General features: G+C 63.0%; 51 protein-coding genes, 2 tRNA genes, 1 rRNA gene and 1 pseudogene. 22 read left to right on the top strand and 33 right to left on the bottom strand.

Features of this window, described 5'->3' with window-relative positions; translation table 11 throughout:
- From rrf to C483_RS07685, 4 genes are all read left to right on the top strand, one after another.
- Nucleotides 1–81: ribosomal RNA gene (gene rrf / locus C483_RS07700) — 5S ribosomal RNA — on the top strand; the annotation flags it as partial.
- A 133-nt stretch (nt 82–214) separates the two neighbouring features.
- Nucleotides 215–290 (top strand) — tRNA-Cys (locus C483_RS07695).
- 165 nt (nt 291–455) lie between these two features.
- Nucleotides 456–1238, top strand: coding sequence for a helix-turn-helix domain-containing protein (locus C483_RS07690; RefSeq protein ID WP_006652791.1), 783 nt, complete (start codon nt 456–458; stop codon nt 1236–1238).
- A 194-nt stretch (nt 1239–1432) separates the two neighbouring features.
- Nucleotides 1433–2866: an amidohydrolase family protein gene (locus C483_RS07685; RefSeq protein ID WP_006652790.1), complete on the top strand. Its 1434-nt coding sequence runs from the start codon at nt 1433–1435 to the stop codon at nt 2864–2866.
- A 341-nt stretch (nt 2867–3207) separates the two neighbouring features.
- On the opposite strand, the gene C483_RS07680 is transcribed toward C483_RS07685, so the two are convergent.
- The 3 genes from C483_RS07680 to C483_RS20405 form a co-directional block, all read right to left on the bottom strand.
- Nucleotides 3208–3281: transfer RNA gene (locus C483_RS07680), tRNA-Lys, on the bottom strand.
- A 99-nt stretch (nt 3282–3380) separates the two neighbouring features.
- Nucleotides 3381–4136 carry a DUF7119 family protein gene (locus C483_RS07675; RefSeq protein WP_006652789.1) on the bottom strand — a complete coding sequence of 252 codons (756 nt, stop codon included), beginning with the start codon at nt 4134–4136 and terminating at the stop codon, nt 3381–3383.
- 61 nt (nt 4137–4197) lie between these two features.
- A complete protein-coding gene (locus C483_RS20405; RefSeq protein WP_006652788.1) occupies nt 4198–4341 on the bottom strand; it encodes a hypothetical protein in 144 nt (47 codons plus the stop codon).
- 214 nt (nt 4342–4555) lie between these two features.
- Here C483_RS20405 and C483_RS07670 point away from each other — a divergent pair, with 214 nt between their 5' ends.
- The 4 genes from C483_RS07670 (at nt 4556) to C483_RS07655 (ending at nt 7955) form a co-directional block, all read left to right on the top strand.
- On the top strand, nt 4556–4885 hold the full coding sequence (locus C483_RS07670; RefSeq protein ID WP_006652787.1) for a hypothetical protein: 330 nt from the start codon (nt 4556–4558) through the stop codon (nt 4883–4885).
- A 137-nt stretch (nt 4886–5022) separates the two neighbouring features.
- Entirely contained in the window at nt 5023–6798 is a 1776-nt protein-coding gene (locus C483_RS07665) for a nitrite/sulfite reductase (protein ID WP_006652786.1), read from the top strand.
- Nucleotides 6799–6967: 169 nt separating this feature from the next.
- Nucleotides 6968–7249: a DUF6360 family protein gene (locus tag C483_RS07660; protein WP_006652785.1), complete on the top strand. Its 282-nt coding sequence runs from the start codon at nt 6968–6970 to the stop codon at nt 7247–7249.
- Nucleotides 7250–7460: 211 nt separating this feature from the next.
- Nucleotides 7461–7955, top strand: coding sequence for a ferritin-like domain-containing protein (locus tag C483_RS07655; protein ID WP_006652784.1), 495 nt, complete (start codon nt 7461–7463; stop codon nt 7953–7955).
- 94 nt (nt 7956–8049) lie between these two features.
- Here C483_RS07655 and C483_RS07650 read toward each other — a convergent pair whose 3' ends face one another.
- Entirely contained in the window at nt 8050–9171 is a 1122-nt protein-coding gene (locus C483_RS07650) for a hypothetical protein (RefSeq protein ID WP_241431482.1), read from the bottom strand.
- A gap of 201 nt (nt 9172–9372) precedes the next feature.
- Between C483_RS07650 and C483_RS07645 the strand changes: the two genes are divergently transcribed.
- The 4 genes from C483_RS07645 to C483_RS07630 all read left to right on the top strand — a co-directional run bounded on the left by C483_RS07645 (nt 9373) and on the right by C483_RS07630 (nt 12381).
- A complete protein-coding gene (locus C483_RS07645; protein ID WP_083860409.1) occupies nt 9373–10833 on the top strand; it encodes a sodium-dependent transporter in 1461 nt (486 codons plus the stop codon).
- Nucleotides 10833–11150: a hypothetical protein gene (locus tag C483_RS07640; RefSeq protein ID WP_006652781.1), complete on the top strand. Its 318-nt coding sequence runs from the start codon at nt 10833–10835 to the stop codon at nt 11148–11150. The genes C483_RS07645 and C483_RS07640 overlap by 1 nt, the downstream gene beginning before the upstream one ends.
- 71 nt (nt 11151–11221) lie before the next feature.
- The gene (rimI, locus tag C483_RS07635) at nt 11222–11710 is read left to right on the top strand and encodes a ribosomal protein S18-alanine N-acetyltransferase (RefSeq protein WP_006652780.1); all 489 of its coding nucleotides are present in this window, start codon (nt 11222–11224) and stop codon (nt 11708–11710) included.
- Nucleotides 11711–11883: 173 nt separating this feature from the next.
- On the top strand, nt 11884–12381 hold the full coding sequence (locus C483_RS07630) for a DUF5810 domain-containing protein (protein WP_006652779.1): 498 nt from the start codon (nt 11884–11886) through the stop codon (nt 12379–12381).
- Nucleotides 12382–12398: 17 nt separating this feature from the next.
- On the opposite strand, the gene C483_RS07625 is transcribed toward C483_RS07630, so the two are convergent.
- Nucleotides 12399–12638, bottom strand: coding sequence for a hypothetical protein (locus C483_RS07625; protein ID WP_006652778.1), 240 nt, complete (start codon nt 12636–12638; stop codon nt 12399–12401).
- A gap of 141 nt (nt 12639–12779) precedes the next feature.
- Between C483_RS07625 and C483_RS07620 the strand changes: the two genes are divergently transcribed.
- Nucleotides 12780–13205, top strand: coding sequence for a DUF5809 family protein (locus tag C483_RS07620; RefSeq protein WP_006652777.1), 426 nt, complete (start codon nt 12780–12782; stop codon nt 13203–13205).
- A gap of 309 nt (nt 13206–13514) precedes the next feature.
- Nucleotides 13515–14156, top strand: a complete 642-nt coding sequence (locus tag C483_RS07610; RefSeq protein ID WP_006652775.1) for an NUDIX hydrolase — start codon at nt 13515–13517, stop codon at nt 14154–14156.
- Nucleotides 14157–14200: 44 nt separating this feature from the next.
- On the opposite strand, the gene C483_RS07605 is transcribed toward C483_RS07610, so the two are convergent.
- Nucleotides 14201–14455, bottom strand: a complete 255-nt coding sequence (locus C483_RS07605; RefSeq protein WP_006652774.1) for a hypothetical protein — start codon at nt 14453–14455, stop codon at nt 14201–14203.
- 158 nt (nt 14456–14613) lie between these two features.
- Between C483_RS07605 and C483_RS07600 the strand changes: the two genes are divergently transcribed.
- Nucleotides 14614–15009 (top strand): rhodanese-like domain-containing protein, encoded by a 396-nt coding sequence (locus C483_RS07600; RefSeq protein WP_006652773.1) that lies wholly within the window; start codon nt 14614–14616, stop codon nt 15007–15009.
- Between the two features lie 185 nt (nt 15010–15194).
- On the opposite strand, the gene yciH is transcribed toward C483_RS07600, so the two are convergent.
- The 6 genes from yciH to C483_RS20205 form a co-directional block, all read right to left on the bottom strand.
- Entirely contained in the window at nt 15195–15488 is a 294-nt protein-coding gene (gene yciH / locus C483_RS07595; RefSeq protein ID WP_004217450.1) for a stress response translation initiation inhibitor YciH, read from the bottom strand.
- A gap of 123 nt (nt 15489–15611) precedes the next feature.
- The gene (locus C483_RS07590) at nt 15612–18152 is read right to left on the bottom strand and encodes a DUF3488 and transglutaminase-like domain-containing protein (RefSeq protein ID WP_006652772.1); all 2541 of its coding nucleotides are present in this window, start codon (nt 18150–18152) and stop codon (nt 15612–15614) included.
- On the bottom strand, nt 18149–19393 hold the full coding sequence (locus tag C483_RS07585) for a DUF58 domain-containing protein (RefSeq protein WP_049912492.1): 1245 nt from the start codon (nt 19391–19393) through the stop codon (nt 18149–18151). The genes C483_RS07590 and C483_RS07585 overlap by 4 nt, the downstream gene beginning before the upstream one ends.
- A 64-nt stretch (nt 19394–19457) precedes the next feature.
- Complete coding sequence (locus C483_RS07580; protein ID WP_006652770.1) at nt 19458–20465, bottom strand: AAA family ATPase; 1008 nt, start codon at nt 20463–20465, stop codon at nt 19458–19460.
- Nucleotides 20466–20748: 283 nt separating this feature from the next.
- Nucleotides 20749–20943, bottom strand: coding sequence for a cold-shock protein (locus C483_RS07575; protein WP_006652769.1), 195 nt, complete (start codon nt 20941–20943; stop codon nt 20749–20751).
- 173 nt (nt 20944–21116) lie between these two features.
- Entirely contained in the window at nt 21117–21437 is a 321-nt protein-coding gene (locus C483_RS20205; protein ID WP_160166250.1) for a DUF7573 domain-containing protein, read from the bottom strand.
- Between the two features lie 184 nt (nt 21438–21621).
- Here C483_RS20205 and C483_RS07565 point away from each other — a divergent pair, with 184 nt between their 5' ends.
- Nucleotides 21622–21816, top strand: a complete 195-nt coding sequence (locus C483_RS07565) for a hypothetical protein (protein WP_006652767.1) — start codon at nt 21622–21624, stop codon at nt 21814–21816.
- Nucleotides 21817–22020: 204 nt separating this feature from the next.
- Here the strand turns inward: C483_RS07565 and C483_RS07560 are convergent, their stop codons facing one another.
- From C483_RS07560 to C483_RS07540, 5 genes are all read right to left on the bottom strand, one after another.
- The gene (locus tag C483_RS07560; protein WP_006652766.1) at nt 22021–23049 is read right to left on the bottom strand and encodes a 5,10-methylenetetrahydromethanopterin reductase; all 1029 of its coding nucleotides are present in this window, start codon (nt 23047–23049) and stop codon (nt 22021–22023) included.
- Nucleotides 23046–23828: a coenzyme F420-0:L-glutamate ligase gene (locus tag C483_RS07555; protein WP_006652765.1), complete on the bottom strand. Its 783-nt coding sequence runs from the start codon at nt 23826–23828 to the stop codon at nt 23046–23048. Before C483_RS07555 ends, C483_RS07560 begins: the two co-directional genes overlap by 4 nt.
- A 36-nt stretch (nt 23829–23864) precedes the next feature.
- Nucleotides 23865–24110, bottom strand: coding sequence for a hypothetical protein (locus C483_RS07550; protein ID WP_006652764.1), 246 nt, complete (start codon nt 24108–24110; stop codon nt 23865–23867).
- 180 nt (nt 24111–24290) lie between these two features.
- Entirely contained in the window at nt 24291–25871 is a 1581-nt protein-coding gene (locus C483_RS07545; protein ID WP_006652763.1) for a hydantoinase B/oxoprolinase family protein, read from the bottom strand.
- Nucleotides 25868–28066 carry a hydantoinase/oxoprolinase family protein gene (locus C483_RS07540; protein ID WP_006652762.1) on the bottom strand — a complete coding sequence of 733 codons (2199 nt, stop codon included), beginning with the start codon at nt 28064–28066 and terminating at the stop codon, nt 25868–25870. Before C483_RS07540 ends, C483_RS07545 begins: the two co-directional genes overlap by 4 nt.
- A 92-nt stretch (nt 28067–28158) precedes the next feature.
- On the opposite strand from C483_RS07540, the gene C483_RS07535 reads away from it, so the two are divergent.
- Together C483_RS07535 and ddh are read left to right on the top strand one after the other, a co-directional pair.
- A complete protein-coding gene (locus C483_RS07535; protein ID WP_006652761.1) occupies nt 28159–29592 on the top strand; it encodes an NUDIX domain-containing protein in 1434 nt (477 codons plus the stop codon).
- Between the two features lie 191 nt (nt 29593–29783).
- Nucleotides 29784–30767 (top strand): D-2-hydroxyacid dehydrogenase, encoded by a 984-nt coding sequence (gene ddh / locus C483_RS07530; RefSeq protein WP_006652760.1) that lies wholly within the window; start codon nt 29784–29786, stop codon nt 30765–30767.
- An 85-nt stretch (nt 30768–30852) separates the two neighbouring features.
- On the opposite strand, the gene engB is transcribed toward ddh, so the two are convergent.
- The gene (gene engB, locus C483_RS07525; protein WP_006652759.1) at nt 30853–31470 is read right to left on the bottom strand and encodes a GTP-binding protein EngB; all 618 of its coding nucleotides are present in this window, start codon (nt 31468–31470) and stop codon (nt 30853–30855) included.
- 130 nt (nt 31471–31600) lie between these two features.
- Between engB and C483_RS07520 the strand changes: the two genes are divergently transcribed.
- A complete protein-coding gene (locus C483_RS07520; protein WP_006652758.1) occupies nt 31601–32893 on the top strand; it encodes a TIGR00341 family protein in 1293 nt (430 codons plus the stop codon).
- A gap of 21 nt (nt 32894–32914) precedes the next feature.
- Here the strand turns inward: C483_RS07520 and C483_RS07515 are convergent, their stop codons facing one another.
- Together C483_RS07515 and C483_RS07510 are read right to left on the bottom strand one after the other, a co-directional pair.
- The gene (locus C483_RS07515) at nt 32915–33397 is read right to left on the bottom strand and encodes a hypothetical protein (RefSeq protein WP_006652757.1); all 483 of its coding nucleotides are present in this window, start codon (nt 33395–33397) and stop codon (nt 32915–32917) included.
- A 71-nt stretch (nt 33398–33468) separates the two neighbouring features.
- Nucleotides 33469–34464: an NOG1 family protein gene (locus tag C483_RS07510; RefSeq protein ID WP_006652756.1), complete on the bottom strand. Its 996-nt coding sequence runs from the start codon at nt 34462–34464 to the stop codon at nt 33469–33471.
- 83 nt (nt 34465–34547) lie between these two features.
- Here C483_RS07510 and C483_RS07505 point away from each other — a divergent pair, with 83 nt between their 5' ends.
- Nucleotides 34548–34931: a DUF5518 domain-containing protein gene (locus C483_RS07505; RefSeq protein WP_006652755.1), complete on the top strand. Its 384-nt coding sequence runs from the start codon at nt 34548–34550 to the stop codon at nt 34929–34931.
- Nucleotides 34932–35183: 252 nt separating this feature from the next.
- Here the strand turns inward: C483_RS07505 and C483_RS07500 are convergent, their stop codons facing one another.
- The 6 genes and pseudogenes from C483_RS07500 to C483_RS07475 form a co-directional block, all read right to left on the bottom strand.
- Nucleotides 35184–35738 (bottom strand): hypothetical protein, encoded by a 555-nt coding sequence (locus tag C483_RS07500; protein WP_006652754.1) that lies wholly within the window; start codon nt 35736–35738, stop codon nt 35184–35186.
- A gap of 66 nt (nt 35739–35804) precedes the next feature.
- Nucleotides 35805–36152: pseudogene (locus C483_RS07495) on the bottom strand (four-helix bundle copper-binding protein).
- Nucleotides 36153–36241: 89 nt separating this feature from the next.
- Nucleotides 36242–36526, bottom strand: coding sequence for a phosphoribosyl-ATP diphosphatase (gene hisE / locus C483_RS07490; RefSeq protein WP_006652752.1), 285 nt, complete (start codon nt 36524–36526; stop codon nt 36242–36244).
- Nucleotides 36527–36994: a bifunctional nuclease family protein gene (locus tag C483_RS07485; protein WP_006652751.1), complete on the bottom strand. Its 468-nt coding sequence runs from the start codon at nt 36992–36994 to the stop codon at nt 36527–36529.
- 76 nt (nt 36995–37070) lie between these two features.
- Complete coding sequence (gene pdxT, locus C483_RS07480; RefSeq protein ID WP_006652750.1) at nt 37071–37691, bottom strand: pyridoxal 5'-phosphate synthase glutaminase subunit PdxT; 621 nt, start codon at nt 37689–37691, stop codon at nt 37071–37073.
- A gap of 124 nt (nt 37692–37815) precedes the next feature.
- The gene (locus C483_RS07475) at nt 37816–37977 is read right to left on the bottom strand and encodes a preprotein translocase subunit Sec61beta (RefSeq protein WP_004217418.1); all 162 of its coding nucleotides are present in this window, start codon (nt 37975–37977) and stop codon (nt 37816–37818) included.
- 253 nt (nt 37978–38230) lie between these two features.
- On the opposite strand from C483_RS07475, the gene C483_RS07470 reads away from it, so the two are divergent.
- Nucleotides 38231–38533: a thioredoxin family protein gene (locus C483_RS07470; RefSeq protein ID WP_083860410.1), complete on the top strand. Its 303-nt coding sequence runs from the start codon at nt 38231–38233 to the stop codon at nt 38531–38533.
- Nucleotides 38534–38641: 108 nt separating this feature from the next.
- Here C483_RS07470 and npdG read toward each other — a convergent pair whose 3' ends face one another.
- From npdG to C483_RS07455, 3 genes are all read right to left on the bottom strand, one after another.
- Nucleotides 38642–39310, bottom strand: a complete 669-nt coding sequence (npdG, locus tag C483_RS07465) for an NADPH-dependent F420 reductase (RefSeq protein WP_006652748.1) — start codon at nt 39308–39310, stop codon at nt 38642–38644.
- Nucleotides 39311–39402: 92 nt separating this feature from the next.
- Nucleotides 39403–40824, bottom strand: a complete 1422-nt coding sequence (locus C483_RS07460) for a hypothetical protein (RefSeq protein ID WP_006652747.1) — start codon at nt 40822–40824, stop codon at nt 39403–39405.
- Nucleotides 40825–41015: 191 nt separating this feature from the next.
- Nucleotides 41016–41273 (bottom strand): hypothetical protein, encoded by a 258-nt coding sequence (locus C483_RS07455; protein WP_006652746.1) that lies wholly within the window; start codon nt 41271–41273, stop codon nt 41016–41018.
- Between the two features lie 146 nt (nt 41274–41419).
- On the opposite strand from C483_RS07455, the gene C483_RS07450 reads away from it, so the two are divergent.
- A complete protein-coding gene (locus C483_RS07450) occupies nt 41420–42271 on the top strand; it encodes a glycerophosphodiester phosphodiesterase (protein WP_006652745.1) in 852 nt (283 codons plus the stop codon).
- Here the strand turns inward: C483_RS07450 and C483_RS07445 are convergent.
- The 4 genes from C483_RS07445 to C483_RS07435 all read right to left on the bottom strand — a co-directional run.
- Entirely contained in the window at nt 42268–42498 is a 231-nt protein-coding gene (locus tag C483_RS07445; protein WP_006652744.1) for a hypothetical protein, read from the bottom strand. The genes C483_RS07450 and C483_RS07445 overlap by 4 nt on opposite strands.
- 225 nt (nt 42499–42723) lie before the next feature.
- Complete coding sequence (locus C483_RS20400; protein WP_169331420.1) at nt 42724–42894, bottom strand: hypothetical protein; 171 nt, start codon at nt 42892–42894, stop codon at nt 42724–42726.
- 548 nt (nt 42895–43442) lie between these two features.
- The gene (locus tag C483_RS07440; RefSeq protein WP_006652743.1) at nt 43443–45230 is read right to left on the bottom strand and encodes an FAD-dependent oxidoreductase; all 1788 of its coding nucleotides are present in this window, start codon (nt 45228–45230) and stop codon (nt 43443–43445) included.
- 63 nt (nt 45231–45293) lie between these two features.
- Nucleotides 45294–46115 (bottom strand): TIGR01548 family HAD-type hydrolase (locus tag C483_RS07435; protein ID WP_006652742.1); only part of this gene is annotated, 822 nt, incomplete at its 5' end.

Below are 46115 nucleotides of genomic sequence, written 5' to 3'. Positions count from 1 at the left end.
GAACACGGAAGATAAGCCCGCCTGCGTATTGGTGAGTACTGGAGTGGGAGACCCTCTGGGAGAGCCGATTCGCCGCCCTCATTCATACTTCAACTCATACTCACGCCCCACAGAGCACCTGCTCTGTGGGGCGTTTTGCATGTGTGCACTCTGGCGTTTCTGGGTCACGCCGTACCGCTATGCTTAAACGAACGCAGTAACAACAATCAGTTGCGCCAAGGTGGCAGAGTCCGGCCGAACGCAGCGGCCTGCAGAGCCGCCCACCGCCGGTTCAAATCCGGCCCTTGGCTCTTTTGTGACACAACTCAATCCACTACTAGTGCCTCCCATGTGATTGAACGCCGTCTGGTCCGAGTGTTGCATCTTTATGCACAAACGATAATCGGTATACTTGCACACTGTCGTTAGCATATTCCGACGGAGCCTTCATTTCGATACTGGCCAAACAAGACGGTATGCAGGAGTTCGCTTTTACTGTCACGTACACTGACGGTGTCGACGATCTCATGGATGTGTTTATCAATAATCCTGGTCTGTACTCTCGGACTGTCTCTTGCCACGCGACAGAAGATACGATGTGGCGCGTCGACGAGGTGACTGGACCGCAAGACACGCTCGAAGCCTACGATCAGCGTATTAGCAATTTATCTCGGTGTTCGAACCTCCGCGGAATGGGCGGTTGTCAAATTGACTGGGAGCACGAAGTCCTGTCGAAACAGCCTACGAGCCGTGTAATCTACTCCCAGCAATCCGAAGGATCTGGTTGCCGATCGATCCCCTATCTCGTCGCAACGCATCTTGGAGATGGTGCACTCTGCCGAGCAGAACAGTACGGGCGCACGTACCGCTGGCGCATTCTCGTAGACACTGCGGCCTCTCTGAGTCCGGTCCACGAAGAACTGCGAGCTAACCTTCGTGACGGGCTCGAGTTGACCGTCGAACGCGTCGACCAGTCACCCGAGTGGAGCGAACGTCACATTCCTCGCTCGGAGTTGTCCCCCGAACAGCGCGAGGCGCTCGAGTTGGCTGCTGCATACGGCTATTACAGTTCGCCGCGTCAACTATCCCTACAGGAGATTGCAGAGGCCGAAGAGATGCCGGTGTCGACGCTCCAGTACCGCCTAACACGGGCGGAAGCCAAGCTTGTGACGACGTTTCTGTCGGAGACTCCTGGTCACGGCCGGATGTCGCGCGGTGTGCAAGCCGGTAGTGAGGTACGATGTGGGAATGAGAAGTGAACACTGTCGGTCGGTGCATTAGCATCAGCTACAGCGAATACTGGTAGTTCGATTTATCCTGTGGAGACGGCATCGTGAGCCAGTTGGTATATTCCAACTGAATCTCTATTCTGGTTCGGCCTGGACGAAACAGTGTGGATTCAATGAGACGTCACAACCCAACACAGCGGACGGGTGTATCGCGCCGAACGTACATGGCAACTGGCGGCCTCGCAGCATTGACTTTCGGTGCGGTCGGCGCTGGTAGTGTTAGTGCGGATGGGAAAACACGTGAGAGTGACGAATCGTTCGACTCCGGAACCAGTCGCACACTGATTACGGACGGAACGATCGTCACAGTCGATCCCGATCTCGGAATTATCCAGAACGGCGACATTCTCGTCGAGGACGGCTGTATTTCAGAAATCAGTGAGTCGATCGATGTCTCTGGAGCAGAGACAATCGATGCGAGCGATTCGATCGTCGTCCCCGGATTCGTCAACACGCACCTCCACGCGTGGCAAGCGGGCGTTCGCGGTGTTGCCGGCGACTGGTCGTTCAACGAGTATCTGGAGACAATGCTGGGTGAGATAAGCAGCCACTACCGTCCGAACGACGCGTATCTCGGGAATCTTTTCGGTGCCGTTGAGCAACTCAATGCGGGGACGACGACGATTCTGGACTGGTTCCACATCGCGAACAGTCCGGGGCACACGAACCGTGCAATCGACGGTCTCGAAGACGCCGGTATTCGTGCAGTGTTCGCGCACGGTCCACCGGGCGACGACAGTGCGACCTGGTGGGAGGAAAGCACCGAGCCACATCCGGACGATATCAAGCGCCTGCACCAGACCCGATTCCCGTCGGACGACGGGCTTCTCACGCTGGCGATGGGAATCCGCGGCCCCGACTACGCGACGGACGAGGTCGTCGCACAGGACATCGAACTCGCTCGCGACCTCGATATTCCAGCGTCGATGCATATCGGATCGCTCGGTCCCGGCGGCGTTTCGACGCTCGAGGAACTCGGCCTCCTCGGTGATGACCTGAACTACGTACACGCGAACCGTCTCACCGAGGCGGAGTTCAATCTCATCGGTGACTCCGGTGGTTCGGTATCGATTACCCCAGAGGTCGAGATGCAGATGGGAATGGGGATGCCGGTGCTTCGGGAGACGCTCGACGGCGGTGGTATCCCTTCAGTTGGCGTCGACATCGTGTCGAACGTGAGCGGCGACATGTTCACACAGACGCGAACAGCATTGCAAGTCGAGCGGGCGCTCGACAACCAGCCGGCAGTCGATAACAACGAACAGATCGAAACTGTCTCGATCGCAGCACAGCGCGCACTCGAGTTAGCGACGATCGACGGCGCGCGAGCGCTTGGTCTTGAGGACGAGATTGGCTCGTTGACACCGGGCAAGCGTGCGGATATGACGCTGATTCGAACGGACGATATCAACACGACGCCGGTGCACGATCCGGTCGAGACCGTGGTATTCCAGGCTGGGGCTGGCAATGTGGAGACAGTGCTCGTCGACGGGACTGTCGTCAAGCGTGATGGGGTGCTGTACAACGAGTCGGCACGGACGAGACAGCAGGATCTGATCACGTCAGGACGCCGGATTCTTCGCGAGAGTGGTTTGTAGTACAGGGATCCTGCTGTGGGTTCGGTAGTGTGTCGCTACCGAACTGACTGTATCAATCAATTATCATCGCCGCATTGCTATCTGTGTGGTAGTCGTCTGAAAAGCGGGCCGGGCGCGATTATGAACTACGCCCAGCAATGCTCGCTTCGCTGTGCCTTTCTGGTTTACTTCAAATCGCACCGGTTCTGTTACCTGTCGCTCACGAACTTGTTTGCGACAGGAAAGCGGGCCGGGCGCGATTATGAACACACGGTCGGACGTGCTCACTCTGTTTCGCACGCCCTCTCTGCGTTCAAATCGCGGAGCCGTTTTGCCACTCGCGAGTTTGCTCGTGGCAAAAGCGGGCCGGGCGCGATTTGAACACGCGACCGTCTGGTTAAAAGCCAGACGCTCTGCCAGACTGAGCTACCGGCCCTGTGTATTCCACTATTGGTGAGTAGTGGTTAAACGTTTCTTTCTTCGGTGCCGGATGGCGGTCCGTTCGTGGCTGCAAGAACTTCGAGAACCAGGCTCGCTACTCGAGTGCCGACTCGAGTGCAGCCGTGACGAGCTCACCGGGGTCGACGCCGTCGAGGGAGGCCTGACGTCTGAGGTCGCGGTAGCTGGCTGGCGAGAGTGTGAGTTCGAGGCGGCCGAGTTGAGTGCCGTTCGCGGCGAGTGCGTCCTCGATCGGTGTGCCATCGTTGACGGCGCTTGCGATGCTGCGGACATCGCGGACGGTGAGGTCGGCATCGATTGCGGCCCAGGCGAGGAGGAGTCGGGCTTCGCCGCCGACGCGGGCGATGTGTTTGGCGGCGGTGGGGGCGATTTGCCCGAGTGCGACCTGTTTGCGAACGGACCGCGGGAGGTCGTGAACGCGAGCCCACTTGCGAATGAACGACACTGTGACGTCGTCGCCGGCGCGTTCTGCGGCGGCTTTGTACGACCCTTCGCCGCGAACGAGTGCTGCGCAGGCGGCGGCTCCGCGGAGCATGTAGAGATGGTCGTCATCGCTGGCACCGGTTGCGAACTCTGTAACGGTGTCTGCGGCCTTCTGGAGGCTGTCCGGATCGTTCGGATCGAACTGGACGGCCCGGGTTGCGTGCTGACCGGTGACAGATTCGTCACCACGGATAACTGGTGTGCCGACGGGTGACTCTCGGTCGGTTGGGATTGACCGGCTTCGTTCGTGCTGGCGCTCATGCTCGTGGTCATGGCCACGGCCACGCTCGCGCTCGCGCTCATCGCGGCGATGTCCACGAGTGGAGTCACCAGGGCCGGTGTCTGTCATGAGATAGTAGCGTGTATGTTCTTGAGCGCTAAAAGTGTCGCTCTCATCGTCCGGAGTTTCGTCAGTCGTCGTCCTCGCGCTGTTCGGCGAGGTGTTCCCAGATTTCGGTGCAGCCTGCACCCTCCTCGATATCGTCCAGGTGGGCATCATCTCGCTCGTCGTCCCGGTCGATTGACTCCGGACTCCGTTCTGCCGCGTTCGTCATACACACCGGTACGAGCGCAGGTTGCATAAGTAGCTCCTCGCAAGCAAGCGATACCCGTACTCACCTCTAGCGGGGATTGTTGCCGCCGTCTGGGTCGGCGAGAATCCCGACACTGCGGCGTAGTACTGCGGTTTCCGCATATCACTCCGTCATCGGCGCCGCAAAACGTTGCGACCAGCGATGCACAGAGGGTAATCGAGCACGTAGCCCGCCTATGACCATTGCACTACGGACGCTGGACGACGGTGCCTGGATCAGCGTCAACGATTCTCGAGAGGTTGGCGTCAGCGATATTTGGACGCTTCCTGCCCGCGAGTTCTGCGGCTGTGAGACTCCACACGTGATGCTCGAGGGGTTTTCCGGTGTCGACCTTCGAGGTGTCGATACGCACGTCATCGCCGACGCCGTCGGGATGTGTATCGACTGTGGAACGCGTGATGGCATCGAGTCGCTGCCGGTCGGTCGAATCGTCGAGGGCGAGTTCAAACGCTACGAGCCGGAATCAGTACAGAGTCCGTCGGTCGCCGCGGTTTCGGGCCGATAATTCGAGTCGCCGCTACCTCTCTGCTGGGGAACGTTCACACGCAATTGTTCTGGCAACACCTACCTCAACCAGCGAGAGGCGGCCGGGTCTGACGCGACGCACGGGCGTATATGATCCACTCTCTATCTAGTGAGCAAATGCCGACTGATGTCGAGGAGTGGAAGGACGAGATCTACGGCACAGACATTCGTGACCATATCGAGCGATTCGCCGAGGACGGCTGGGAGTCGATCCCGGACGACGAGAAGGACGCCTGGTTCGAGCGCTTCAAGTGGTACGGCCTGTACCACCAGCGCGCCGGCCAGGAGTCGTACTTCATGATGCGGATCGGTCCCCCAAGCGGCGTGCTCGAGCCGGGCCAGTTCCGCCGCATCGTCGAGATCGCAGACGAGTACGCCCGCGGCCCGGTCTCGAACCCGGAGTTCGGCAACGGCTGGCTCGACGTGACGACGCGGCAGGCGATCCAACTGCACTGGATTCGAATCGAAGACGTACCGGACATCTTCGAGGCACTCGAGGACGTCGGGCTCTCGACGGTCCAGGCCTGCGGTGACTCCTGGCGAAACATCGTCGGCTGCCCGGTTGCGGGAAAGGACAAACACGAGCACGTCGACGCGCAGGGACTTGCGGACGACCTGCACGATACGTTCAAGAAGAACGAGGCGCACTCGAACCTGCCGCGCAAGTGGAAGGTCTCGGTGACGGGCTGTGACGAGGGCTGCGGCCAGGGCGACATCAACGATCTGGCGTTCGAGCCCGCCGAAAAGGAGGTAGACGGGGAGACCGTCACGGGATACAACGTCCGCGTCGGCGGTGGACTGGCGCGCAACGAGCCGCGGTTCGCGAAGAACATCGACGTCTTCGTGACGCCCGAGCAGGCCGTCGAGGTCGCCGGTGGCATCTCCGCGCTCTTCCGTGATCACGGAGACCGCGAGAACCGTTACAAGGCGCGTATCAAGTTCCTCGTTGACGAGTGGGGCGCCGAGAAGCTTCGCAACGTCCTCCAGGAGGAGTACATCGACTTTGAACTCGAGACGGCGGGTGAGGATCTGCGCCACTCCTACAGCTACAACGCTGGCGACGCAGACGGGAAGCACGACCACGTCGGCGTTCACGAGCAGACCGACGGCAACAACTACATCGGCCTGAACGTCCTCGTGGGTCGTCTCGGGATCGACGACGGCTACGAGATCGCCGACGCGGCCGAGGAGCACGCCTCCGGCGAGGTCCGTCTGACCCAGCGCCAGAACATCATCCTGACGGACGTGCCGGACGACGAGGTCGACGCGCTGCTCGACAATCCGGTCTTCGACGAGTACAGTCCGGATCCGCACCCGTTCCAGCGCGGGTCGATCGCCTGTACCGGCAGCGAGTTCTGTTCGCTCTCGATCGTCGAGACGAAGAACCGCCAGGTGCGTTTCTCGCGCTGGCTGGTCGACAACGTCTCGCTTCCCGAGGGCGTCGAGGACTTCCACATCCACCTCTCGGGCTGTACCGCGTCCTGTGCCCAGCCCCAGATCGCCGACGTCTCCCTGCGGGGGATGAAGACCCGCAAGGACGGTGAACCGGTCGAGGCCCTTGACATCGGCCTCGGCGGCGGCCTCGGCGAGAACCCGCAGTTCGCTTCCTGGGTCGCAGACCGCGTGCCGGCCGACGAGGTGCCGGGTGCGATCGAGAACCTGCTCGGGAACTTCGACGATGCACGTAGAGACGGTGAGAGCTTCCGCGAGTTCGTCGCCGCTCGCGACGACGAGGAACTTGCCGATCTCGTCGAACCCGAGGAGACGAGCTACGAGGACCCGTTCCTGCACAACACCAAGCGAACCTGGTACCCCTACGCGGAGGAAGACGGATTCGACGACAGCCCCGCACCGGCACGCGCCGACGGGACGCCGATCCCATCGGACGACTGAGTTCTGCGTACTGTCCACGTCCGTTCCCCACTCCTCGTCGATATTCACCGGGCACCGCGGTAGACAACTGGTCCTCTATTTTTTGAGAACGCGACCGAGCCACGTCCATCGCGTGCACAGAGGCCACCCGTTGGAAGTCCCTAAGTGGTCGTAGTGCGACTCCCTAGCCATGTCCGACCGACTGATGCGGGTCAACGCCTACACGACACTCGACTACGTCGAGGCATCGGCGAAAGGCCACGAGTTCGAGTTCGACTCCGTCGCCATCCTCAACGCCACGACCGACCGCGAGGAGCCCGACTGCGTCCGCCTCCAGTTCGAACTCGACAACGCTACCGACCAACACCTCCCCAAGCACATGGAGGAACTCGAGTTAACCCCGGATCAGGCGCGCGAGCTTGCGGGGGAACTCGAGACGTATGCGGATCGTGTGGAGAGCGAGACGGAGTAGGTGCTGTAGCGTGTCGGTGGCTGCTGTTGGTTGTCGCTGTCTGCCGTTCCCGTGCTGTTTATCGCTGTCTGCCGTTTCTGTGCTGTCTATCGCTGTCTGTCGCTCCCTCCCACCGCCCGCCGTTTGTGACTATTCCGAGACCTTCTGTGCGCCTGCCGTCGCAGGCGTCTCGCTTTTTCACACGCTTGGCGAAGCCGTTCGTGATCGTCTCATGACCGTCGATACCATCCACGACTTGTTCGAGCATGGCCTCGAAGACATCTACCACGCAGAACACGAACTCCTCGACGCGCTCTCGGATTTGGAGTCGAACACAGAGCGCGAGGAGATCGCGGAGGCGTTCGCAGAGCACCGTGCGGAGACAGAAGAACAAATCAACCGTCTGGAAGAGGTCTTCGAGATGTTCGGCGAGCCACCCGAGAAAGAAGAGTGTGAGGGGATCAAGGGCCTGATCGAGGAGTACGAGGAGTTCGCCTCGATGGATCCCTCCCAGGAGGTGATGGACTTCCACAACATGGCAGCCGCGGAGAAGACCGAACACTACGAAATCGCGGCCTACGGCAATCTGATCCCGCTCGCGGATCAGCTCGGAATGGACGACGCAGCAGATCTGCTAGAGGAGAATCTCCGTGAAGAACAGGCGGCGCTCGACGAGTTGAAGGAGTTGACGGAGTCGTACGAAATGGACGCCATTCCGGCGGAGTAGGCGGAGTAGTTCGAGCGAGCGGTGAATCTGTTGGCGATGACAACTGTCGTTCGGGTGTCTTGCCGTCGCCGTCGCCTTCAGCACCACCCACAACTCAGCGCAGGTCACTGATTCGATACCGCGCTTCGTAGTACTCGTCGTCGTACTCGTAATATCGGTACCAGCTGGTAATCTCCTCTCCCTCGGGAAGCGCCGCGTCAGCGAGTCCCAGTTCAGCGAGAATCTCGTCGAACGCCTCCGAACGAGCCCCTTCCTCGACGTACTCCATCGGGGCGCTTGACGAATCCGCGGACTCGGCGAGGATTGTTGCCATCTCCTCGGAGAGTGTCGTCTCACTAAATTTGGTGGCGACGTGTTCGGAGCGAACGTGCTCGACGAATCCATCGGTCGAGTCGGCGACTGGCTCTAACTCGTGACTGTATTTGGTGGTTTCCACAGCGGCTTTCTCCACGTGAAGGCGCAGCGCGAGTTCGTCGGGCGTTCCATGCCCCTCTGGTTCGATCAGCGCGTACTGAAACGGTGCCTCCGGTAGGAGTTCACTGTCCGCCGGATCTAATGGATCGAAGAAGACGACTCCCCGACGTGGGTATGGCAGGTCAGCGTGCTCCGTGTCCGCGACCACGGACGAAACCGCAGTGCTGGTCACCTCGTCGAGAATTTCCGCGTCGAGTGCAGAACGGTCATCTGTCGGAACATCTCCCGGTGCATCCGGATCCGTGACGTACTCCGCGTCGTCTGGGAGCTTCTCGAGTGGTTCCATCCACACGGCCCAGCGGTCCAGTGTGATCGGCTCTGAATCGATTCGGACGCGGCTAAACTCGTTCCCGTTGCCGTTTTCGCTTCCGTTTCTGTTCTCGTTTCCGCTCTCGTTGTCGCTCTGGACGTAGGCGGGAACGTAGTCGCTTTCATCGTCGTTCTCATCGCTCGTTCGCTCTTCGACGAGCGGTGTTTCGATCGTTTCGACTGCGCCAGTCTCACGCAGTTCCTCGAGTAGGGACTCGACGAACTCGTCGTCGACCTGTCGTTGATGGAAGGCGTACGCTGCGGGCTCGAGAGCGAACAGTGTGACGGGATCCGAACCGGTTTCCGGTCTACTCCTGAGCGTATATCGCGTTCCATCGGCCGAGAGACAGCCTGCGAGGGAAGTAGCGGCTGCAGCGCCGATAGCCGAAATTACCTGCCGCCGAGTAGCTGCCGGTGGCCATTTGGAGGGCATTTTCATAGACGTCTATGTAGGATGATAAAACCATAACGAATGTAGGATACAATGAGGTCGACCATCGATGGATCATCGACCTATATACCGCGAGTCCAGGGATTTCACCACGGCGAAATCAGTTGTCGGGACTGTAATTCAATGTCGCACGCAATATACTTATACGATGATACAGTGCATTGACACAGTGGGTGTTAGATAATGGCAGACGCACCAGCAAAAACTGCACGAGCGGAGTGGGGAACACGGTTTGGGTTCCTCATGGCGATGATCGGTGCCATGGTCGGTGCCGGGAACATCTGGCGATTCCCCTACGTAATGGGAGACAACGGCGGTGGCGCGTTCGTCCTCGCGTTTCTGGTCCTGTTGTTCCTGCTCGCGGTTCCCGGTCTGATGGCCGAGGTCGCGCTCGGTCGCTATACGAACAAGGGCGTCATCGGCGCGTTCCGTGATGTGCTCGGTCCCGGCGGGATGGTCGGACTCGGTGTTATCGTCCTCCTGGTGAACATCGCGTTGATGTCGTACTACTCGCCGCTGATCGGGTGGACGCTGTACTACGCCGTCCACTCGCTGCTGTTTACGTTCACGGCGAGCGGCTTCGAAGCCGGCGCGTTCATGGACACGTTCTTCGCGAACTCCGCGCTGATGATCGGTCTCCACACGATCGTTATGGGGTCGATTGCAGCGATCCTCATCCTCGGCATCCGTCGTGGCGTCGAACGACTCGTCGTCTACGCGGTGCCGGCGCTCGTTATCGCGCTCATCGTGATGACCGTTCGTGGTCTCACGCTCCCCGGCGCGAGCGAGGGGATCACCTTCATGTTCAGCGTTGACTGGGGCGCACTCGCTGCCAGTGAAACCTGGATTGCCGCACTCGGTCAAGCGCTGTTCTCGACCGGGCTCGGCTGGGGGATCGCTCTGACTGTCGGTAGTTACCTGCGTGAGTACGACGACGTACCGCTTGGCGGCGGCGTCTTCACGGCGCTTGGCGAATCGAGTATCGGTATCCTCGCCGCGCTCGCGATCTTCCCGATCGTCTTCGCCGTCGGCGTCGAACCGGACGCCGGTGCCGGACTCGCGTTCGTCTCGCTCGTCCAGGTCTTCCCCGAGATCCCACTCGGCGGACTGGTCGCAATCCTGTTCTTCGTCGGGTTCTTCCTCGCGACGTTCACGTCCGGACTGCTGATCACCGAAGTCAGCGTGACGACCATCAGCGAGGAGACCAGACTCGATCGCACACAAACGGTGCTCGGCGTCTGCGGTGGTATCTGGCTCCTTGGCATCCCGAGCGCCTACTCCGCGGACATCCTCGACTTCCTCGACTTCGTCTTCGGAAACTGGGGGCTGCCTCTCGCGACGCTCGCGATCATCGGCGTCATCGGTTGGGTTCTCGGACCCAAACGGCTTCGCATGCTCGCAGTCAACCGCAACGCCGGCATCTACGTCGGCAAGTGGTGGGACCCGGTCATCAAGTACGTCATCCCGGCCGTCATGCTGTTCATCATGGGCTACTTCGCCTGGGAGAACTTCCGTGAACCCGAGATGATCGCCGGGATGCTCGTGATCGTTCTGTTCCCGATCATCGGCTACGCCATCATGTCGGTCGTCGAGGGTCGTGGCGGCAAACCGGGCACCACAGAGGTCACCGGAGGTGATGACTGATGCCACTTCCAGCTGAAGTGCTCGGCATGCTCGCGTTCACGTTGCTCGCCTTCTGGGGAATCTCCCTCTGGGCGCTGACCCGCACGCTCCGCCAGGAGAGTCGAAAAGTCGAGATCCTGAAACACCAGGATCGGATGGACACGTACTCCCCCAGGGCGCTCGCCGACCTGCGCGAGTGGGTCGAAACCAACCCGAACGATCCGCTCGCCGACCGCGCCAGAGAGCAGTACAACGAGTGCGTCGACGTCCTTACCCAGACCGACCGACACTTCTACGACTGGTCGGACACCGAAATCGAGCAACTCGAGCGACTCTGACCCACAGCGCCCGAGACCTCGCTCGAGTTCCGGACACACCGTTTTTATCGCTCGACACAGTAGCACACACCGTGACGGTACCGGTACCCGAGGGACACGACGGCGGCACCGACGACGAACTCGCGATTCGTCCAGCCGAACAGGCAGACCTCCTCGCTGTCGTCCGCATCGAAAACGAGTCGTTCCCCCAGCCCTGGCCGTACGACGCGTTCGACCGGTTCCTCGGCGAACCCGGCTTCCTCGTTGCGGACATCCACGGTCAAATCGCCGGCTATGTCGTCGCTGATGTCTCCGCCTCGTTCGGCCGCCAGCTCGGTCACATCAAGGACGTTGCAGTCCACCCAGACCGGCGCGGAATGGGTGTCGGCTCTGCGCTTCTCTCCCGGTCGATCGCCGTCCTCGCAGCCCACGGTGCCGACTCGATCAAACTCGAGGTCCGCCGCTCGAACGACGGGGCCAAACGACTCTACCGCCAGTTCGGCTTCGAACCGATCCGACACGTCCCCGGCTACTACGGCAACGGCGAGGACGCGATTATTATGGTCCGTCAACTCGAGTAGCCTGGCGCTGGTTGCTTCGAATGTGTCTGCTCATCTGTTTGTCTGCCCGACCTCACGTTCTCACGTTTTCTCGTTCTCTCGTTCTCTCGTTCTCCCGCACTCGAGTACATGAGACGCCCGCCGGTCAGGACTGGAGACGTGGCCGTTTTACTACGCGCGCTCCTATGGGGAGTATGGGATATGCCTGCCCCGTCTGTGCGGCCGAACAGGCCGACGCGGAGCATCTCGCGAATCATCTCGCGATTACGGCCTCGCTTGGCCGTCAGGAACACCAGGAGTGGCTCGCCGAGCACGCGCCGGAGTGGGAAGAGTGCTCACCGCCGGAACTTGGCGAGATCGTCGCAGAGCATGCACCGGAGATCGAGACGCCGTCGTTCGAGGAGGGGCCGAGAGGGCAGCGTGGGGGTGCTCACGGTCATCGTGACGGGCATGGTCATGGTCACGGTCACGACCACGATCACACCCAGGGCCGCCCAACCGGCCTCGAAGCCGACCTCGCCCGCCAGAGCCGCCAGCGCGGCCGCGGTTCGATGACTACCGAAACCGAACACGTCCTGCAGGAAGCCTCCGAACTGACTCGCCAGATGGTCGAAAACGCGTCAGAAGATGAGGGGGACTCGAGTGCCGGCACAGAATCAAACGCGACAGCGGAACCGGAGACTGACGAATAGGTGTTGCGTTCTGGGTTTCACTCCGTGTACGGCCAGTAGAGGCCCAGTATGAAACACAGGGCACCGGTTAGCGTCACGACGAACTGTTCGGTTTGTGACGAGCCGGTGGACATCCCCACGCCAACGTAGCCGAACACGAGAACGCCTACTGCTGCCCATCTCGGAATCGACAGCGGGAGATAGCCTTCAGTCTGGGCGTACAGTGTCAGTGAGAGGGCTGCCAGAAGGACGACCGAGAGCAGGGAGGGCGAGACCATCGTTGGTATTTCATGTCGCCCGGAATATATCCCGTCTGAATCTGGAGCGGAGGGTGCGGCCTGCGTGTAATCACTCCAAGTGGACGATTGGTGTCGAGGAAACACGTAATTTGTAACTTGCTCCCGCGACCAGAAACGGGTATGCACACCGTTGGGACAGCGACGTTCTCGTCGATGGACGACGCGCGTGACCGTTACACAGAAGTCGGGCCGACGGCCCAGACGGTCGTCCGCGAGGTTGCGAAAGCGATGGCGTTCGACCGCGAGGAGTACGCCGAGCGTGTCACGAGCGACGTCGTCGAGACTGCACGGGACGTGCTGTTCGCGAGTTCGCTTGCGGTTACGGTCGGCACGCGCGAGGAGTTCGACGACTGGCGGGAATCCTACGAGGGCGAGGTGTCCGTTATCGGCAACGAGAACGTCGACCGCGTCGTCTGGCACGCCGGGCCGGACGGGGAGGCGGTCGCCGCGACGTTCCAGAACGAGGAGGAGGCGGCGGTTGCGACGCTGCGCCGGCAGGCGTTCGGCCGGCTCTACCGCGAGCACGTCGAGCGCGGCGAGCCGTAGACTACTGCCATACTCTCAACTCTGCTTTCCTCTACATCTACAGATACGGCCGGAGCAACGCCCCGTCGTGAAGATTTTTCGGGAACGTTTCGAACCACGACGCGGCGATAATCTCGTCCGGTTCCACCCCTAGTCCTCGACATCGGCGAGCGGCCCGTCAGCACTGGCTGCAAAGACGACGTACGTTCCAGTGTACGTCTCGTCAGTCGACGCCGAACGGTACGTCTGTTCGGTCACGAGCAGCCCGGAACAATGCGTTCCGGCACGCAACCCCCACCTATTACGACACCGGCCCGGTATACGCCACCAATGACGACACCCGACGAATGGACACTTCTGGAGGAGATCACTGAATACGAAACGCCGTGGTACAACGGCGGATACGACCGACTCGAGCAGCCCGACGGAAGCGAACAGCGCTACTACTGGGCCGAACTCCCGCCAGCCGTCGTTATCGTCGCGCGCGTCGATGGACGGGTACTCGAGTCGCAATCCAGTGTTGAACTCGGGACCGGATCCCATCTCGAGTCCGAGTCGGTTTGCACTCAGCAGGGCCGCGATCACATCCTCTTCGTCGAGCAGTACCGCCCAGCGATTCGTGAAACACATCTCGAACTCCCGGCGGGAATCGTCGAGGACGGTGAGTCCTACACCGAGGCTGCTGCCCGGGAACTCGAGGAAGAGACTGGCTTCCGACCAACGAGTACGGTGCTCTTACAGGAGTACGCGGTCGCGACGGGTGTACTCCGACACGATCGGGGAATCGTCTACGCGGACGGCCTGGTTCCCGGCGAGCGCGAACTGGATTCGAACGAGTTCCTCGAGGTGACGACCGTGCCAGTCGATGGGGCACTCGAGCGGGCGCGCGAACAGCCGGCGAACGATGCGACACTTGCGGCGCTCTTACTCGCCCACGAGGACGGTGTGTTGTCTCCCTCCGCTGGCGAGTAACCGGGGCCTGATTCGGGACGAGGCGACTGGTGTGGTATCCCGTGTTAGCGACTCGCGCCGCGGCCTGCCGGCTCTGGTTCCTGGCCGCGGTCCCGTTCTCGGTCTGACTCGTCGACGAACTCGTCGGGATCGAACCGGACTGCCGCGACGACGTGGCCGACGATCGCCGCGAGGATGATCAACCCGCCCGCGACTGTTGTCATTGTCAGCCCGCCCATGAACAGCCCTGCGACGAGGACCATCGTGCCGACGAGCTGGACGCCGAACAGTGCTTCATATGTTACCAATTGACTCTCCATGGGTGAAGATACGCAATCGAGGACGATAACGCCTTGTTACGGTCGAGTTGTCTGTCACTCGCGCTGGTCTGTTCGGGGTGGGGAAACGACCCACAGCTACTGCTCGACCTGCGATCCGACCCGTGCGCTTATTCTTCCGGCAGCCTAACGCGAGCGTAATGGATGGCGAAATCTCTCCCGACGACGTCAAGGAGCTACTCGAGTCGGACGCCGACGTTCGTATCGTCGACATTCGCGATCAGCACAGTTTTTCCCACAGCCGGATTCCCGGCAGCGAGAACGTTCCCTTCCAGGAACTCACGAGTCGTGTCGAGGAACTCGAGGACGCCTCGCGTATCGTCACCGTCTGTCCACACGGGAAGGCCAGCGTACAGGCAGCCCAACTGCTCAGTTCGTACGAAGGGACCGCGGACGCCCAGATTGAGAGTATGGAAGGCGGTCTCGAGAAGTACGGCATGAAGTTCGGACTCGTAGCCGGGAGTACTGAGGCGAGTGCCGACGGCGCTGGCGACACTGAGAGCAGCGCGGACGCCGGTGCGGAGTCGCCGTTCTAGGTACTGTCGCGGTGCTCGATGGGTTCTGTCACGAAACGCGAAGGGTGGGTCGAGCGACCCGTCCGATAGCGTTTGTTACCGCGAAAACATCGGCCGCGGTTACTCACCGTCCGGTTCGGCGACCGGCGAGTTGCCGGTCAGGTTCGGGTCGTGGGTTCGGAAGCCGTCTCAGATCATCGCGGGCATTAGGCGACGTTGAAACCGCGATCCCGAAGGAACTCTTCGATGCGTCCGGTGTGATTGCCCTGTAGCTCGATCTGACCGTCTTCGACGGTCCCGCCACAGGCAAACTTGGACTTGAGATCCGACGAGAGACTGTCCAGATCGACGTCCTTCGGATCGAATCCTTCGACGATCGTTACCTCCTTACCGTATCTGCGCTCGTCAATGCGGATGTTGAGTTGCTGTTGTCCCTTGGCCACGTCCTCGCAGACGCAGAGTTCCTCAGGCAGCCCGCACGTCGAGCAGACTTCCGACATTACGTTCCTTGCTACGAAATGGCCATATTAAACACTATCGGGACCTACATGCTGTCGTGTGGTTCTTTTTGAGTGACCAACCTCGTTCCACCTTTGTTTCTCTCCTATCTGGGTCGAAGAAGATTATTCGGCTGTTGTGCTCTCGTCGCTCCCATCGTTCTCGTCGTCACTTCCACGCTCGGTCGACGCCTTGTGCTGGCCCGCATCCGACATAGCCCCGCCGACCAGCGGCACCTGTTCGCGCACCAGTCCGTCGACCGCCTCGACTGCATTCGCCGCCTCCCGTCGACTCACACCGCCGCCGTAGACCGCTCGCTCGTAGGACTCGAGTACCGTCTCGATACGAGGGTCTGTGGGATCCGGATTTGGATTCGAATTGGGATTGGAATTCGGATCCGAACCTGAACCCGAATCCCGATCCGTGGCGCTCTCCAAACTGTCCCCAGTATCGTCCGTCGCTGCCGTTCGCAGCGCCGTGACGTACGAACGCGCTGACTCGCCTGGCCGTCGCGGCCGGTGAGTTCGACCTAACAGTCGCTCGAGCCGGCGATAGGCGCGTGCCGCGTCGTCGTCGGGGTCGTCAGTCGGTCGTTGCCAGACGAGGCCGACGAGGCGCTGGAGACGCGTACGGCCATCCGTTCGATGGATCCCGGCTGCCAGCCCGACGAGGACGACGGTCGTGAGCGCGAGCAGTTCGCGCGAGACGGTAACCGGCAGCGAGAGTCCGTCGCTGTCGTCGCCCTCACTCGTATCTTCTCCGTCCGAATCGGGAAGACTGGTACCGTCGGTCGTTTCGTTGCTCTCGTTTTCTGTATCCGAATCTGGATCCGTGTCGGGGTCCTGGTCGGGATCCGTCTCGTTTGTCTCGGAATCGTCGTGCTCTCCCTCGTCGGGTTCGGCTGGATCACGGTCGTTCTGTTCGTCCTCATCGTCATCATCCTCACGAACCGGGACGTCCTCGCTTTCCTCGATATCGACGTTCTCGACATCGTCTGCGCGGGCGTCCTCGAGTTGGTCGGCGTGGACGTCGTTGCGTTCGCCGCTTGGCGTCGGTTCGAAGGCAACCCAGCCGTAGTCGGGGAAGTAGACCTCGACCCAGGCATGGGCGTCGAGGCCACGGACGACGTGGGTACTGTCGTCGACCTGCTGGCCGCTGGTGTAGCCGGTGACGTACCGTGTCGGCACCTCCTCGGCGCGCAACATCTGGGTCATCGTCGTCGCGAAGTAGATACAGTAGCCCTCGTCCATCTCGAAGAGGAAGTCCTCGGCGACGTTGCCACTCGGTTGGTCGACATCGAGCGAGTACGACTTCGACGATCTGAGGTGGTTCTCGATCGCTGCGGCCTTCTCGTAGGGTGTCTCGGCGTCAGCCGTCACGTTCGCGGTGTACTCGGCAAACTCGTCGGACGTATCTTCGGGCTGTTGCAGATACCGTTCCTCGATCTGGTCAGGATAGTCCGTTCCCGCCCGTTTCAACTCGTCCTGTCCGGGGTCGACGACGGCGCTCTCGACGACGTAGCTGTCACCTTCGATGAGAGTCGTCGAGGGATGGACCTGCCCGTGTGCGGACAGTTCCGCGTACTGCGCTGCGCCGTCGGTAACCGCTAGCGGCTGTGGTGCGACTGGCATAACGCCGATCTCGGTTTCGGCGGTCACGAGTTGTTGCATCGTCTCGTGGTCGCCTGGCGGTTCGTTTATCGGCCCATCGAGTGGCTGTTCCTGGCCGGTTCGGACCCACTCGTCGCCTGTGAACCGGTCATAGACACCCGTTCGCCAGTAGGAGGGCTGTTCCGATTCAACTGTAAAGCGAACCTCTGGCGAGAGATCGACCTGCCCGGTGAACCCCGAGCGCTCGCCGGCCGAATCGATGGTGCCCTCGAGTGTCCCTGCATCTGTCGCCCCGATGCTCGCTGGTCCCGTCTCACTGCCCGGAACGAACGAGACGGACAGCGAGAGGACGATAATGAGCGCAAAGAGGGCGGCAAGCAGGTCGGCCTGGCTGATCGAGCCACCGCGGCGTTCGAGTTCACCGAAGCCGACGGCCCCCAATCCGGCGAGGGTGCCAAGTAGGGTGACTGTAAGGTCGGCGTCACCGGTGAGCACCAGAAAGCCGAGCGCGAAGCCGCCGGGGAGAACGCTCAGTGCGTAGCGGCCGCGGAGGGCGAGATACCAGGAGAGGAACACGGGCGCAGGGGCGAAGCCAAGCGTCCAGAGGCCGGCTTCGACGGTGCGGATAAGCGGGTGTCCGGTCGCGAGCGTCGCAATGTCGGCGGCCAGCGCGCCGGTCTGTGAAAGAACGATACCGACGCCGACGCCGCTGCTTTCGAGATAGTAGGCAAAGCCGAGACCGGCGACGGTGAGCGCCGCGAGCAGTGCGGTTCGTGGTCGAATCAGTCGTGCCAGTAGCGTCCCAGCGAGAAGCATGCCACCAACGAGTGCGAACAGCGATGGCGTCCCACCGACGGCCTGGGTCACCTCGTGGAGGACGCGGACGAACGAGGCGATCAGCAACAGTACACAGCCCAGCGAGAGGATCCGGAACACGTCGGGCCCGATCGTTCGGGAATCCGTTGCCGTGTCGTCGACACCGAGCGAGATCGTCCGTGCGTTTCGCCGGTCACTGGCGGTTCCGGTGGTGCTCTCACTGTTGGTCTCTGTGCTCATGGCAGCACCCCCGTCCCTTCTCCTGTGCCCGCCCCAGCGCTATCGTCGTGACCGCGAGGACTGTTGGTCGCCTGGTGATCCCGTCTCCGTTTTTGGTCGTGTTCGTGCCTATGCCCATGCCTGTATCCGTCCCCGTCCCCGTGCCCGCCTCCGTTCCCATGCCCACGCTCACGTCCACGCTCTCGTCCTGACGTTCGATTCACATCCGTCTCGCGTCGCAACTGATCGAACTCGAACTCGAGTGCACGCTCGCCGTGGGCTGCGTGCCCTTCTCCAATGGTGACGGTCGTGCCGGACGTTCCGGCCACAACGCAGACATCGGCGTCAGCGCGTTCTTGCTTCGTGAGTGTGGCTGTCCCTGCGCGCGGCTCGAGTGCGGCGAGGACGCCGAGCAGTTCGTAATAGTGTTCCTGCCCGGTGTCTGGCTGGCGTTCGGTGCCGTCGACGAGGAGGCCAACTCGAATGTTGGCCTCGTGAATCGCCGTCACGACGCTTGCGACTGCGCTCGCGAGGTCGTCCTCGCGGCCGGAGAGACACTCCGCGGCGACGGTGATCGAACCGAGTCCCTCGTCGGCGGCGTACTCCGTGACGACGAGGTCGTCTTCGGGCTGTTTGGCGGCGGCTTTCCAGTGGACGTCACGCAGTGAGTCACCGCGGCGATACTCCCGGAGATGATCGAACTCCTCACGGCTTCGGCGGGCCGTCGCATCCGTGATGGTTTGCAGCTGGTGTCCAAGTTCACCGTCGAGGCTGTAGACCGCTGGATAGACCGTCACCTGTCTCCGCTCGTCGTACTCGTAGCGGCGTGCGAACAGCCCGAAAATATCGCTGACGGTGATCGAGACGGGGCCGACCGTCCGTTCACCGCGGCCGGTGAGCTCGATCTCGTAGCGTACGTTCGTCTCGCCGTCGAGAATCGCGCGCGTCGAGAGTTCGTCCATCTCGTCGGTGGCCGCCGGTGTGAGTCCCGCCCCAACCGCATCGCGAACCGTTGCGGGGATATCACTCTCCGTCTCGATGACGAACGCTATTTCGCGTGTCTCGCCGACGAAGCCGTCATCAACGGGCTGTCGTCTGACAGTCGGCCGGTCGCGCCGGAACGTGATGAGGAAACTGGCAGCCAGGACGATGACCAGCGGTGCGACGATGGCGTTCAGTGCTCGCGGGCCGTACTGCCAACTCATCGCGAACGAGCCAGCAATCGCAGCGAGGACGACCAACCCACGGGCTGTTACTCTCATCGATGCAGTGTCGGCGTCGTGGCCGTTCCTGGTATTGAAACCACGCGCTCCGATATCGTGATTCTCATCCGTCGACTGGGACCTGCTCGAGTGCGTCCGCGACGATGGCCTGGCCGTCGCGTGTGCGGTCGTTCGTCTTCACTCGATGGCTCAGCACGACGGCGGCTTCGGCCTGCACGTCGTCCGGCGTCACGTAGTCGCGTCCGTTGATGACCGCACGGGCCTGGGCCGCCCGGAGTAACGCAATCGCCCCACGCGGACTCGCACCGATGTGTGCGTTTTCGCGCGTGTAGCCCGCTAACCGGGTCACGTACGCCCGAACTGGTTCTGCAACCTCCACGCGAGAGACAGTTTCCCGAGCGCGCACCAGCGTCTCGCGATCCGTAACGGACTCGAGTTCCTCGATCGGATGGGTGCCGACGGTTCGGCCGAGCAGTTCGGCTTCGTCCTCGGGGTCGGGGTAGCCGAGGTGCAGTTTCTTCATGAACCGGTCGAGTTCGGCGAACGGAAGGTCGTAGGTTCGGTTCGGCTCGATGGCGTTCTGGGTCGCGATCACGGTGAACGGCGAGGGTAGCGACCGCGTCTCGCCGTCGGCCGTGACCTGTTGCTCTTCCATCGCCTCGAGCAGTGCCGACTGTGTCTTTGGCGGCGCACGATTGATTTCGTCGCCGAGGACGATGTTGCCGAAGATGGGGCCGGGCTGGAACTCGAACTCGCGGGTTTGCTGGTTGAAGACGTTTACGCCGGTCACGTCCGTCGGCAGCAGATCCGGGGTGAACTGAATCCGGCGGAACGTACAGTCGACCGAGGTCGCAATCGACCGTGCAAGCATCGTCTTTCCGACGCCAGGGACGTCGTCGAGCAACACGTGTCCGCGGCCAAGGAGGGAGGTGATGACGTGTTCGATGACGGACTCGTGGCCGACGATTACGCGCGCGACGTTGGCTTCGATGTCGGTGCCGATCGACTCGACGCGTGCAAGCGGCAAGGGATCGATCGCTTCAGTCTGCTCGTCGGCGTCGATCGGCGTCGTCTCGAGTACCGTGTCGGTCGGTGGATCAGCGTCAGTCATCGGTCACAGTGATTGGGGGAGGGTGTCTCGTGGGCGGGGGAGAACGGATTCATCTCGTTTGTCCGAGTTGCGCGGGTCGTGAATATATGCTTTGTGTCGGTTCTGGTGACTATCGTTCGCGCGGACCGTTCCCTGCGTAATGTGATCTCATCCCGTACTACGACGGCTTCGATAAAGTATGCTTGGCCTGCCGCCGTCGTTTGATGGCTGTCTCTTATACACATCTCTGAGCGGNAGATGTGTATAAGAGACAGCAGAAAACGATACTGTTTGGATCGCCGATCTAGAGACGCTCGACGTTCGTCGCGCGCGGCCCTTTCTCGGCCTCTTCGATGTCGAACTCGACTTCCTGACCTTCTTCGAGGTCTGGCCCGCCAACGTCTTCCATATGGAAGAACACGTCGTCGTCCGCGTCCTCGGTCTCGATGAATCCGTAACCGCCGGTGTCGTTGAAGAATGCAACCGTACCTTTCGCCATTGCAGGTTTACAAAGCGGCGACGAAGATATAAATGTTCGGGGGACTGGTGTTCGATTCGTCCGAAATGGGCGGGTATAACCACTTCTTCGGATCGTTGTGACGTTTTCCCAGCAATCGTGTTTCGTTCGAGCAATCACCGGACCAACGCTCACCAGACCGTCTCAGTGGGTACTCACCAGGCTTTGCAGTCGGGGCAGACGAACTGATCGTCGTCACGCCAGAGGCGGCGACTCTCTGTGTCACACGCCGTACAGGCGTGTCCAGACTCGCTGTCGGGCGGTTGGACCGCGTAGGTGGCAAGCGAGGGGGTGAGTTCGGAGGGTACGTCGGTGGCGGGTTCCTCGTCTGCTGTGTCCGTTTCTGTCTGGGCGTCTGCTGTGGATGTGGGGGCGGATTCGGAATTGGATGCTGATCCGGTCTCACCCGTTGACTCCGACACAGCGTCGGACTCTGAATCCGCTCCAAACGAAGACAGGGTCGCGTCGTCAGTCACGCTCGTCCGTACGACCGTGTCTGGCTTAGGTCCGGCGGTGTTCATAACCCATAGCACACCACTCTCACGCATCACTACACTGCAACCCTGCACCACACCGCGACCGCCGCTGACACAAACCGAACCAGTCACCTCCTCGCACGCGACCGGCACGGCCAAGTACCACCGGTGACAACCCCCACGCATGGAAACCGTCGCAGTACTGAACGCCATCGTGGATAACATCATCGAGATGAACGAATACTTCAGCGGTGTCGCGACCGGTGAGGGGTTCGCACCGCTGCTTATGATCGCCGGCACACTTCTCGTCGTCTTCTCGCTCGGTGTCTTCGGTGCGCTCACCGCCGGCGCGTTCGGAAGCCTCTTCACGAGTAACTAGAGACCCACTGCAGCCGTTTTCTACCCACACACCTCAGATCCCCTTCGAGCTATCGCTGTCTCTTCTGCAACACACCTTCTGTCTGCAACCCACTCTGCCCACAGCCGAATTCGCCTGTAACCGAATCCGCCCGCAACCAGTTCGTCCACAACTCAACTTCCGTCCACAACCCAATCTGCTCACAATTCAACTTCCGCCGACAACTCACTGCTCGTCCGCCGCTACCGCCCGCTCCATCGCCTTGCTCGCCATCTCGACCGCACTCTCCAGATCCGGCCCCAACGGCGAGCCGACGACGATGCCGTCGACGGACTCGAGTACAGCCCCAAACTGTGCGGCTACCTGGTCGGTCGTGCCGGCGATACAGAACGCGTCGATCATCTCGGGAGTGACGTGCCCGAAGGCGTCGGTGAGGTCGCCCTGCGAGAGCGCGTCACTGACGGCTGTGGCTGCCTCGCGGTCGATATCGTGTCGGTCGAGCACCGGGTCGGCCGCGCCGCCGGCGATGAAGGCGACCGGCGGTCGTGCGGCCTCGCGGGCGGCGTCCTCGTCGTCCGCGACGCTCACGCTCGCGAACGCGAGCGCCTCGAACGGCCCGTGTTCGTCCGGGCGCTCCTCGAGTCCGTGCTCGAGCTGTCCCGCGGCCCACTCGAGGTCCTTCGGGTGGGCGGCGTTGATCAGCACGCCGTCGGCGTGCTTGGCGCTCATTCGGAGCATGTGTGGGCCCTGCGCACCGACGTAGACCGGGAGCTGACCGGATGGCGGCTCGAGGTTGAGCGACGCGTCGCTGGCCGCAAAGGTGCCGTCGTGACTCACAGTGTCGCCCGCCCAGAGGTCGCGCGCGACGCCGAACGTCTCGAGGACGCGACGGAGCGGTCGCTCGTGCTCGATGCCGAGATTCGAGAGTGAGGAACGGTCACCAGCACCGATGCCGAAGACGGCGCGGCCATCGCTCTCCTCGTCGATGGTCGCGGCCTGGCCGGCGAGTTTGACGGGATGGCTCTCGTAGGGGTTGACGACACCCGGTCCGAGTCGAATCTCGTCGGTCGCCTCGGCCATGCGCGAGAGCGTGACGAACGGGTCGCGGTTGAAGTAATGGCTGCTCGTGAACGCGATGTCGAAACCCTCGTCCTCGGCGAGTGCAGCCAGGTCGGCGATTCGATCCGTCGGATGTTCGGGAGTGAGTTCGATGCCGACGGTTGGCTCGCTGCCGGACTGTGGATCGTTGTTCATGCGCTGTCCCCCCACTCCCAGCCGCGAAGTGCCTGTCTGATGAGGTCGTCCTCGACCGAGCGGAACAGTTCCTCGCTGCCTGCGAGATCACCGAACTCCCAGCCGTTGACGACGGCGGCTGGCACTCCGTCGGCTCCTTCACCGGTGACGAGGTTCGCCGCCGATGCCAGTTCGTCGACCACGGACTGGACCGTCACGCCCAGTTCGCGGCCGTCGCGGTCCTGTTCTCCGCGCCAGTCACGACTTGCTGGCATCCCATCCCAACCGATTGCGACGCCGCGCTGACCGTGACGGAACGGCCGCCCGCAGGTGTCGGTGACGATCACGGCTACGTCCTCGTAGCCGCGCTCTGTGAGCCCCTCTCGGATCCGCGCCGCGCTCTCACTCGGTCGCTCGGGCAGCAAGAGCAGGTCGTGTCCCGGCACGTTCGACCGATCGATGCCCGCGTTCACGCAGATGTGGCCAAATCGCGTCTCGGTCAGCAGGAACGGGACTTCGATCAGCAGTTCCGTACTCTCCTCGAGTACCGCCTGGGCAAACCGGGGGTCCTTCTCCTCGCCGGCGAGGTCGCCGAGGCTGTCGGCGATCTCCTGGGCGCGGCCGCTGACGGGGTAGTCCGCGAGGTCGGCGGTCCGACCCTCGGCCTTCGAGACGACCGTGCTGGCGACGGTGACCACGTCGCCGTCGGCGAGGGTGTCGCCGGCCCGATCCGCGATGAGATCGGCGAGGTCGTCGCCGGGACGGATCTCGGGCAGGTCCGTCACTGGTGTGAGTTCCATACTGAAGCGTCGGCGAGCGGCGTCAAAAGGGCACCGTCACCGGAGAGAGTCGTCAGCTCTCCCCTCCAGAAACGCGTCGATACCGCGAAAGAGGATTCGAATGACGAACAGGAGCCCGTAGAACCAGAGACACAGTGCGACGACCGTTCCGAACACGCCGAACAGGTCTCTGGCAAGCAGTGCGCCGTAGCCGGTGAAGACGAGTACCACCAGTATACGTCCGAAGACCCACTGCGAAATCTCGTCGACCGACGCGGTCGGCGTTGGCTCGAACGCGTTCATGTGGATTGCGAATAAGTCGAATCACTAACCATTTCCGATCCTGACTGCATCCATATCTGCATCAGCATCTGCATCTCCGTCTACATCTACATCTGCATCTCTATCACTCGAGTTCCGCTGTACTCGAGTTACTCCGTATCTGCTACTCCTCGCCTGCTACCCTTGTCTGCCACTCTTCGTCTACTTCTCCTCTGGCTCACCGTGTCCGCCACCACCGGGCGTCCGCAGGGTGACGGTCGTCCCCGCGTCGACGTCGACCGTCGTCTTCGCGGGCACCGGTTCGCCGTCGAGCAGGTTCTCACCGGTCGAACCGTCGTCGCCGCCAGCGACGCCCGCTGGTGCGTGGCGGCGGCGCTCGGTCAGCAGCGAGATCGTCGCGTCCGCCTCGACCGTCACGGTGCGCTCGAGTCCCTCGCCGCCGCGGAACCGGCCGCGGCCGCCGCTGCCCTCGCGCAGCGCGTAGCGCTCGACCCGGAGCGGGTACTCCGTCTCGAGTGACTCGACGGGCGTGTTGAGCGTGTTGGTCATCCCGACCTGCACGCCGTCCATGCCGTCGCGGTCGGCGCGAGCGCCGAATCCGCCCGCGATGGTCTCGTAGTAGGTGAACGAGCCGTCCCGCGCGCCGATGGTCAGGTTGTTCATCGTACCCTGGCCCTGCGCCGGGACGCGGTCGGGTGCGGCCTCGGCGAACGCGGTGAAGACCACGTCGGTCACGCGCTGGCTGGTCTCGACGTTGCCGCCGACGACCGCGGCCGGCGGCTCGGGGTTGAGCAGCGTTCCGTCCGGTGCGTGCACGCTCACGGGCTCGTAACAGCCGTGGTTCGGCGGAATCTCGGGGTCAGTGAGACAGCGCACGACGAAGTAGACCGCGCTCGTTGCGACCGCGCGCGGAGCGTTGAGGTTGCCCGCGAGTTGCGCTGCGGTGCCCGAGAAGTCCACGTCGACCGATGCGCCGTCGATGGTCACGGCGGCGCTAATCTCGATATCGTCGTCCGTCACGCCGTCGCCCTCCAGATAGTCCGTCGCCTCGTAGGTACCGTCGGGCAACGCCGCGAGTTCGTCCTCGATCCGCTCGCGCGAGTAGTCGATGACGGCGTCGAACCCCGACAGCACCGTCTCGCGGCCGTGCTCGTCGAACAGGTCGACCAGTCGGTCCGCGGCTCGCTCGTTCGCCGCGCGCTGGGCTCGCAGGTCGGCCCGGCGCTCGCGGGCGTTGCGCACGTTCGCCAGCAGCAGCGAGCGCACCTCCTCGCGGACCTCACCGCCGGATACCAGCCGTGTCGGCGGTATTCGAAGCCCTTCCTGGTAAATTTCCTCCGCGCCCGCGGGCATGCTGCCGGGCGTCATCCCACCAACGTCGGCGTGGTGGGCGCGCGAGACCGCGTAGCCAACGATTTCGCCCTCGACGGCGAGCGTGGAGACCATCGTCACGTCCGGCAGGTGCGTCCCGCCCTCGAACGGATCGTTGAGCACGAAGACATCGCCTGGTTCTGGATCGAACTCGAGTACGGCGTCGACGGCGGCGGGCATCGCGCCGAGGTGGACGGGGATGTGTTCGGCCTGGGCGATCATTCGACCCTCGGCGTCGAAGAGGGCGGTCGAGCAGTCGCGCCGTTCCTTGATGTTGGGGGAGTAGGCGCTGCGGATCAGCGTTTGGCCCATCTCCTCGGCGATGCCGGCGAGCTGGTTGCGCAGGACTTCGAGGGTGACGGGGTCGATGGACTGTGCAATCGCTTCGTCAGTCGAGTCGTGATTACTCATTCCTCACGCACCTCCGTACGCGTCATCGCAAGCGTTCCATCCGGCAGGATTTCACCTGCCCACCCAGGTGGAACCACTGTCGTACTCTCTGCCTGTTCGAGCACCGCCGGGCCGTCGATCGTCGCGCCGGGTGCGAGTTGGTCACGCTCGTAGACTGTCGCCTCGCCCTGCTCCTCGTCCGCACCGGGGAAGTGGGCGGTTCGGGTGCCGACGACCGCATCACCACCGCCTTCGTGTCGAACGGTCGGCTCCGCGCCGGGAACGGTCGCCGTCGTCCGCAGATTCACGACCTCGACTCGCTCGTCCAGCGCGTAGCCGTAGGTTCGCTCGTGGGCCTCGTGGAAACGGTCGGCGACCGCGTCGGCGTCGAACGTCCCCTCCGCGCTTACGGGTACAGTTAACTCGAAGCTTTGCCCGGCGTACCGACAGTCCGCTGCTCGTTCGAGTTGGGCCGCGCCCGGATCGGAGACATCCGCCAGCACGTCGTCGACCAGGTCGTCGTACACCTCGCTGATCGTCGCCGGGGAGGCGGACTCGAGTGCAACACCCACGGTCCGTACGGCGTCGTGACTCTCGTCGGCGGCGAGGAGGCCGAACGCCGAGAGGACGCCGCCGGGGCGGGGCACGAGCACGCGCTCGACTGAGAGCGCGTCGGCCAGCGCCGCGGCGTGCATCGGCCCTGCGCCGCCGAAGGCGACGAGCGCGAACTCGCGGGGATCGTGGCCGCGCTCGACCGTAACGCTGCGGATCGTTCGGGTCATCGTCGCGTTCGCCACGCGGTAGACGCCGCGGGCGGCCTCGAGTGCGCCGTCCAGCCTGGCTTCCTCGGCGAGCCGGTCCAGGGCATCGTGGGCGGCTTCGACATCGAGGGTCATCTCGCCGCCGAGCGCGGTTTCGGGGCCGATGTAGCCGAGGACGACGTTGGCGTCGGTCACGGTCGGTCGCGTGCCGCCGCGGCCGTAGCAGGCGGGACCGGGCTGTGCGCCCGCCGATTCCGGGCCGACGCGGAGCGCGCCGCCGGCGTCGACCCAGGCGATCGAGCCGCCGCCGGCCCCGACGGTGTTCACGTCGACCATCGGTGTCCGGATCGGCAGACCGTCGATTTCGGCGTCGGTCGTCCGCTCGGCGCGGCCGTCTCGGACGAGGCTCACGTCGCTCGAGGTGCCACCCATGTCAAAGGTGACGAGGCCCTGGGGTGTCTCGTTGGCTGCGTCTGCAGGGTCGTTGCTGTCGCCATTGTCGCCGTTATCGGTACTGTCGTCGTTATCGGTATTGTCGCCGGTATCGCCGTTATCGCCGCTACCACTGGAGCCGCCAACGGTCGCCCCGGCGCCGACGACGCCCGCAGCAGGACCGGAGAGCGTCGTTGTAACGGCGTGTTCCCGGACCGTTTCCGGGGCTGCGGTGCCGCCGTTGGCCTGCATAATCTGCGGTTCGGGAATCCCCGCGTCGTCGGCCTGCTCGACGAGTCGGCCGATGTAGCGGTCGATCGCGGGGCGGACGTAGGCGTCGACCGTGGTCGTCGACGTGCGCTCGAACTCGCGGAACTCGGCCAGCACCTCGTGGGAGGCCGACACCGGAACCGAGAGCTCCTCGCGAAGAATGTCGGCGACCTGGCGCTCGTTCGACGGGTCGGCGTAGGCGTGCAGGAGCGAGACCGCGACGGCCTCGACATCCGCCTCGCGAAGGTTCGCTGCGAGATCGCGAACTTCGTCGGGGTCGACGGGCTTCTCGACGCCCTCGGCCGTCGTCCGCTCGTCGACCTCGAACCGGCGTTCACGGGGGACGAGCGGCGCCGGTTTCTCGGCGTCGAGATCGTAGAGCGAGGGTCGATCCTGGCGACCGATCTCGAGTACGTCGCGAAAGCCGGCGGTGGTGACGAGCGCGGTCTCCGCGCCGTCGCGCTCGAGGAGGGCGTTGACCGAGACGGTCATCGCGTGGCTGAAATCGTCTATTTCGGCAGGATCGATGCTCGCGTCGGCGCAAGCTTTCTCGATGCCTTCGAGAACGCCGACGTGCTGGGGGTCCGTGCTCGGCACCTTCGCGGTGACGAGGTCGTCGTCGACGGAGAGGGCGACGTCGGTAAAGGTGCCGCCGACGTCGACGCCGATGCGGGTACGGGTGCGGGGTCGGGATCGAGGTTGGGATCGTGTGCGGGTGGTCGAGTCGTGTGCCGCCGTCCCACGCCGTGTCATGGTCGCTGGTCGGACTCGAGACAGGTATAGTTCACGCACGGTGGCTCGCCGCTCCCGAAAGCGATTCCGTCGCGGCCCCCATGGGGGCACGTATGAGCGATTCAACGGACGGCGATGGGACCGAATCGGAGTCGACCCACGTCGATGTCGTTACTGCCTTCCTTCGCCACCGCGGCGAGATCCTTCTCCTGCGTCGCAGCGGCGCCGTCGGCACCTACACCGGACAGTGGGGCGGCGTCTCCGGATTCGTCGAAGGCGACCCCGACACACAGGTTCGCACCGAAATCCGTGAAGAAACCGGCCTCTCGGACGCCGAGATCGACCTCGTCCGAGCGGGCCGCCCCGTCTCCGTCACCGATCCCGATCTCGACCGCGAGTGGACCGTCCATCCCTACCTGTTCGACGCCGACAGCCGCGATGTCGACCTGAGCGAGGAGCACGACGCACTCGAGTGGACACCACCAACGACCATCTGCACTGACCCGGACCGCCAGACAGTGCCAGCGCTGTGGACGGCTTACGAGCGTGTCGCGCCAACGGTACGCTCGATTACGGCGGACGACGAGCACGGGGCGGCGGCGCTCTCGATCCGCGCCCTCGAAGTGCTTCGAGACCGGGCGGGGTTGGTGGTCGCCGAGCGGGCGAATTCCGACGACGATGGCGGGGACGATGCGGACCGGCACGGTGTCGCTGGCGCTGACACCGACACCGACACCGACATCGACATCGGCGTCGACGTCAACGCCGACGAAGAGTGGGCCGAACTCACCGCGCTCGCCGAGCGACTCCTCGAGGCACGGCCGTCGATGGCGGTACTCCGGAATCGGGTGAACCGAGCGATGGCGACGGCGACCGAGGACCTCGACACGGAAGCAGTCCCGGACGCACGGGCCGTACTCGAGTCCACCCTCGCGGGAATCGAGCGCGCGACTGCTGCGGACGACGACGCTGGAGCAACTGCGGCCGACGTGATCGACGGCGCTGTGCTCACGCTCTCGCGCTCTGGAACCGTCGTCGACGCGCTTCGCGCTGGCGCGCCGTCGCGGGTGTTCGTCGCCGAATCCCGGCCCGCGCTGGAGGGGGTCGACGTCGCCGAGGAACTGGCCGCTGGGACGGTCGACTGCCCCGTGACGCTCCACACCGACGCCGCAGCAGCGCACGTGCTCGCGACCGAATCGATTGACCGGGTCCTCGTCGGCGCGGACACGATCCGCCACGACGGCGCCGTGGTGAACAAGACCGGAACGCGAGCGCTCGCCGTCGCCGCTGCCCACGAGGACGTTCCCGTCACCGTCGTCGCCGCCACGGACAAAGTTTCGACCCGTGAGGAGGTTGCACTCGAGTCCGCCGCGCGCGACGCGGTCTACAACGGCGACGCCGCGGTCGATGTGCTGAACCCGACGTTCGACGTGACACCCGCCGACTGCGTGACGGAGTTTGCGACGGAACAGGGCATGCTCGCGCCCGCCGAGATCGAGGGGATCGCCGAGGACCTGCGCGCACTCGAGTCCTGGCGCGACCGCTGAAGCGACAGAGGCAAACCCGTTCGTCGAGTAGGGACCGCCGGCGGCCGTGACGAGCAGTTACCCCCTCCGAGCCCCTTGTGACGAGGACTTTTCCCGAGCCGCCGTTTCCGTACGCCGACAGCGGTGGGTATCGCGACAGCACTGACACAGGTTGGCAAAGCTTGAACGTGGGGTCGTCCGTACCGGGGGGTATGCCATCTAGTTCAGACGAGGCGTCCGACTCGAACTCGAACGCCGATCCCGATACCGACCGCGAAATCACGTTCCTCGGCATCCACGACTCCGTCGGCAACGTCTTCCCACCGACCGAACTCGCCGACGAACTCGCCGACCTCCCCGTTCACGTGGAAGTCGTCGACACCGACGGCATCAGCAAGTGCGACGCCATCGTCACGCGGGACCATTACGATTCGTTCCTCGAACTCGAGTGGGTTCACTCCATCCAGGCCGGCGTTGACCGCTTCCCCTTCGACGAGTTCGAAGCGAACGACGTGATCCTCACCAACAGCACGGGAATTCACGACCGCACGGTCGGCGAAACCGTCGCGGGCTACCTCCTCGCGTTCTCCCGGCGGCTCCACACCGCAATCGCCGCCCAGCAGGACCGCCGCTGGGATCGCCCCGCGTGGGACGAGGCGTTCACCCTGCCCGGCAAGACCGCCTGCGTTCTCGGCACCGGCACGCTCGGCAGCGGCGTCGCCGACACCCTCGGCTCGCTCGGCGTCCACGTCACCGGCGTCCGCCGCTCCGGCGACCCGGTCCCCGGCTTCGAGGAGGTGTTCGCGACCGAAGACCGCCACACGGCTGTCGCCGACGCCGACTTCGTGATCATCACGCTCCCGCTCACCGACGACACGAACCACCTCGCCGACGCCGAGTTCTTCGACGCTATGCGCGACGACGCCTACTTCGTCAACGTCGGCCGCGGCTCCATCGTGGACGAACCCGCGCTGGTCGATGCACTCGAGTCCAACTCGATCGAAGGCGCGGGTCTCGACGTGTTCGAGACGGAGCCGCTGCCAGAGGAGTCTCCGCTGTGGGAGATGGACGAGGTGATCATCACGCCCCACTGTGCCGCGTTTACGGTGGATTACTTCCGTGATGTTGGCGGACTAGTTCGGGAGAACGTCGACCGACTCGCGGCGGAGGAGCCGTTCGTCAACCGCGTTGTGTAGTGTTCGCTTGGCAGTCTTTTTGGCGTAGATTTTTGCAAGCGGTTCGACTGACCAGAGTGAGAGAGGGCCCGCAACAAGACAGCACTTAGAAGAATTTGAACAGATCGTCCCGGTTCTGTTCGTGCAGGTGCTCCCGAACCGACTCGTTCAGCGAACTGATCTGGCCGTTCTTCGCGGTGATCGGTGCGATGGTCTCCTGCCACTGCTTCCACGGCGGGAGGATGCCGAGGCGGTCACAGAGTTCGTTCAATCGCTCGTCGCGGTCGTCGACTTTGTCCATCTTGTTGACGGCGACGACGGTGGGAATCTCGAGTTCCCGCAGGAAGTGGAACATCTCCACATCGTAGGGAATCTCGTCGGGGCCGGAGTGGCGGTCGATGATGTCGATGACGCTCTTGCCGTCGACGACCAGAACTGCGACGAGCACGTTGTCGGCGTACTCCTCGATGTACTGGACGATGTTCGTCTTGATTTGCTCGCGTTGGTCCTCGTGGACGCCGCTCATGAAGCCGAAGCCGGGGAGGTCAGTGATGACGAAGTCTTCGGGTGCCCAGTCGTAGTGGTTCGGACTGCGGGTGACGCCGGGGTTGCCACCCGTATCGAAGCTGTGGCCGGTGAGTTCGCGCATGAGCGTCGACTTGCCCACGTTCGAACGGCCGACGAGGATGACCTCGGCCTCGCGATTGGGACGGGTATCGAACATACCGCCGCTACGGCGCTCTCGGGTTTATAAGCACCGTGACCGGTTGGCTACTGCAGTCCCGACGCCAGATACCATCAGACGGCGAGACGATGCCCCCAAGTTATAATCCCCCAGGTACTCAGTGGCTCACGTGCGCCTCGTACAGCTGACGGTTCCAACCGGGAGACGAGAGACGATTCTCGAGACGCTCGACGAGCGAGAAATCGATTACGTCGTCACGGACGAGGCCAGCAACCGAGAGTACACCGCCGTCATCTACTTTCCGCTGCCATCTCCTGCGGTCGAACCTGTACTGGACGAACTGCAGGAGGCCGGGATCGACGAGGACGCCTACACTGTCGTCGTCGACGCCGAAACGGTAGTCTCACGTCGATTTCAGGCACTTCGAGACGAGTACGAGAAAGGTGACGTCGAGTCGGACCGCATCTCGCGTCAGGAGTTGCAGGCCGAAGCGGAGTCGCTGACACCGACGTTCGGCGTCTACGCGACGATGACGATTGTGAGCGCCGTCGTCGCAACCGCTGGCTTGCTGCTCGACTCGCCGGCCGTCGTCGTCGGTTCGATGGTCATCGCACCGCTAATCGGGCCGGCACTCGGCGCGAGTGTCGGCTCCGTGATCGACGACGAGGAGCTGTTCATCGAGAGTATTCTCTACCAGCTCATCGGCATCATCCTCGCGATCGCGGCTGCGGCCGTCTTCGCCTGGCTGGTCCGAACGACGAACATCGTTCCACCGGGCCTCGATATCGGATCCATCGACGAAATTTCCGAACGACTCACACCGGACTTACTCTCGCTCGCAGTCGCACTCGGAGCGGGTGTCGCCGGCATCGTGAGCATCGCGACTGGGATCTCCGTCGCGCTCGTCGGGGTGATGATCGCGGCTGCCCTCATTCCGCCCGCTGCGGCCGCTGGCGTCGCCATCGCCTGGGGAGAGCCGTCGGCCGCGATCGGCTCGACTGCACTCGTGCTCGTCAACGTGCTCTCGGTGAACCTCGCCGGACTGTTGACGCTCTGGTACGCTGGCTATCGTCCCGAAAACCTGTTCTCGCGGGACGAAACAGAAAAACGCGTCCGCGAGCGAGTCATCGGACTCGCCGCAATCGTGTTCATCTTCGCCGTCTTCCTCGGCGGAATCACCTACGCATCCTATGGGCTTGCGACGTTCGAGGAGAGTGCACAGAACGAGGCCGAAATCGTCCTCGACGACGCCGAGTTCGCGGAGTACCAACTCATCGAAACAGAGGTGATCGTCGACGAGGACTACCCGTTCGTCGGGCCTGAACGTGTCATCGTGACGATCGGCGGCCCGCCGGGTGCAGAAGAGCCCGGCATTGCCGATACGTTAGCGGAGCGGATCAACCAACAGACGAACGAGGACGTGATCGTCGAGATTAGGTATATCGGCCAGGTCGAGCGCTGAGGACGGTGACGGTTTTCGACTCTATCGTCTGAGAAATCGCTCGAGCCGGCTGGATCGCGTCGACTCTGCCTCCGAATCCGATTTGCGTTCCTTCTCCGTCATCTCTACCGTTTCTGTCTTTTCTGCCTTCTCTGGCTCCTTTGCCTTCTCTGCCGTCTCTACCGTCGATTCCGTCTGTCTCCGTGTTCCAAAAACCGTCGATTGCAACGACTGTCGTCGACTGTCGTCTCCGTTTACGGATTCCCGGTCTCCACTCGAGTCCGACCCTGGCTTCACTGCTGACCACACGCTGCTGGCCAGCCAGCGAAGCCAGTTTCGCGGCCCACCGATACGCTTGACGAGATACGTCGGGAAGTAGAGTGCGATCGCTCCAAGCAGGAAAAAACCGATGCCGGCGACGATGCGGTCCGTTCGAACGAACTCGAAACCGACGACGAACATCGGCCCCGCCATCGAGAGTCCGGCGGCGATCTGGAGCATGCTGAAGATGCCTGGTCCCTTCATGGCTTCCCTCGCGCGTACATCTCTGCGTTCATACCCGTACCTCCCTGATTCGTCGTGACTCCATGACTCGCCTAGCCGTCGAACGGCAACTCAGGCTCGAAGTCGATCGCCTCAACGGCCGCCTCTAACACTGTCTCGACGTTTTCGCCCGTCTCGACGCTCATCTCGTAGTCCGCGTCCAACGCATCGAGCAGGCTCTCATCCCACGCCTCCGCGCGGTCTACCTTGTTCGCGATCGTCAACACTGGCACCGTCTCGAACTGCGCCGCGATCGAGTCGCGCAACTCGAGTTGGGATGCCAGCGGATAGCCACACTCGGCGCTGGGATCGACCATCACGAGCATGCAGTCGGCGAGGTGTTCGATGGCGCTGACGGCCTGGGATTCAATCTCGTTGCGCTCCGCCGGTGGTCGGTCGAGCAGGCCGGGGGTGTCGACGATCTGGTGGCGGATGTGCTCGTGTTCGAAGTGCCCGACGCCGATTCCCTTCGTCGTGAACGGGTAGGAGGCCGTCTCGCCGCGGGCGCTCGTGACGTCGTTGACGAACGAGGACTTGCCGACGTTCGGGTAGCCGGCGACGACGATCGTTGGCTCCTCGGGGTTGATCTCGGGCAAATCGCGCAGATCGTTTCGCGATTTGTTGATGTACAGCAGTTCGTCGTCGACCTGCTCGACGATGTCCGCGAGTCGGGCGAACGCCTGTTTGCGGTGCTTGCGGGCGGTGTCGATATCGGTCTTGCGGAGCCGCGGCTGGTACTCGTTGTGGATCTCGCGGGCCTTTCGGCTAGCCCACATCGTCTCCGAGAGCGCCTGTCGTAGCTCGTCGACGTCGACGATCGCGTCCGCGAGTTCGTAGTAGAACGGGTGGACGTCGTCCTCGTACTCGAAGTCCGGCCAGGCCGTGACGACGTTCTCCAGGTTGTCCGAGATGATATTCGCCGCGGTCTGGAGCATCGACTGCTGGGCCTCGAGGCCGCCTTTGGCCTTGCCGGCCCGCGCTGCCCGCGAAAACGCCTTGTCGATCAGCTCTTCCGACGTGGGCGTCGTCGGAAGGTCTTCGAAAATCATGCTCACAGATAGAACGCGCGGTCTTAAAAGGTCGTTCGTTATGCGGCGAGCGCTTATCCGTTCACGACGCGAAGAGAGACACGATGACTAACTGGCGCGCGGTTATTATCGGGTTCCTGGTCGCAACGGTCCTGAGCGTGGTCGGCGTGGTCGTTCCCGGCATCGGACAGCTCGTTGCCGTCCTGTTCGGCGGCTTCGTTGCGGGTTACCTCGCCGGCGGCGGCCTCGGCAGTGGCTTCTGGCACGGACTGCTCGCCGGTGCGTTCGGCGGACTCGTCGGCGGCACGCTCATCGCCCTCATCGTCGCGGTTTCGGGCTGGGCCGCCGGGCCGATCGGCGGTCTCTTCTCCGGCGTCGCCGGCCTCGGTATCCTGCTCGTCGCGCTCGCCATCTCGTTCGTGATGGCACTCGAGAGCGCCATCGCTGGCGCGGTCGGCGGCGTGCTCAATCCGAACCCGCGCCGGTAGCGGACGCGTTCGGAACCAATCGAGTGCGAGCGCGTTCGTAGATCGCACCGCTCAGACAGCCGAGGGGGAGCGTGAACCAGACTGTGAACGTGGCTGCAACGATCGCGATGAGCGCGGTTAGCGGTGCAGCGTTCCGCAGAACCGCGTCCGATCCGTCGGTCGCGTGGAGTCCGACAGCGAGCAGGAGGACGATCGCGAACGAGACGAGGTGGAAGTACTTTTGCTACAGATTACTGTCTACAGTGCGATAATTCACTCTGTCGGTGAGATAACTGCAACGTAGACAAAGCCACTCATCGTGCCGATAGGCACTGCTGCCCACCACGCTTCTATGAACGCAAAATAGATGACGCCCCATGAGAAGACGGCTGCTCTGAGAGGGGACGCACCCGAAAGCACCTCAGGTACCGTCACCAGTATTCCGAACAAGAGGAGGGCAACGCCGTAGGTTGCGAACACACCCAGAAATCCACACACCAATCCACTAACAGGCGAGGTCGGCGTCACGATTTTCCACCCAGCATATCCGATAGCGAAAGCGGCAGGGACAACGAACGGAAGTGCCAGAGCAGCTACCGCGATATTGACGAAATCTGCTGTTGCATCCAGTCCAACCGAACCGACCACTGTGGAGATTCCGGCGTAGAATATTGCCGCACAAATCGCTGCGCTCGCACCCGCGTATCCCGCTCCGACAGCGTGATTTTCGGCCTTCGGAAGTCGTCCGGGTCCGTACCGCTTGCAGCCGGCTGCCAGCCTGTCGATTCCGCGTCCGAGGTCGGCGCTGCGGCGGGGTGGCAAGCTCATACGGATCTCTTCAACGAATTGTCGCAAAAATGTTCGGTTGCGTTTCGTGGCTCGTCACCGTTGTGGTTAGCTCGCTGCCATCTCTCGGCAGCTTTCGGCACACTCCGGCAGGATCTCCGCACAGGCCTGGCAGTGGTCGTGGTCGTGCTATTCGCACTCCTCGGCACACTCCTCACAGAGGTCCGCACAGAGTTCGGCGAGGTCACGGTGGTAACCCGAGTTCCGCGCCATCCAGCGCGCGTGTAGCGTCGCGACGTCCGCAACGTCCCGGCAGAGCCGGATACAGCGGGCCATTCCCTCGCCTTCCTCGGCGCAGGCGTCTGCACACCACTCACAGACCTGTGCGGCTTCGAGACAGTTGTCGACACACTCCTGCATGTGGTCGTCCGCATGTGGAAGCTGGTCGAGTGCCATCGGTGAACGGACATCGGCACTGCTCATCAACGCCCGATGGGCGTTTGCAAGGCGTAATCAGCAGGTCAGTATGCCAACGAACCAGCAACTTAGCGCCGTGCCTCGAGTTCCGCCTCGAGATCCTCGATCTCCATGTCCTTCATCGAGAGCAACACGAGCAGGTGGTAGACGATATCCGCCGCCTCGTAGGCAATTTCCTCCTCGTCGTCGTCCTTCGCCGCGAGAATGAGTTCCGTCGTCTCTTCGCCGAGCTTCTCGAGTACCGCGTTCTCGCCCTTCTCGTGGGTGAACAGCGAGGCGGTGTAAGAGTCCTCGGGCAGCGTTTCCTTGCGATCTTCGATGACGGCGAACAGCTCGTCGAGCGTATCGTCCATTTACAATTCACCGGAGACGTTGCGGATGTCTTCTAACTCCTCGAACTTCTCGCTGTCGTCTCGGCTGTCCTCGAAGACGGCCTCCGAGACCTCGATCGAGGCGTTCGTTCGTGCGGCGAGCGCGAGCGAGTCGCTCGGCCGGGCGTCGATGACGGTCTCGCCGCGGGGGGTCGCCACGTGGAGGTCAGCGATGTAGGTGCCGCCCTGGCCGTCCTCACGGTTTTCGATCTCGCTGACGACGACGCGGTCGATTCGACTGCCCAACTCTTCCATCACATCGAGCAACAGGTCGTGGGTCAACGGCCGACCGATATCTTCGGCTTCGAGGCCGCGAGCGATGCTCGAGGCCTCGTTGAATCCGATGAAGATGGGGACCACGTCGTTCTTGCCGTCGATCTCGAGGACGACGACGGGGACCGGTCCCTGCGGGGTGCCGGCAACGCGAACCGCGTCGATAGATGCCTGCATAGCCCTAGCGACGGCGGCCGGGAAGAAAAACGTGCCCGGTTGCGAACGCATACCCGCGCTGTGTCGGTGGGTACTCCTATGCGGACTCCGACGCCGGTAGCGCCGCCTCGTCGTTCTCGAAGAACGCCAGTCCGTGGATCCGGCTATCTGGCGTTAGCTCCGGATGGAACGAAGTCCCCACGACCGGCCCGTCTCGCACCGCTACCGGTCGTCCGTCCCACGTCGCGAGCACCTCGGCCGATCCCGCGTCCGCGATCGCCGGCGCGCGGATGAACACCGCCGGAAACGGCTCGTCATCCGCGAGCCCCGCTACGTCGAGCGGCGCTTCGAAACTGTCCTTCTGTCGGCCGAAGGCGTTTCGCTCGACCGTCACGTCGAGCAACTCGAGTTCGTCCACGCGCTCGTCGCCGGTGTCGGCCGCGGCGACGATCAGGCCGGCGCAGGTGGCGAACAGCGGTTTGCCGGCCGCGACGTGGTCCTGAATTTCGGGTGCGATGCCGTCGTCGTGGAGTAATCGTGAAATCGTGGTGGACTCGCCGCCGGGCATCGCGAGGAAGTCACAGTCGGGGACGAGTCCCGACTCGCGAATTTCGCGGACCTCGACGTCGCGTCCGTGGGTCTCCGCGGCCCGCTCGATGGCTGTGACGTGTTCTGCGACGTCGCCCTGCACGGCGACGACGCCCGCCTGAAGTGTCATGGCTGGCGGTAGGGAGACGAGGGTCAAAAATGGCGCGCACGGCGACGAAACCTGTCGCTATCGGGTACTGGACGCTATTGGCTGTCAATGTGAATACTGACGCGAAAATGGGTACCTGCGACGCTTACGAAACGAACGTCAGCAGCTGCACGAGGACGCCGATCAGGACGCCCGTCGCGATGACCGTCTTCGGGTTGATGAGAATCGCGTTCGAGTCTTCCGCGTCGAAGTACCGGACGAGGCCGGCACTGGACATCAGCCCGCCAGTGTTCTGTCCTTTATCCATACCAGTCCCTATGCGCTCCGGGAACTAAAACTTTCGACTCCCGGAGTTGCCCGTGTCCGAAGTTGCCCGTGTCTGAAGTTGGCCGTCGCCAGTCTGGGCGGCTCGTTCGGTGGGCCGACTCGAGTACCCTCGCCGCTCGGTGGTCGCTGTTCGGTTTTGGGGCTCGCGGTTCGTGGTTCGCGGCTTGCTGTCCGCTGCTCGCTGTACCATCTCATCCGCGATGGCGGCAAGCCGTCACGACTGGGAAACCCTTATGCGCCGCGCGTGGCAACTAGCGCTGAACCGTATGACTGTCACGCTCAAGGACTTCTACGCGGACTGGTGTGGCCCCTGCAAGACGCAGGACCCGATCCTCGAAGAGCTCGAAGACGACTGGGATGGTCGCTTCGATGTCGAGAAGGTAAACGTCGACGAACAGCAAGACGTCGCCAACGAGTACCAGGTACGCTCGCTGCCGACGCTGATCATCGAGAACGACGACGGCATCGTCGAGCGCTTCGTCGGCGTCACCCAACGCGAGGATCTCGAGGACGCACTCGAGTCCGCGGGCGCATAAACTCTCTGCGACTCGACTTTTCGTTTCTCCCAGACGCGCACTGTGAGCGGTTGCGCTGGAGGGTGATTTTGGGTTGTGCTGCGTCCGTCGAAACTGAGATCGCCGAAATCAGACCCACTTCACGCCAACGTCGTGCAGCTCCTCGTTGTGCTTTGCAATATTGATGACCAGCGGCGTCACACTCTCGACTTCCGCCGCGTTCGCGAGCGGCCCGGCATCGAGCGCGCGCAGCCCGTCGATCTCGTTCGTCAGATTCCGAACCGTCTCCTTCGCGTCCGCATCGTCGCCGACGAGCAGCGTATCCAGATCGAACTCGAGTTCGATGTTCGCGAGCTTTCCGGCCGCGAGGTTGTGGTACGCCCCGACGACGGGAACGCCGTCCGGTGCGCGCTGGGCGACGAGTTCGCTGACGCTGCCCGTTCCCGGCGGGTGGTAGTGCATGCCGTCTTCGTCGCCCTTCATGCCGACAGCGGGGGTGACCAGAATCGTGTCCGCGTCGAGGACGTCCGCAACAGCTTCGACGGTGTCGCCGACGTGGTACGGCGGCACGCTAAGGATCACGACGTCAGCGCGGTCTGCGGCCATCTCGTTGGCAAAGCCCTTGCAATCTGCTGTGGCGTCGTGGGACTCGAGTACCGAGTTGTATTCCTCGACGGCGTCGCGCGCTTTTTCGGGGTCGCGCGAGCCGATGAGGAGTTCGTGGTCGGTATCGCGGGCGAAGCGGAGTGCGAGTCCTTCGCCGATGTCGCCGGTACCGCCGAGTAGTGCGATTCGCATACCTGTCACTCTCGTCGGCACTCGAATAAAGGGTGCGGGGATCGGTTGATCTCGCCGTGAGTTTGCGGCCAGAGTGTTTTCAGTCGGTGGTCTCAGGCGAACACCTGCACGCTCGTCTCGGCTGTGACACCGTCGCTCTCGACGCGGACGGGGAACTGCTCGTCCTGGCTGGTTTCGTACGTCTCGTACCCGAGTGTCAGCGTCTCGCTCTCGCCGGGTTCGAGCGTCACTGTCTCGCTGTCGACACCGGTCGGGTCGTGCCCGACGACGAGTTCGACTGACGTCGTTCGCGTCTCAGTCCCGTCGTTCGTCACGGTCGCGGTCACCTCGAGGAACTCTCCGGCGTCGACGGGTGAGTTCGTTCCCTGGATCGAGAGGCCGAGTTGGTCGGTGCCCGTTCCGTCGTCATCCCCACTCTCGTCCTCGTCGTCCTCATCCCCGACTGCGTCAATCTCCCACCGCGAACTCAGTGTGGTAGCGGTGCCGTCGTCGCAGATCACCCACGGCACGACGTGACAGGTGTGACAGCCACCGTCCATCGAGAGGACCGCCGTGTCAGCGTCGCCCTCGAGTTCGGTCACGCCGAGGATACGGTCTGCCTGGGTGAGCCACCAGACGACGCGGTCGAGTCCGCCGTCCGGATCGGTCGCCTCGAGTTCGAACTCGACCTGGTCTCCCTCCTGGATCGAGACGACGCGTTCGGTCGGCCGCACGCCCTCAACGGACGGCGATGCCGCGCCGTCGTCGGTTACCTCGACCTCCCAGCGGGCAGCATAGGTTTCTTCGGCCGTCTCCCCGGGTCCGGTTGGTCCATCGTCCGGAATGACGGCCGCGGTCACCTCGTGGCTCCCGGGGTCTTCGAACTCGTGCCACCAGAAGTCTGCGCCGATCTCTTCGTAGTACTGCCACTCCCAGGCCCCGCCGACGCCGCTGGTCACGCTCTCGCCGTCGACCCACCAGATCGTCGTCTGGGACTCGTCCGGGTCGAGCGCTTCGGCCTCGAACAGCACCTCGGTGCCCGGCTGCACGGCGAGTTCGCTGTCGGGACGGGCGCTCGGCAACGCCTCGGCTGCGGTGACGGTGACCGTCTGCTCGGCGACGCCGTGTGGCGTTTCGACACGCACGGGGAACTCGTCGTCCTGCGGGACGGGGTAGGTATAGAACCCCTGCCGAATCGTCTCCGTCTCGCCAGCGCCAATCGTCATTCCGCGGCGTGTTACCTCCGTCTCACCGAACCCGACGACCAGTGTGACCTCGGTTCGGATGTCCGTCGAACCAGTATTCGTGAGTGCTGTCTCAACCCGCAGGTACTCGCCGGCGGGTACGGGCGCGTTCGTCTCGATGATCGAGACCGAGAGCGAGCCCTCGGTGTCCGTGTGTGTGTCCGTATTCGCGTTCGTGTTCGTTGTTTGCCGACGCGCGCGCGCCGTCCTGTCGCTCCACTGCACTGCGCCGAGCGTGATTCCCCCCGCTGTGAGTCCCTGAAGCAGTCGGCGTCGGGATGGCTTCGTCATAGTCGAGCGGTCACCGAGAGCGTGATAAAAGGACCCCGACCGTTTGCGGTCACAATGGCGTATTAGGTGTCGATTATCTCTCGTGCAACCGTTCGCCGATATCAGAACGGTACAGCATGTACGGCTACAGTGCTGTAGGTGGACGCTACTACTTTCTCGCATCCCGGCCGCTGCCGTCGGCTTGACGACTATTACGGTGCCTCGTCTTCGTCCGGATTCATCGCCGCGCCGAGGCCGCTGTCGTAGTCGTCCCGGTTCTCGACCTCGCGGATGCGCTGATCGACGCGATCCACGAGTTCCCGTCGCCGTTCCTCGTCGACGTCCGCGTCGTTTCCGAGCGCATCGAGATCCTCGCGGGCGGTTCGAAGGACGGACAACGCCTCGTCCTCCTCGAGTTCGGTCGCGCGATCGAGTGCTCGTCTGACATCGTCGAGCGTGCTGTCGGCCATGGACTGTCGTTCGACGGCCAGGGTGTTCAACGTGTCCGCGGTGCGCGCCGCCGTTCGACCTCCACAACCCTCTCGCTTCGCAGCCCCGAACTGAACCAGCCGTCGTAGCCCCCAAGACACTCCACCACGTGCGTCGACTCGAGTACATGTCCGATCCCGCACTCATCGCCCATCGCGGTTATGCCGGCGTCGCACCCGAGAACACAGTCGGTGCGGCCGTCGCCGCTGCATCCCGCGAGGACACCGCGATGATCGAACTCGACGTCCAGCCCGCCGCCTGCGGCACACCGGTCGTCATCCACGACAGGCGACTCGAGGGCGACCCGTCTCGCTCGCGTGCTGGCCGTCTGCTCACCGACGCCGAGGGATTCGTCTGGGAGGCCGATCTCGAGGCAATCCAGACTGCCAGCGTGCTCGGAACCGACGAGCCAGTGCCGACGCTCGCCGACGTTCTCGCAGCTGTTCCCGACAGCGTCGGGGTCAACGTCGAACTGAAACACTGCGGGGCGAACGACCTGCGCTTCGCCGAGTCGTTGGGGCCGGACGAGCGAGCGGAACGGCGTGCGCTGTGGACGCCGTTCGTCGAGCGCGTCGTCGCCGACTGCGACGCGTTCGGCGGCGACATCCTCTTTTCGTCGTTTTGCGAGGGCGCACTCGCCGCGGCTCGCGAGGTTGGCCCCGAGTACGATACTGCCGTTCTCGTCTGGGATGCACTCGAGTCCGGGATCGAACTCGCACGGCGGTACGACTGCGAGGCGATTCACCCGCCACGAAACGCGATTGCCGGTATCCCTCTCGCTGGGACTGAGTACGCAGGGTTGGGTTCCGCGGAGCCGGCTGTCGACATCGTAGAGACTGCCCACGAGGAGGGACGCGCGGTCAACGTCTGGACGGTCGAGACCTGGGTGCAGTACGACCAGCTCGCGGCGGCGGGTGTGGATGGGATCATTGCGGAGTATCCGGGACTCCAGCGTAGCCCGGACCCACTGAGCCGTTAATCGTCCCGATTGCTCGTCTGGTTTGCACGCTCTGTCTGGTCCGCGACCGGGCTCCCTGCTGCAGCCAGTTTGGACACGAAGGCAGCGCCGAGGTAGATCGGAATCGAGTAGAGGAGTAACAACACGGGGACAGCGATGATACCCGGCGTATTCGGGCCGCTGACCTCGTAGACGAGTGCCGCCAGTAGGAAGGTGATGAGCGCGAGGAACACGTCAGTCCGATCCATACTCTCCCCAGCATGGTGGGTGCCAAACAATCTTCTGGTTTGATGTTTCTCTGACGGTAAAAACTGTGCGTCTTTTCCATCGTTGGGAGCAGGTGGTACTCGAGTTCGACTCTGTTGAGATCCACAGATACTGCTCCAACGTGTGTGCTGAATACAGAGCACGAATATGGCACGATCTGAGAGCCGGTCTTCGAAGAGGAGTGATCGTCAGTGTAGAACCGTTACTTACCGATCTGCTTCTTCCACTGAATCGTCAAAAGCTGACTCAGGTAGGGTGAATTCACCCGTCTCGGGGTCTATGAAGTCCCGACCGAAGAACGACCGAAATGCCATCTTTGCGCCGATATACGTTCCAATCACGACAATCAGAAATCCGGCGATTATCGTCCAGAGCATATCTATCTGTACGTTTGACACACTAAAAGAGTGTACAACAAAGACGTGTAGTGGGGGATACTATTCAATTAGGACTAGTGAAATAAATGTGGCTGTCGTGATGCATCCATCCTCTGCATGCAGTAGCCTTGAACTACCGGAAAACGATAGTCTGCTGAACTGGTGCTGCATACAGAGTGTGAATACGGCATCTATTGAACTACCGAGAACCCCTCCCATTCGCGGTACATTCCGACTCCAATCACGAGTAATGAAATACCGACGACAATACCAGCCAGTCCGAACACCTCACTAGCACCATCTTGCCCTCCAACAAGCGTCGTGCCACCGGTGAGGAGGGCTGAGAGTGCTATTATTACCGACCCGACACCAAACTGTTTGGATCGGTTCATGCGAACATCTCTCTCCGGGTGAATTAGTGCCTTTTCACCTGTACAGCCAGACAGACTCCGTGATGAGGTTATTCTCTGTATTCAGCACATCTCTCGACTCCTGTCCCCGGTCACTGATTTCAACAGAGTTTCGTGTTCGCTGCCGTCGCCTTCTCCTCAATCCCCTCCCTCATCTCCGTCCCTCCCCTCGCTCCTGCCTTCGCCACCCACTCCACCGCTGTCGATGTCGATGTTCACACCTGTTTCGGTGCCTGCGCTACCACCTGTACCGACACCACTGTCGACGCTTGCACTCGAGAGCCCCTCGTTCGCCGGCCCCTGAAGCACCTCCCCATCCGGCGCGAACCGCGAACCGTGGCAGGGGCAGTCCCAGCTACACTCGGCGTCGTTCCACTCGACGAGACAGTACATGTGGGTGCAGACGGCCGAGGTCGCGTGCAGGTCGCCGTCGGCATCCCGCGCACACGCCACTGGTTTCCCCCCGCTGCGGATCACGGTCCCCTCGCCAGGGTCGAGCGAGCGCAGTTCGGGCGTGAGCATCGCACGGAGCCAGTCGGTCGCGAACTCGCTTACGGTGTCGACGTTCTCGGTGATCGTCTTGCCCGCCGACGCCTTCGGGGTGACCCGCATCGGATCGAACAACTTCCGTTCGGGCGGCTTGCGGCCGTCGATGAGTGCGGCCAGCAACTGGCCGGCGGCAACACCGTTCGTCATTCCCCAGCCGCGAAAGCCGGTGGCGACGTACACGTTCTGCGCCCCCGCGCCGACGCGGCCGACGAACGGCACCTTGTCGACCGGTTTGTAGTCCTGATTCGACCACCGGTAGGCGACCGATTCGACGGGGAATCGCTCGCGGGCCCACTCGAGTAGCGTGCGATAGCGCTCGACCGTCGAGCCGCCCTGGCCGGTTTTGTGGTTTTCGCCGCCGACGAGGAGGAGGTCTCCGCTGCTTCCGTCGCCCCTGCTATCGCTGTCGTCGTTCTCTCCCTCATTGTTCCCGTCATCCCCACCCCCAGCGCCGCGATACGTCCGAACAGAGCGGTAGTTGTCGCCCGTCCGGTAGTACATCCCCTCGGGTGGTTCGCCGTCGAGGCGGAGCGCGAGCACGTACGATCGTTTCGGGTGCATCCGCGCGAAGTAGCCCGCCCGGTCGAGAATTGGAAAGCCGGTCGCGAGGACGACCTGCTCGGCGGTCACCGTCGCTGACTCGGTCTGTACGCGACACGGCGTGCCGGACTCGACGCCCGTCACGCGAGTACCTTCGTAGACGGTCGCGCCGTCGTCGTCCCCCAGTACGTCCGCGATTCCGAGAAGGTACTGCCGTGGGTGGAACCATGCCTGGTCGTCAAACCGGACGGCCGCCTGGGCCCGCTCGAACGGCGGCACCGAGGTCACGAACGTCGCCGGCAATCCCGCCAACTCGGCGGCGTCGGTCTCGCGTTCGATCGTATCTCGATCGTTTCCGTAGAGGTACGAGGGCTGGCGCTCGAAGCCACAATCGATTCCGAACTCCTCAATCCGGCGCTCGACCGCGTCGATTGCCTCCTCCTGTACAGTCGCGTACTGCTTCGTCTCTCGCCGGCCGAACTCCCGTCGCAGGTAGTCGTAGATCGCTCCGTGCTGGCTGGTCAACTTCGCCGTCGACTTGCCCGTGATACCCGCTGCAATCCGGTCACGCTCGAGGACTGCAACCGTCTTCCCGCGCTCGCGCAACTCGAGTGCAGTCGAGAGGCCGGCGATGCCAGCGCCGACGATGCAGACGTCGACAGTTCGATCTGTTGTGAGCGCGGGGGCAGGTTCGCCGACTGATTCACCTGCTGAGTCGCCAGTTGCATCACCCGTTGGCCTATCGAGTGCCGCGTCGGCCGGTTCCGCGAGCCAGACGGGAGTCGGCTCGCCGGGCAGGGTGGGGTCACAGGAAAACGAGGGGTCGGGTGCGGTCATGGGACCACGCTACACCGAGCGGTGGCAAAAAACGGGCGTGCGAACCTGCCGGTTTCCGCCGACTTACTCGTCCGTGAGCAACGCAGGGAGGTCGTTGATCGATTCGAGTACCGCCGCTGCGTTTTCGTTATCGTACTTCTGTCGACCTTCTGCGCCGGTGAGGCCACCGGTCAGGACGCCGATGCCGTAGTACGCACGGCTCGGATCCGCCTCACTCGCGTTCGTCGCCGTTCGCACGTCGTCCAGCGTGTCGCCGACGAAGACGACGCTGTCGGCGTCGAAGCGCTCGGCCAGCGTCGTCAGCGCGTGCGGGTGTGGCTTGCCCTCGTCCCAGTCGTCCATCGTAAACCGGTGTTCGACCGGAATGTCGCCCGCGAGGCCGACGCGGTCGAGCGCGATTTCGGCCTCTGCCTCGGGTCGACCGGTCAGGACGCCGACCGAAACGCCTGCCTCGTCGAGCAGCCAGTTCCGCGTCTCCTCGTCGAGGATCACGGGTTCGTCGTGGATGAACCCTTCCTGACGCAGGTCGTCGTCAGGCTCGCCGCCCTCGAGTGCCTGATAGAGTTCGTCGCCGAGGTAGAGCTGCTGGAAGATGTCGCGGAGGCGCTCGCGATTCCAGCGGTCGGTGACGCGTTTCGTCGCCTGTGCGCCGATGCCGTCGCGGACGGCGCTTTCGGCGGCCTCGAGTCCGCCACCCGCAGCAGCGATTTCGTCGGTGAACGCTTCGAGCGACGCGTCGTAGCCCTCGCCGGTCGCGAGCACGTAGAGTGCGGCCGCGTAGGTTAGCTCCCAGTCGTTGTTGAAGCCGCCGGCGTCCTTGAACTGCTGAATGTCGTCCTTGCGGATCGTGGGGTCGTAGACCTGTCTCTTATACACATCTCTGAT

The sequence above is a fragment of the Natrialba hulunbeirensis JCM 10989 genome (genome assembly GCF_000337575.1).
In the GTDB taxonomy this organism is placed as follows: domain Archaea; phylum Halobacteriota; class Halobacteria; order Halobacteriales; family Natrialbaceae; genus Natrialba; species Natrialba hulunbeirensis.
Note: the sequence above shows the minus strand (reverse complement) of the source record. Positions and strands in the feature narration are given on the sequence as shown.

Bases quoted from the DNA above. Each gene is read 5' to 3' on its own strand.
- pdxT (WP_006652750.1), bottom strand. From the start codon at position 37,691: ATGACACTTCAGGCGGGCGTCGTCGCCGTGCAGGGCGACGTCGCAGAA.
- C483_RS07460 (WP_006652747.1), bottom strand. From the start codon at position 40,824: ATGACGAAGCCATCCCGACGCCGACTGCTTCAGGGACTCACAGCGGGG.
- C483_RS07690 (WP_006652791.1), top strand. From the start codon at position 456: ATGCAGGAGTTCGCTTTTACTGTCACGTACACTGACGGTGTCGACGAT.
- C483_RS07585 (WP_049912492.1), bottom strand. From the start codon at position 19,393: ATGAGAGTAACAGCCCGTGGGTTGGTCGTCCTCGCTGCGATTGCTGGC.
- C483_RS07560 (WP_006652766.1), bottom strand. From the start codon at position 23,049: ATGAACAACGATCCACAGTCCGGCAGCGAGCCAACCGTCGGCATCGAA.
- C483_RS07630 (WP_006652779.1), top strand. From the start codon at position 11,884: ATGGGATATGCCTGCCCCGTCTGTGCGGCCGAACAGGCCGACGCGGAG.
- ddh (WP_006652760.1), top strand. From the start codon at position 29,784: ATGCCATCTAGTTCAGACGAGGCGTCCGACTCGAACTCGAACGCCGAT.
- C483_RS07545 (WP_006652763.1), bottom strand. From the start codon at position 25,871: ATGAGTAATCACGACTCGACTGACGAAGCGATTGCACAGTCCATCGAC.
- C483_RS07670 (WP_006652787.1), top strand. From the start codon at position 4,556: ATGACCATTGCACTACGGACGCTGGACGACGGTGCCTGGATCAGCGTC.
- npdG (WP_006652748.1), bottom strand. From the start codon at position 39,310: ATGCGAATCGCACTACTCGGCGGTACCGGCGACATCGGCGAAGGACTC.
- C483_RS07540 (WP_006652762.1), bottom strand. From the start codon at position 28,066: ATGACACGGCGTGGGACGGCGGCACACGACTCGACCACCCGCACACGA.
- C483_RS07665 (WP_006652786.1), top strand. From the start codon at position 5,023: ATGCCGACTGATGTCGAGGAGTGGAAGGACGAGATCTACGGCACAGAC.
- C483_RS07500 (WP_006652754.1), bottom strand. From the start codon at position 35,738: ATGAGCTTGCCACCCCGCCGCAGCGCCGACCTCGGACGCGGAATCGAC.
- C483_RS07505 (WP_006652755.1), top strand. From the start codon at position 34,548: ATGACTAACTGGCGCGCGGTTATTATCGGGTTCCTGGTCGCAACGGTC.
- C483_RS07675 (WP_006652789.1), bottom strand. From the start codon at position 4,136: ATGACAGACACCGGCCCTGGTGACTCCACTCGTGGACATCGCCGCGAT.
- C483_RS07475 (WP_004217418.1), bottom strand. From the start codon at position 37,977: ATGGATAAAGGACAGAACACTGGCGGGCTGATGTCCAGTGCCGGCCTC.
- C483_RS07590 (WP_006652772.1), bottom strand. From the start codon at position 18,152: ATGAGCACAGAGACCAACAGTGAGAGCACCACCGGAACCGCCAGTGAC.
- C483_RS20405 (WP_006652788.1), bottom strand. From the start codon at position 4,341: ATGACGAACGCGGCAGAACGGAGTCCGGAGTCAATCGACCGGGACGAC.
- C483_RS20400 (WP_169331420.1), bottom strand. From the start codon at position 42,894: ATGCTCTGGACGATAATCGCCGGATTTCTGATTGTCGTGATTGGAACG.
- C483_RS07485 (WP_006652751.1), bottom strand. From the start codon at position 36,994: ATGCAGGCATCTATCGACGCGGTTCGCGTTGCCGGCACCCCGCAGGGA.
- C483_RS07555 (WP_006652765.1), bottom strand. From the start codon at position 23,828: ATGGAACTCACACCAGTGACGGACCTGCCCGAGATCCGTCCCGGCGAC.
- hisE (WP_006652752.1), bottom strand. From the start codon at position 36,526: ATGGACGATACGCTCGACGAGCTGTTCGCCGTCATCGAAGATCGCAAG.
- C483_RS07565 (WP_006652767.1), top strand. From the start codon at position 21,622: ATGGAAACCGTCGCAGTACTGAACGCCATCGTGGATAACATCATCGAG.
- C483_RS07640 (WP_006652781.1), top strand. From the start codon at position 10,833: ATGCCACTTCCAGCTGAAGTGCTCGGCATGCTCGCGTTCACGTTGCTC.
- C483_RS07685 (WP_006652790.1), top strand. From the start codon at position 1,433: ATGGCAACTGGCGGCCTCGCAGCATTGACTTTCGGTGCGGTCGGCGCT.
- C483_RS07470 (WP_083860410.1), top strand. From the start codon at position 38,231: ATGCGCCGCGCGTGGCAACTAGCGCTGAACCGTATGACTGTCACGCTC.
- C483_RS07645 (WP_083860409.1), top strand. From the start codon at position 9,373: ATGGCAGACGCACCAGCAAAAACTGCACGAGCGGAGTGGGGAACACGG.
- C483_RS07455 (WP_006652746.1), bottom strand. From the start codon at position 41,273: ATGGCCGACAGCACGCTCGACGATGTCAGACGAGCACTCGATCGCGCG.
- C483_RS07580 (WP_006652770.1), bottom strand. From the start codon at position 20,465: ATGACTGACGCTGATCCACCGACCGACACGGTACTCGAGACGACGCCG.
- C483_RS07510 (WP_006652756.1), bottom strand. From the start codon at position 34,464: ATGATTTTCGAAGACCTTCCGACGACGCCCACGTCGGAAGAGCTGATC.
- C483_RS07610 (WP_006652775.1), top strand. From the start codon at position 13,515: ATGACGACACCCGACGAATGGACACTTCTGGAGGAGATCACTGAATAC.
- C483_RS07620 (WP_006652777.1), top strand. From the start codon at position 12,780: ATGCACACCGTTGGGACAGCGACGTTCTCGTCGATGGACGACGCGCGT.
- C483_RS07535 (WP_006652761.1), top strand. From the start codon at position 28,159: ATGAGCGATTCAACGGACGGCGATGGGACCGAATCGGAGTCGACCCAC.
- C483_RS07655 (WP_006652784.1), top strand. From the start codon at position 7,461: ATGACCGTCGATACCATCCACGACTTGTTCGAGCATGGCCTCGAAGAC.
- C483_RS07605 (WP_006652774.1), bottom strand. From the start codon at position 14,455: ATGGAGAGTCAATTGGTAACATATGAAGCACTGTTCGGCGTCCAGCTC.
- C483_RS07600 (WP_006652773.1), top strand. From the start codon at position 14,614: ATGGATGGCGAAATCTCTCCCGACGACGTCAAGGAGCTACTCGAGTCG.
- C483_RS07550 (WP_006652764.1), bottom strand. From the start codon at position 24,110: ATGAACGCGTTCGAGCCAACGCCGACCGCGTCGGTCGACGAGATTTCG.
- C483_RS07625 (WP_006652778.1), bottom strand. From the start codon at position 12,638: ATGGTCTCGCCCTCCCTGCTCTCGGTCGTCCTTCTGGCAGCCCTCTCA.
- C483_RS07450 (WP_006652745.1), top strand. From the start codon at position 41,420: ATGTCCGATCCCGCACTCATCGCCCATCGCGGTTATGCCGGCGTCGCA.
- C483_RS07660 (WP_006652785.1), top strand. From the start codon at position 6,968: ATGTCCGACCGACTGATGCGGGTCAACGCCTACACGACACTCGACTAC.
- yciH (WP_004217450.1), bottom strand. From the start codon at position 15,488: ATGTCGGAAGTCTGCTCGACGTGCGGGCTGCCTGAGGAACTCTGCGTC.
- C483_RS07515 (WP_006652757.1), bottom strand. From the start codon at position 33,397: ATGAAGGGACCAGGCATCTTCAGCATGCTCCAGATCGCCGCCGGACTC.
- C483_RS07650 (WP_241431482.1), bottom strand. From the start codon at position 9,171: ATGCCCTCCAAATGGCCACCGGCAGCTACTCGGCGGCAGGTAATTTCG.
- C483_RS07575 (WP_006652769.1), bottom strand. From the start codon at position 20,943: ATGGCGAAAGGTACGGTTGCATTCTTCAACGACACCGGCGGTTACGGA.
- engB (WP_006652759.1), bottom strand. From the start codon at position 31,470: ATGTTCGATACCCGTCCCAATCGCGAGGCCGAGGTCATCCTCGTCGGC.
- C483_RS07440 (WP_006652743.1), bottom strand. From the start codon at position 45,230: ATGACCGCACCCGACCCCTCGTTTTCCTGTGACCCCACCCTGCCCGGC.
- C483_RS07445 (WP_006652744.1), bottom strand. From the start codon at position 42,498: ATGGATCGGACTGACGTGTTCCTCGCGCTCATCACCTTCCTACTGGCG.